Here is a 49,552-nt window from a genome sequence, read left to right as displayed (position 1 = left end):
CCACTGCGAGTCGTCGTTTTCCTCGAGCCCGCCCTGAGCACCGATTCCGGCGTTGTTGACCAGGACGGCGAGGCCGCCGAGCGCCTGGACTGCGTCCAGGACCGCCTGCCGGACGGTTCGGTCGTCCGCCAGGTCCGCTCGGACCATGTAGGCGTCAGGAACGTCCGTGTCGATCAGGTCGAGGGCAGCAACTCGGACGCCGTGGTCGAGGAACGTCTGCACCGTGGCGCGGCCGATCCCTGAGGCGCCGCCTGTCACCAGGGCGCGGAGCCCTTCGAGGCCGTGCACCTCAGGCCTGCACCATGCGTTGGGACTGCTGACCCAGGCCGTCGATCTCGACCCGGACCGTGTCGCCGGCGCGGAGGAAGGGCTGCTCCGGCCGACCGAGCGCCACTCCCGCCGGTGTCCCGGTGTTGATCACGTCTCCTGGATAGAGCGTCATGAATTGCGAGATGTACCAGATCAGGTGGTTGACGTCGAAAATCATGTCCGCCGTGTGACCGCGCTGCTGCAGTGCATCATTCACCCAGAGGCGCAGCTCCAGGTCCTGCACCGATCCCAGCTCGTCGGGGGTGACCAGCCACGGGCCGAGCGGATTGAACGTCGCGCAGTTCTTGCCCTTGTCCCACTGGCCTCCGCGCTCGAGTTGGAACTCCCGCTCAGACACGTCATGGCTGATCGCATATCCGGCGACGTGCGCCGCCGCGTCGTCCGGAGACGTGAGGTAGCGGGTGGTCGCACCGATGACCACCGCCAACTCGACCTCCCAGTCGGTCTTCGTCGAGTTGCGCGGGATCATGACCTCGTCGTTCGGGCCCACGACCGTGTCGCCGGCCTTCAGGAACAAGATCGGCTCGTCGGGTGGCGCAGCGCCCGTCTCGGCGGCGTGGTCGCGGTAGTTCAAGCCCACACAGACGATCTTGCCGACGTGAGCGACGGGCGGACCGAACCGCGCCAAGTCCTTCACTGCTCGCAGGTCCGTGACGTCGAGCTCCTGCAAGCCGCCGACCGATTCGGCAGTGAGGTCAGGCAGGACCGGACTGAGCTCACGCCACGACCCGTCCGCGCCCGCGATGACTGGACGCTCCCTACCGACCGGGCCGCATCGCGCCAACTTCAACGAATCTCTCCCAACCCCGAACATCGGATGTTTAGAGACAGCCTCTCAGGTCAGCGCGGGACGGTCAATTCACGAAGTGCCGATGCGATCACCCATCCGCCTCTTGGACTGCAGCATCAGCGCGTGCTAGACATCTGACCTCTAGAGCACTGGCGGAAGAGGGTTGATGAGCGAGCGGTTCACAAGGATCGAGTGCGTTGACGTCCGGTTCCCGACGTCGTCGACCGCGGACGGCTCGGACGCGATGAACGCCGACCCTGATTACTCGGCCGCGTACGCGGTCCTCCGCACCGATGCCGACGGTCCCGACGGGCACGGGTTCGTCTTCACGATCGGTCGTGGCAACGACGTCCAGCTGGCCGCGATCGGGGCGCTTGAGCACCACTTGGTCGGACGGCCAGTGGACGAGACGCTGGCCGACCTCGGCGCGACGTGGCGTCGCCTCGTCCATGACTCCCAGCTGCGGTGGCTCGGCCCGGAAAAGGGCGTCATGCACATGGCGATTGGTGCAGTCGTCAACGCTTTGTGGGACCTCCGCGCACGACGAGCCGGGCTGCCCCTGTGGCAACTGCTCGCCGGCTTGAGCCCTGCTGAGATCGTCGATCTCGTCGATTTCCGCTACCTGACCGACGCCCTGACGCCACAACAGGCGTTGGACATCCTTGAGGCTGCCCAACCAGGGCGGCCACACCGGGCGGCTGAACTCCTTGCAGGGGGGTATCCGGCCTACACCACGACACCGGGGTGGCTCGGCTACTCGGACGACAAGATGGTGCGCCTGGCTCGCCAAGCTGTCGCAGACGGGTACTCGCAGATCAAGCTGAAGGTCGGTGGCGACCTGGCCGAGGACGTGCGGCGGCTCGGTGTCGCGCGAGCCGCGGTCGGGCCTGATGTCCGGATCGCGATCGACGCCAACCAGCGATGGGACGTCGACGCAGCCATCGAGTGGCTTAGCGCGCTCGCTCCGTACGATCCATATTGGATCGAGGAACCAACCAGCCCCGACGACATTCTCGGGCACCGCGCGATCAGGCTGGCGGCTGGCACGCCGGTTGCCAGCGGTGAGCACGTGCACAACCGCGTCATGTTCAAGCAATTCCTGCAGGCCGCGGCGATCGACTTCGTCCAGATCGACGCCACCCGCGTCGCCGGCGTCAACGAGAACATCGCCATCCTCTTGCTCGCCGCCAAATTCGGCGTGCCGGTGTGCCCGCACGCCGGCGGCGTCGGGCTGTGCGAGGTCGTGCGACACCTGTCGATGTTCGACTACGTCGCGGTGAGCGGCACCATGACGGATCGGGTCATCGAGTACGTCGACCATCTCCACGAGCACTTCACCGACCCCGTCGAGATCACCCGCGGTCGGTACGCCGCACCGACGACGCCCGGTGCCTCAACCGAGTTACGGCGCGAGACACTCGACCGATTCCGCTTCCCGGACGGTCCGGAATGGGCCGCTGTCCGCCGGTGATTTCGACTGGACTCCCCCGACGAGGACAGCCGCGCAGTCGAGGACTCAGTCGGCGTCAGTCGAGCACAGCATTGCGGAGCCAGTCCTCAACACCGGCGATGTGCACCGTCATCCTCGCGCGCGCCAGCGTCGGCTGACGGTCGCGGATGGCGGCGGCGATGGCCTGATGCTCACGGATCGTGCGCTCCCGTGCGTTCTCCTCGGTGACACCACGCCAGACCCGCGCACGCACCGTACGTCCCGCGATACCGTCGATCATCGCGGCGAGAACCTGATTCCCGCTCGCCGCGGCAATGCGGTGATGGAACTCGACATCCGCGGCCACCAACGCGTCGATGGTGTCCGGGACGCTGTCGTCGCCAGCAAGTTCCACAAGGCGTTGCGCCTCCGCGGCGTCCATCGCTGTCGCCGCCATCTCGGCCGCGGCCGGCTCCAAGGCGCGCCGGACCTCGAACAGTTCCAGCACGCTGGCGTCCTGGTGGAAGTCCACGAGGAAGGCCATCGCTTCCATCAGGACGCTCGGGTGCAGGCTGGTGACGAAGGTGCCATCGCCGCGACGGACATCCAGAATGCGCACGAGTGAGAGGGCACTCACGGCCTCCCGCAGTGAACCGCGCGAGATCCCAAGCTGGTCGGCGAGATCCGCCTCCCTCGGGAGCCGGTCGCCAGGGCGGAGCCGGCCATCGAGGATCATCGCCTTGATCTTGACGATCGCCTCGTCCGTCAACGACATCGACAGCCTCCTTTCAAGACCCGGGGGCGGCGAGCAGCAGGTCGAGGGTGACGTGCTCGGACGCATCGACCTCGACGAGGATGTCACGCCCTCTCGTCGCCGGAACACCCGCTGCTTGGACACTCACTGGCAGAACTCTCGCGGCACGACCACTCGACGTCAGCACCTCGACGGGCCGAGGGCATCGCAGGCGGACTGTGCCCGGCGCGGACGCCGTCAGGGCGACGCTGACCCGGCGACTGGGCTGGTCCCAGGTCAGCGACACCGAGAGCCCACCAGGGCACCGCAAGCCCGTCACCCGGCCGCGCGTCCATCGCGCCGGGAGTGCCGGCAGAAGCCGCACCGATTCGCCGTCCCAGCCGAGCAGCATTTCCTGCACGGCCGAGGTCCAGCCGATGTTCGCGTCGATCTGGAACGGCGCCCAGTCGGGCTCGCCGAGCCCCACCATCCCGCGCCAGTCGTTGTGCATGGTCAAGAGGTTGGGGAGCATCGCGAGCCGGGTGACGATGTCGAGGCACTCGAGAGCTCGTTCGCCGTCGCCTAGCCGCGCGAAGACGTGGGCGAGGCTGACGAGCGACCAGCTCGTCTGCGCGGCAAGGCCGCGCTCCAGGCGGTGCCGCGCCGCGATCTCGAACGCCGCGGCGAGCTGCGATTCGGGCTGGACCTCGCGTCCTGGGAAGAGCCCGTACAGGTGGGAGTGGTGGCGGTGGACCTCGTTGTCCGCCGTGCCGACCGGTATCCACTCGGCGACAGCGCCCTCGTCGGTCAGGCGGTAGGCCGGCAGCGTGGCGCGAAGCGCGGACCACCGGTGCACCTCGTCGGCGTACATCCCCTGTTGCGTCGCGAGGTCGATCAGGTTGGTCAGCACCTCACGCGCCACCGCGACGTCGATGGTCGCGCTCACCGTGATCTGCTCCTGGCGGGGCCGGCCGTCATCGCCAAGGGGCGCGTTCTCCGGCGAGTTCGACGGCAGGAAGGCAGCGGTCCCCGCCTCGTCATGCACGACGAAGTCCTCATAGAACAGGCCGACCTCGCGGAGGAACGGCAGTGCCCGAGTGCGCAGGAACTCGACATCGCCGGTGTAGCGGTAGTAGTCCGCGTAGTGCTGGGCCAGCCAACCGGCCGCCGCCGTGAAGTGCACGATGTGCGGCTGGATGTCCTTCAGCAGCCCGGACTCCCCCGTCGTGTCGGCCGGCACGTAGATCCCGCGACAGCCGAACAGCTGCCGTGCATTCTCGCGGTAGTCGTCGAGTTTGGCGTCGTGGTAGTCAAAGAACGGCTGCATGAGTTCGGCCAGATCACCGGCGAGCGCATGCCAATGGATCATCTGCATGTTGATGTTGGCCATATGGAAGGCCCAGAACCCGTCGCCCTCCCCGCACCAGATGCCCATCAGCCCGCAGGGAGGGCCGCCGGGACGCGTGCTGGAGACGAACAGGTAGCGGCCGAACGCCCAGAGCTTTTCCACCAGTACAGCGGGTGCGGCGCCCCGGTAGGCCTCGTCGAGCAGCTCGTCGGTCGAGCGATCGTCGCGACCGTCATCAAGCTCGAGCTGGACCGGCCCGAACAGCCGCCGATGCTCGGCGACGTGTTCGTCGAGCATCGCGTCGTAGTCCAGGTCGATCGCGGCGAGTTCGCTGTGCAGCCGCGCGCTGGCAGTGGCAGGCGGTTCGTTGATGAAGACGCCGACCAACACGAGCAGGTGGTCCGGCGCGTCGGCGGTCAGCACGGAGGCGCTCTCGGGGGAGGACGTCGTGTGCCCGACGACCCGGATGACGGCGCCGAAGTCGGTGCCGTCGCTGGTCCGGGCGGTGTAGGTGAGATAGCCGCCGTTGGTTCGTGCCTCGGGCGTCGCGACGACGTGGCGGCGGTCGCCGTGCGATGGGCGCGCGTCGAAGCCGAGTGGCCCGAAGCCGATGGTGGCGCTGATCCCCATCGGCCCGTCCGCGCTGATCCGGGCGACGACCAGATCGCGTGCGCGCGAGACGAAGACTTCGCGCCGCAGTCGTGTTTCCCCGTCACGCCACCCCACCGTCGCGACGCCGGACGCCAGATCGAGCTCCCGCTCGTAGTCTCGGAATGCCCGCTCGCTCGGCATCCCGATCCGCAGTTCGCCGAGCTGCTCGGGGATCGCCGTGCGGGCGTCGTATCCGGCGCTGCGCAAGGCGTCGGTCAGCACCCGCTCCGCCGCGGCGAATTCGCCTGCGAGGAGCAGGCGCCGCTGCCGCTCGAGGTTTGCGCTCACATCGGGCAGCGCTGCGGTTCGCGCGCCTGTCCACAGACGGGCGTTCGTGAGGACGATCGACTCGTGCAGGACGCCGCCGAACACGGCGGCGCCCAGTTCCCCATTGCCGGTCAGCAATGCGTCGCGCCAGCGAGCACCGAACATGGACGCTGGTCGTCGCATCCGAAGGACCTGGCGCCTCGCGCGCGTGGTCATGGCGTGCTCACCCGACGGCGGCGGTTGGTGTCCGACCGGTGAAGTCGGAGACCCCGCGTGAGCTGTCGAACTGGCGGACGCGGACGCGGGGCTTGGCACGGAACTCGAAGCGGCGGAGCTTCCGGTCGCCGGTCAGTGCTTGCGTCAGGCCGACGCGGTCCACGTGGGCCTCGGCGCGAGCGCGGAGATCGTTCGTGACGTCGGGATGGGCGCTCGCGAGCTGACGGAGTTCGGCCGGATCTGCGCGGACATCGAACAGCTGCTCGCGTCCTCCATTGGCGATGAAGATGTACTTCCACCGGTCGTGCCGGACCATCGCTTTGAAATCGGCCGTCCCCGGCGCGCCGTAGACGCCGATCAACTCGGCACGAGGCGGCACGGTGCCGGCGTGTGTACCCAGCAGATCGACGCCTTCACGGAAGTCGGCGACGCCGGCGGCCGAGGTCGCGATGCCGAACAGGTCGGCCAGCGAGACCAATTCCTCCGAGCGGACGCCGCCGGGGAGACGGGCTGGCCAGCTGACCAGGAACGGCACCCGAGTGGCGGCTTCGAAGAAGCTCTCCTTCTGCCAGGCCCGGTGGTCGCCGAGGTGATCGCCGTGGTCGGCGAAGAAACAGATCACGGTGTTCTCGGCATCGCCGCGTCGTTCCACGACGTCCAGGATGCGACCCAGACAATCGTCGACATACGAGATCTCGCCGTAGTACCGAGCCTTGAGAACGCGCGCCAGCCCAACAGAAATGTCGTCGGCCCAGACGGCGTAGTTCATCCAGGGAATCTGCTCGTCGGCGTGGTCGACGGCAAGGTCCCCCACGACCGGGGCAGGCAGGTCGTCGGGATCGTAGAGACGGTTCCAGGGAACCGGTGGGGCGAACGGCGGGTGCGGCGCGACGAAGGAGACGAAGCCGAACCACGGCCGGGGGTCATCACTGCCAATCTGTTCGACGGCTCGGTCGGCGGCCCACGATTCGACAGTCAGCTCGGCCGGCAGCGGGCTGACCTGCGGCACGTAGTACATCTCCGTGCGCTCCCCCATGAGGGCTTCCACGTGCGCGAATGCCGCATGCTCGCGCTCGATCCATCCGGCGTAGGCGTCGCGGAAGCGCTGTTCGGCGCTCTCGTACAGTTCCTCGCTGTGCAGTTGAGTCTCGAACCCGACATCGGCGTCCCATGGCGTGGTGTGGAACTTGCCGATGCCGAAGGTGCGGTACCCGGCGGCGGTCATCACGCTTCCGAGATACGGCCCGCACACTCGTCGCATGACCTCGTGCATGTCCGGATAAAACCCGTTGTCGTAGAGCCCAGTACTGGGCGACTCGCAACCCGTCCGGATCGTGTACCGAGCCGGGGCGCACACCGGGCAGCACGAATAGGCGTTGGTGTAACTGATCCCGCGGGCGACCAGCCGATCCATGGCGGGCGTGCGGATGTGGGCGTTGCCCAAGGCGCCGATGGTGTCGAATCGCTGCTGGTCGGTCATGACGAACAGCACGTTGGGTTGCGCTTGGCTCGGGCTCACGGCGAGCCGACGACTCGGCGGAGGAAGGTGAGGTGGTTGCCTGCCTGATTCGGCACCACTTGATGGACGTTGAAGCCCCAGACGACCAAGTCCTTCTCGCCGCCGTAGTGGTTGTATGCCGCGTAGACGGTGGAAGGCGGACAGACGGTGTCCATCATCGCGACGGAGAACAGCGCAGGCGCCGTCGCGCGGGCCGCGAAGTTCATCCCGTCGAAGTAGGACAAGGCGCGGAACAGATCGTCGGTCATGTACGGCTTCACCGACAGCAGCGCCGTGATCTCGTGATACGGATCGGTGTCGCACAGCTCGGCCGCTCGCCGAAAGTGACACAGGAACGGCAAGTCGGAGATCAGTCCGGCGACGTCGCCGACCAGCGCCGCTGTCGCCAGCGCCAGACCGCCGCCTTGACTCGTCCCGCAGACGACGACCCTGGAGGCGTCGACGTCGGGGTAGGCTCTGGCGGTCTCGACCGCACGGACGCAGTCGGTCATCAGCCGTCGGTAGTAGTGATGACTCGGGTTGTCCGCGCCGTCAGTGAGAAATCCCGAAGCACGAGGGCCGGAAGCTGATGGGCGGGGGTCGCCGGTGTCGGAGTACGGCTGCCCACGTGAGTCGGTCACGAAGGTGGCGTACCCGGCGGCGCAGTACAACAGATGTTGATAGGGCAGACCACGGCCGCCGCCGTATCCCTGATACTCGACCACGCACGGCATCGGCCCCGGTACGTGCACCGGTATCAGCAGCCACGCTTTGATCCGCTCGCCGTTCCAACCGGAGAACGTCACGTCATAGGTCCGCACGCTGCTCAGGCCCGAGTCGACGAGCTCGAACGTTGGATCCAAGTCGTGCACGCGCGCACCGCGCAGCGTCTCGGACCAGAAGTGGTCGAAGTCCGGTTGTTCGGTTCGCTCCGGCCGGTACTCACGCAGCGCATCGAGCGGCAGATCGAACAAAGCCATCCCAGACCATCCTTCGAGGTGTCGAATCGAGCCTCTGCAAACCGGCCGATCAGCACCGAAGATGCAACACATCGCGACCGGCCCGCAACGAACAGACATCTGATGTCTGAGGCGAAGGTGACGTTAGCCAGGCCAAGCCGTCGGGTCAACACCATGACCAGCCGAGTTCAGACGCGTCGATTCTCTAGCCGCCGGCCTTCCGGCGTGGACGCACGATGCTCTTCGGGCACAGAAGAGCACTGGCCGTTTGGCGTCGAGCGTCATCCGATCCGACACACGCCATCGAACGGCGAAGACGTCAGACGAATGCGGGGAGTGACGCGGCACGAGAAAGCTGCCGACCGGCCAAGGCGCCAGTGTAGGCGCGCGCATGCGGTGGAACGAGGCCCGCGCGGGCACGGGATGCGGCGCGCTAACCCAAGTGGCTCTGGTCCGCAGTCTCGGTAAGTAAGCCTCGCTGTCGGAGCGCCTTCTTGTCTATCTTGCCGAGTGGTGTCTGCGGAAGGCGGTCGTAGAAGTCGATCCGTTGCGGGGTCCATACGCTGCCTTTGACCCGACGGACGTGGGTCAGCAATTCCTGTTGGTCCGCTGCTCGGGTCGGGTGAAGCACGACGGCTGCGATGACCGCTTCGCCCCAGCGTTCATGGGGTTCGCCGTACACGGCGCATTCTGCGACGCTCGGGTGGCCGGCCAGCACGGCTTCCACTTCGCGGGGGTAGACGTTGAAGCCGCCGGTGATGACCACGTCCTTGCTGCGGTCGACGATGGTGATCAGACCGCTCGGGTCAAGCGTGGCGATGTCGCCGGTGTGCAGCCAGCCACCGGCGAGCGCAGCGGCGGTCTGTTCGGGCTTGTTCCAGTAGCCGTCCATGACCAGGGGTCCGCGGACGCAGAGTTCTCCGGCTGCTTCCGGTGGCGTTGGGTCGCCGTTGCGGTCGAGCAATGTCAGCGTGATGCCCGGCATCGGGCGCCCGCAACTGGACAGGATCGACGGGTCGTCGGTCCGGTGCTCCTGCTCGTCGAGCACGGTCAGTGCATTCGGGGCTTCGGCTTGCCCATAGTGCTGGGACAGGATCGGCCCGAACCGAACTCTCGCTTCGATGATGCGGGCGGGCGTCGTGGGCGCGGCGCCGTACAGGATCCATTGCATGCTGGTCAGATTCGCCGTTGCGATGTTCGGGTGGTCGAGCAGGGCATAGAGCATGGTCGGCACGAGGAAGGTGGTGTTGACGCCGTCGTGCTCGATTGCGTGCAGTACCTCGGCGGGTTCGAAGCAGTCGTGGATGTGGAAGGCGGCGCCGCGCAGCAGGCCGGGGGCGACAAGTAGCCCCGCTGCGTGGGACATCGGTGTGGTGATGAGGAACTGGGTATCGGGCGGCCAGGCCCACGTGCTGCTGGCCCATGCGTTCGCGACGAGGGATCGATCGCGCAGGACGACGCCTTTTGGTTCGCCGGTGGTCCCTCCGGTGTAGAAGAGGTAGGTGGCATCAGCGGCCGCGGTGGTGGTCGGGGCCGCGTCGCGAGCGAGGTGGTCGAGTTCGGTCAAGGGCAGGATGCGGACGGTGTCTGCCGCGGCGCTGGCGCGTTGACCGAATCGGGCGTTGTCCAGGGTGTCGTCGACGATGAGGACCGCGCTGCCGCTGTCGCGAAGGACGTAGGCGTCGTCGTGCTCGGTGGCGAGCGGGTGCAGCGCCGAGTAGCGGATGCCGGCGTGACAGGCGGCCGCCATGATGATGAACGCTTCGGGACGCGGTCCGCTGAGCAGGGCGATGCCGTCGGAGGGCGCGACGTCCAAGCTTCGCAGGACGGTCGAGAGGCGGCGGATGTGCTCCGCGACTTCCGCGTAGGTCCAGGTCCTTAACTCACCATCGCCGCGGTACTGGAAGGCGACGCGCTGTGGTCGACGCTCGAGGGCAGCCAGGATGAGGTCGGCGTACCGCACTGGAGGGTGCATGGTGTGCGCGGGCACGCTCATCGGCGGAACCCTTTCTCGAGGACGGAAACCGCGGCGACGGCTTCCTCGATGCCGTAGAGGCCACCACCGTTCTCGGCCACCGCGAGGCGGGCACCGTGGACCTGCCGAATTCCGGCTTCGCCCCGGAGCTGGGTGACGAGCTCGAACAGCTGCGCGAGACCGGTGGCCGACACCGGGTGGCCGCGGGAGACGAGTCCACCGGACGGGTTGACCGGGAGCCGCCCACCGAGCGTGCTGGCGCCGGATTCGGCCCATGGGCCGCCGTCACCGATGGGGCAGAAGCCGAGGTTCTCCGTCTGCTGGATCTCCCCGAAGGCGGTCGCGTCGTGGACCTCGGCGACATCGACGTCGCGGGGCTCCACGCCGGCCTGGTCGTAGGCGGCGAGCGCGGCGCGGCGGCCGAGGTGCGCGTCGACGTCGCCGGGGTGCCGGTCGGAGCCGCTGACCAGCACGCTGGCGCGGACGGCGACGTGTCGGCCGGGTGACGGGAGTGCGGCGGCGAAGTCGGTGCTGCAGACCAGCACTGCGGCGGCGCCGTCGCTGACCGGTGCGCACATCGGCACGGTCAGCGGATCTGCCACGACGCCGGCTCGGAGCACCTCCTCGACGGTGAACGGGCGCCGGTACTGCGCGCGGGTGTTGTCGACCGAATGGAGGTGGTTCTTCGCGGCGACGGCAGCGAGTTGGCGCGTGGTCGTTCCGAATCGGTGCATGTGCGCGCGTGCGAGCGCTGCGTAGATCTCCATGAACACCGAGCGGCGGCGGTTCTCCCCCGCCGAGCCGTCCGCGTTCCCGTGCTCGCCACTGCCCGCGATCTGCTGCACCAGCTGGAGGGCGGTTGCGCGGTTGGCCCGGTCGAGCGCCCCGTCGAACACCGTGAGCGCGGCTGTGGCGTCGTGCTGGACGAGCTTGTCGACGCCGAGCGCGACTGCGGCCGGGGAGAGCCCGGAGCGGACGTGGGCCACGGCCAGCCAGAACGCGGTGGCGCCTCCGGCGCAGGCGTTCTCGACGTTGACCACCGGCATGCCGGCGACGCCGGCGGGGCGCAGCGCGACCTGTCCCGGGATCATGTGCTGCTGATCGATGGCCTTCTGGGAGACGTTGGCGTAGAACACCGCGCCGACGTCACGCAGGTCGGCACCTGCGTCGGCGAGCGTCTCGGCCAGGGCGTGCCGAGCCAGTTGGCCGGCGTCGCGGTCGAGATGGCGCCCGAACCGGGTGCACGACGCGCCGACGATGTGCACGGCGTCGGTCATGAGACCACCGTGTTGCGCAGGGTGCCGATGCCGGTGACGTCGAGTTCGATTGTGTCGCCGGGCTGGAGGTAGCGGCCGGTTTCCAGTCCGCAGCCGGTCGCGACGGTGCCGGAGCAGAGGATCTCGCCGGGGTGGACGGTGGTGGAGGTCGAGGTGAACGCGATCAGGTCGGCGAAGCGGTGATGCATGCTCGCCGTGTTGCCGCGGCTGACCTCCTCGCCGTTGATCCGCGCGACCATGTCGAGCCGGTAGGGGTCGCCCACCTCGTCGGCGGTCACGATCCAGGGCCCGAAGCTGTTGCTGCGGTCGAAGTCCTTGCCTTTGCTCATGCCGAGCCCGCTCGCGATCTCCTCGGCCTGGGTGTCCCGGGCAGAGAAGTCGTTGAAGATTGTGAAGCCGAAGATGTGGTCCTCGGCTGTCGAGGCGGGGATGTCACGCCCGCCGCGCGCGAGGATGCAGGCGAACTCGAGTTCGTAGTCGCGGACGCGGGAGTAGGTCGGCCAGGCGATGTCGTCACCGTCCCCAGCCAGGGTCAGGCGGTTGACCAGGTAGTACAGCGGTCGTTCCAGCATGATCGGCGGGAGGGTGACGGCGTCGGGCGGGACACCGTCGCGGCGGGCTCGGGCGTTGCGGAAGTGGTCGGGGAAGCAGCCGTAGTCGCGGATCTGGCGGGGCTCGGGCAGCGGCGGCAGCAGCCGCGCGTCTGCGCCGTCGAGGCGTGCTTCGCTCGGCGCGGCACGGAGCACGTCCTCGATCTGGGACCGCGCGGTGTCGCCGCCGTCGATAACGGACAGCATCGTTCGCAGGTGCGTGGGCTCCGTCCCGGTGAAAGTGCGCCAGGCGACGTCGAGCAGGAGGTAGGACTCCCCGTCGTCGAGGGCGACTGCCGGGTGGTGCGAGCCCGATGGGGTGCGCAGGGTTGCCAGTTTCACGGTCGGTCCTCTGCTCAGGTGAAGGCGACGACGCGGGCCGGCGCGGCGCTGGCCCGGGCGAGCTTGATCGGGAAGAATGCGACGCGGAACCCCGACGTCGGCAGCGCTGCGAGGTTGGTCAGCTGTTGCACGATGAACACCTCGCGTTCGCGCCCAGCGCGGTGTCCGTCCCAGAGGACGGCGTTGTCGCCGGTAGCGCGAAACGCTTCACCCATGACGCGGAACGGGAGGTCCCATCCGGCGGCATCGGTGCCGAGCACCTTGGCGCCGAGACCGGCGAGGTAGAGCGTGCCGGCACGCGACATGCCGGGGTAGTTGTAGAACTCGAGGTCGCTGACGTCGTAGCGCTCCTGCCCGGTCCGGAGCAGGACCGCGCATCCGTCAGAGGCCGGCGTCCCTGCGGCGGCATAGGCATCACGCAGCGCGTCCACGGCGATTGGTTCGCCTGGCGAGCACCGGCCACGAAGGTCGAGCACGATCGCTTCGCAGAAGAGCTCGTCGATGGCGATGTCGGTGATGGTGCGCGATGGTCTGCCCTCGCACGTCGACCCGTAGTGCAGCGGTGCGTCCACGTGGGTGCCTAGGTGGGAACTGAAGCCCGTGAGCATTTCTGCGCCCCACCCCTCGCCGTCGGGCAGATCCGCGACGTCGCAGGCCATGGCTCGGGCGAACTCCGCTCGGCCCTCTCCGGCCGGGTGCAGGTACTGCACCTCGGGGAACAGCACCCGCGCGAGCGGTGCGACCGCCGGCGGGAGCCGGTCGCGGTCGGTCGGGTCGATGGTGCGGGTCAGATCTACGAGCGTCATGAAGCCGTCCAGGATCGAGAACTTGGACGGTCAACATAGAACTGGACAGACGGTCAAGGCAAGTGCAGTGTCTTCCCCTGACCGCGAGCCTCACTGCGGCGTCGCGCGACCTCGTCGTTGCCGGCCGAGCGCTCGGGCATAGACGTGCTCGAGCACCTCGACCGCCGAACGACGATCGACCCGCTCAGGGTCGAGGCGATACTGGATGTTGATACCGAGCGTGCTCCCCAGCAACGCCACGGCCAGCGCGTCGACGTCGCCGACCTTGGGCGCGACCGTTGCGAGATAGCGCGCGTAGACCGCCCGAAGTTCGACGTAGTGAGCGGCGTACGTCGCACGGATCGGCGAGTCGCTCGTGAGCGCCTCCAACAAGATCGTCGAGAAGATGCGCGCTTTCGGTTGCCCCATGAGCGCGAAGTTGGCCTCGAGCAGGACGTCGACGGTGGGCTTCGGCGCCTCGGCGAGACGATCGGTGATGAAGCCGATCCCCCACCGGAACGCCTCGTCCACGACCGCAACGAGCAGGCCGTCCTTCGAGCCGAAGTGCCAGGCGACCGATCCGCGGCTGATCTGCGACCGCTCCGCGACCGCTTGCACCGACATCGCGGCCGAACCGCCCTCGGACGCCAGCTCGAACGCCGCGTCCACCAGGCGTCGGCGCGTCTCCTCGGAGATCTCCTGCTTGCGCGACGAAGCCACGTCTGCACACCGCCCTCTCGGTCTCACGCACTCGAGCCGGTCACCCGCCGGACCTCGTCAGTCTGGCGCATCCCCGGCCGGACGTCCGGGAAGCGGCCAAGGACATCGTTGACGAACGCGCTTGCCACTTCTATGTTGACCGTCCAATAACCGGACCGATAATCAAGGTGGCCGAGCCGATGCTCACATCGACACGTGGACGACGAAGTGGAGCGATCGCGCTCTGCGTGGTCGCCATCATCAGCACCGGGTGCTCCAGCAATTCCGCGCCCTCCGGCGATGCTGGCTCCTCTACGAGCAGCCGCACGTCCGCGACCAGCACCGATGCCGAGAGCACGCGCGTGGCTGCGGCAGTCGCCGCGTTGTATCGAGGCACGTCGACGACGCCTCCGACGAGCGGCCCCAAAGCCGTCACCGGCAAGAAGGTGTGGATCTTGTCGTGCGGTCAGATCGCCACCGGCTGTTCCATCGTCACCGCCGCAGCAGCAGCCGCCGCCCAGCAACTCGGCTGGTCGGCCACGGTGTACGACGGCAAGTTCAATCAATCGGGCGCTTACAGCGCAGGGGTTCGCGAGGCGATCGCAGCGAAGGCCGACGCCATCGTTGACGTCTCGATCGACTGTGCCGCCATCGCCGCGCCGCTCGCGCAGGCGAAGGCGGCGGGTATCAAGGTGATCGCCACGGGCGCCTACGACTGCAACGATCCCCGGACCGGCGGCCACGCGCAGTTCGACGGCGAGCCGTACCCGAACGACGCGCGCAAGACGATCGCCGCCTATGCCGCCGCCTGGGGCCGAGCCAAAGCCGACTGGGTCATTGACAAGACCAACGGCAAAGCTGTCGCCCTCTCGATTCACCAGACCGACGCCTTCTTCGGCGCCGACATCGCCAGCGCCTTCGACCGAGAGATGGCGACGTGCGCCGCGTGCAAGGTCATCAAGGTCGACACCTCCGGCACGGAACTACTGACCGGCGCCCTGCCGCCGAAGATCTCCCAGGCGCTGCTGCAACACCCCGACATCAACGCCATCCACACGATCTTCGACTCCGTGCCTCCCCTCGGCGTCGCCCAAGCCGTGGTCCGCAGCGGCCACAAGTCATCGATCGCGGTCATCGGCGGCGAAGGATTCCCCGCCAACCTGCAACTCATCCGCAGCGACGCCGGACAGAACGCAGCCGTCGCCACCGACCCCGAATGGCAGGGCTGGGCAGCCGCCGACGAACTGAACCGGATCTTCGCCGGCCAGGCGACGGTCGCTGAGGGCTACGGCTTCTTGCTGGTCGACGCGTCGCACAATCTCCCTGCGAGCGGCGCACTCGCCAGCAGGGTCGACTTCAAGGCCGCGTACGAGAAGGTCTGGGGCCGGTGACCGCACCCACCGCTCCGGCGACCGGCAGCGAAACACGGCTGGTTGTGGAGGGCGTCTCGCGGCGCTTCGGAGCCACCCAAGCCCTGTGCGACGTGACGCTTACAGTCAACCCCGGCCGGGTACACGCCCTGCTCGGCGGCAACGGGTCCGGGAAGTCGACGTTGATCAAGATTCTCGCCGGCACCGAGGTCGCCGACCAGGGACGTATCCGCGTTGGAACCGCCACCGTGTCGGCATCGGCGACCAGCCCGCCATGGAGCGCCGCCCACGGTCTCCGGTTCGTCCACCAAGATCTCGGCCTGTTCGCCGACCTGACCGTCGCGGAGAACCTGTTCGCCGGACGCGGCTACCCACGCCGCCGGACAGCGATCGACAGACACGCCGTTCGTCGGATCGCCCGCGCAGCCCTGCACCGCGTGCACCTCGACGTATCGCCGAGCAGCGTCGTCGGCGACCTCCGGCCCGCGGAACGCACCATGGTCGCCGTTGCGCGTGCGCTGCACGACCCCGCCCCGGCCTCGGCCCTCGCGTCCTCGGGCTGGGCGCGAGGCCGCATCCTCGTCCTGGACGAGCCGACCGCAGCACTGCCCCGCGCAGAGTCGGAGCGGCTGTTCGACTTGCTCGGTCGCCTCCGCGACACCGGAGACACCATCGTCATCGTCTCCCACCGGCTCGGAGAGATCGCCGCGATCGCCGAGGCAGCGACCGTGCTGCGCGACGGGCAGGTCATCGCAGACCTGCGCCGCGGCGAGATCACGAATGCCGTCTTGCACCGACTGCTCGCCCCGGCCGGCACCGCACCACGCGCACCGAAGCCCGCACGTCCCGCCGCACCACCCGACACCTCGCCCCGACTGTCGGTGTCCGACCTCCGCACCTCACGTCTAAACGTCGCTCACCTGCAGGTCGACCGCGGCGAGATCCTCGGTCTGCTCGGCCTGACCGGCTCCGGCACCCAGGAGTTCCTGGCGACGATCTTCGGAGTCATCCCTGGCCGAGGCCGGGCAGTCCGTATCGACGGCCAACTCCTCGCACCGCGACGAGTGATCGACGCCGTCCGACACGGCATCGGCTACGTCCCTCCCGAGCGTCATACCCGTGCCGCATTCCTCGACCACAATGTCGCTGACAACCTGCTGGTCGCGAGCCTGCGTCGCCATCGGACGGCCACCGGCCTGACACGTCGCGACCTGCACCGCCACGCGCAACGTGTCATCAGCACCTACGGCATCAAAGCACCGAGCGGTGCCACCGCCATGGCCGCGCTCTCCGGCGGGAACCAGCAGAAGGTGGTCGTCGCCCGCTGGCTGGAGCGGCAGGCACAGCTGCTGCTGCTCGACGAGCCGACGCAAGGCGTCGACGTCGCCGCCCGCGCCGACATCTGGCGGCTCATCCACCAGGCAGTCGACGACGGGATGTCCGTCGTCCTGACCAGCACCGACCTCGACGAGATTGCAGCCCACTGCGACCGCGTCCTGCTCATGCGCGACGGCGCGATCATCCGGCGCGTCGACGCCGCAACCTCCGACGACCTCGCCCACGCCCTCTTCACGAACTGACACGAGGATCACGACGATGCCTCATCACGGCTCCGAGCTCCGACAACCACACAGCGCCAGCCACAACTCGGCAATGCCACCGTCGCCGAACAACGCCAGCCCTTCGCCCCTGGCATGGACCCGCGCGATCCGCAGGCGACCGTCGCCGGACCAGCTCCTACTGCCACTTGCCCTCATCGCCGCAATCGGATTCTTCACCGCGCTGCCATCCAGCCGCGCAACCTTCGCCACGCGCGAGAACCTGCAAGCCGTCCTCGGCGACCAGGTCGTCACCATCCTGCTCGCGCTCGCCATCGCGGTCCCACTCGTCGCCGGCAACTTCGACTTCTCCGTCGGCAACACGACCGGCATGACCAGCGTGGCAGCCGCATCCGCGATGTCCCGATTCCACCTGCCGCTCTTCGCCGCAGTAACAGTCGCCCTGACCGTCGGGCTGGTCGTGGGCATTGGCAACGGGATCTTGGTGGGACGGCTCGGGCTGAATCCGTTCATCACCACGCTTGCGTCTGGCACCGCCATCGGAGGTCTGGTGCAGTGGTACTCAGGCGGGCTCCCCATCAACAGCAGCATCGCGCCGGCGCTGGTCACCTTTGGTTCCGACACGACGTTCGGCGTGCCCGATGTCGCCTGGCTGCTGCTGGTGCTCGCCGTCGTACTCGCGTACCTGCTGGAACGCACCGAGTCGGGCCGTTACCTACGGGCGATTGGCTCCAACCGAGTTGCCGCTGACCTCGTCGGCATCCGCACGAGCGCTCTCGTCATCGCGAGCTTCATCGTTGCCGCACTCCTGGCAAGCCTTGCCGGCGTCGTGCAGACTGCGCGGGTCGGCGGAGCCAACCCCGGTGACGGTCCCGGGTTCCTGTTCGCCGCAATCGCGGCCGCTCTGCTGGGCAGCACCGGTAACAAGCACGCACGCGTCACCGTCCTCGGCACCGTTCTGGCAGCGCTGTTCCTGGCCGCTTGTGTCAGCGGACTTACCTTGGCGGGCGTCGCACCCTGGGTCCAGCCCGTGTTCTACGGATGCGCACTGATCCTCGCGATGCTCCTCGCTCGCCACGCGCGACGTCGCGCAGTTAGCCGCTGAGGACCAGTTTCCTCTCCGTCGCCGTCCATCGGTGAAGACGTCGATCTGATAGTTGCTCACGCCGCGCGACCAGCATCAGGTGCTTCACGCGCGACGGCGCCGAGGTGACACAGCGCGCCAGCGGCCGCTCGACCTACCCTCATCTCAACTCGAGCCCCCTTCGATACCGCAGACCGCGTGCGCACAGATCATTTCAAGATCACTAACCCACACACCCGCTGCATTGCCGGTGATGCCGCTGTGAGGTCGAGTCCGCCGGGGTAGGTAGATCCGCCTCTGGCGGTGTGATGTCGCTGCACAAGCTGACCGCGGGTGACGGCTACACCTACTTGACGAGACAAGTGGCCGTCCACGACAGCACCGAGCGCGGCCTGACGGGGCTGTCGGACTACTACAGCGCTCGCGGCGAGTCTCCCGGTCGGTGGATCGGCGCAGGCCTGGCGAGCTTGGACGGCGTCGAGCTCGGTGACGTGGTGACGGCCGAGCAGATGAAGGCGCTGTTCGGGGAGGGCCGCCATCCCAACGCGGTCGAGATCGAGCGGGCAGTCGCCGCTGCCGGTCAGCACCCGAACAAGGCGGTGCTGGCCTCGAGGCTCGGCGTCCCGTACCGAGTCTTCGACCGGCAAAGCGCCTTCCGGATCGCCGTAGCCGAACAGTTCACGGCGCATAACCTCGAGCGAGGACAGCGCTGGAACACCCCGATCCCTCCCGAGGTGCGGGCCGGGATCCGCACGGCGGTCGCGACGAGTCTGTTCAGCGAACAGTTCGGACGGCCGCCGCTGGACTCCCGCGAACTGGCCGGGTTCGTCGCGCGCGAATCGCGGCAGGCCACGACGGCGGTCGCGGGCTTCGACCTGACCTTCAGCCCGGTCAAGAGCGTCTCTGCACTCTGGGCCGTCGCACCCCGCGCTGTGGCCGAGCAGATCGAAGCCGCACATCACGCGGCAGTCGCCGACACCATCCGGTACCTGGAGAGCTGCGCGGCGTTCACGCGGGAGGGCCGCGACGGCGCGCGGCAGGTCGATGTCACCGGCCTGGCCGCGACGGCCTTCACCCATCGCGACTCCCGCGCGGGTGACCCGGACCTGCACACGCATGTGGCGGTGTCGAACAAGGTCTGCACCACCACCGGGAAGTGGCTCGCCCTGGACGGCCGGGTGCTGTACCGGGCGAAGGTGCCGGCGTCGGAGCACTACAACACCCGCATTGAAACCGAACTCCGAGCGCGCCTCGGCATCCGGTTCGCGCCGCGCGGGGGCGTCGAACACGGGAAGCGGCCGGTGCGGGAGATCGTCGGCGTCGACCCGCGGCTGCTCGCCCGTTGGTCGACCCGCCGCTCCGCGATCGTTACGCGGCAGGCCGAACTCGCGACCCAGTTCCAGCGCGACCACGGCAGGCCGCCGACCGAGGTCGAGGCGATCGACTTGGCGCAGCAGGCCACGCTGTCGACCCGCGCACCGAAACACGAGCCACGCACGGTGACCGAGCAGCGGGCCGCCTGGACGACGGAGGCCGACGGCGTGCTCGGCCGCGGCGGCGTCGCCCGCATGCTCCGCACCGTCTTGGCCCGGACTGACACCACCGACGCGCCGCGTGCGACCGCGGAGTGGGTCCACGACGCGGCGGCACAAGCGGTGACCACGGTGGCCGCAACCCGAGCGACATGGACGGTGTGGCATCTCCGGGCCGAGGCGCAACGTCGAGTCCGCGCCGCCGGCATCCCACTGGGCGGCATCGACGAAGCCGTCGACGCGATCGTCACGGCCGCGCTCGATCCGGCGGTGTCGGTACCACTCGGCACCACCGACGCGCTCGAGGAACCGGCACTCTTACGTCGCCGCGACGGCACTTCCGTTTACACGGTCGCCGGCAGCCAGCTCTACACCAGTCGAGCCGTGCTCGCCGACGAGGCGCTTCTGCTCTCGGCAGCCCGTCGCAGCGACGGGGTCTGGCTCGACGACGGCCAAGTCGACCAGGCACTTTGCTACTTCACCGCGACCAGCGGCGTGCGGCTGAACGACGGACAGGCGCATCTGGTCCGGCGGCTCGCCACCTCCAGTGCCCGGCTGCAGGTCGCAATCGCGCCGGCCGGTGCGGGCAAAACGACCGCGCTGGCCGCGCTGGCCGACGTCTGGGCCCGCGACGGCGGCACCATCATCGGCCTGGCCCCCTCCGCGGCGGCAGCCGCCGCGCTGCGCAGGCAGATCGGGACCCGCACCGACACCCTCGCCAAGCTCCTCCACGACCTCGAGACAGCCGGCATCCGGCGGCGCTCCGGCGGGCTGCGGATCGACGCGCGGACGCTGGTGATCGTCGACGAGGCCGGGATGGCCGGCACCCACGACCTCGCCCGCCTCGTCGAGCACGCGCTCAACCGGGGCGCGTCGGTCCGGCTCGTCGGCGACGACCACCAACTCGCCGCAGTCGCCGCCGGCGGGGTGCTGCGCGACATCGCCGAACAATGCGGCACGGTCACCCTCACCGACCTGATGCGATTCGACGACCCCGCTGAAGGCGCCGCCACCCTCGCCCTGCGGGTCGGCGACCCCGCCGCCATCGGCTTCTACCTCGACCACGGCCGCGTCCACGTCGGCGACCTCACCACCGCCACCGACAGCGCCTACCAGGCCTGGCGCGCCGACCGAGCCGCCGGCCACGACGCCGTCATGCTCGCTCCGACGCGCGCCCTCGTCACGGAGCTCAACGTCCGCGCCCGTGCCGACCGGATCGCTACCTACCCGCACCCGGGGGTCGGTAGGGAGCCGGTCGGCGAGGTACCCCTGGCCGATGGCACCCGCGCGAGCGCCGGGGACGTGATCATCGCCAGGCGTAACGACCGGCGGCTGCCGATCACCACCGTCGACCGGGTGAAGAACGGCGACCGGTTCACCATCACGACAATCACCGCCGACGGTGCGCTCGAAGCTCGGCATCACGGCACGAACCGCTCGGTCACCCTCCCGGCCGCCTACGTGGCCGCCGATGTCGAGCTCGGCTACGCCACCACCGTTCACACCGCCCAAGGCGTCACCGCCGACACCTGCCACCTCGTCGCCACCGGCGCCGAGGACCGGCAGATGCTCTACGTCGCCCTCACCCGCGGCCGCACCGCGAACCACATCCATCTCGCCGTCACCGGCGACGGCGACCCGCACAACGTCATCAAGCCGGAGGCGCTGCTGCCGGCGACCTGCACCGACCTGCTGACCGGCATCCTCGCCCGCGACGGTGCTCAACGCTCCGCCACCAGCAGCATCGCCGACCTCGCAGGCCCCGCCGCGCGTCTCCACGCCGCCGCGACCCGGTACCACGACGCGCTCAGCGTCGCCGCCGAACACGTCCTCGGCAAGCAGCAACTGACCGCACTCGACCACACGGCCGACGCGCGCGTGCCCGGCCTCACCAACGCCCCCGCGTGGCCGACGCTGCGGGCACACCTCGCGCTGCTCGCCGCCGACCTCCACGACCCCGTCGCCATCCTGAGCACGGCGATCGAGGCACGCGAGCTGGGCACCGCGGCCGACCCGGCTGCGGTCTTGAACGCCCGCCTGCACAGCACCTATCCCCAGCGGGACGCCGGGCCGCTGCCTTGGCTGCCACCCACGCCCGCACTGCTGCGCGTGAATAATTACTGGTCGGCCTACCTCGCCGAACGCACCCGCCTCGTCCAGCGCTGCGCGGCCGAGACCGTCGCGCACGCCGCCGGCTTCACTCCCCGCACGGCGCCGCCCTGGGCGCAGCCGCTCCTCCCCCAGCCCCGCCTGCTGGCCGACGTCGCGGTCTGGCGTGCCGCCGAGAACATCCCCGACAGCGACCGCCGCCCCACCGGCGAACTCCAGGTCGCCACGACCGGCGCCCGCTACCAGCACGACCTCGCCGCCCGCGCCGACACCCTCACCAACGCCGGCAGCACCGGGCCATGGGTCACCGCGTGCGACCGGCTCGACCCGCGGATCCGCCACGACGACTACTGGCCCGTCCTCGCCGACCACCTCGCCCGCCTCCATCGCGCCGGCATCAACACCACCACGCTGATCCAACGGCTCGGCGACCAGCGGCCGTTGCCCGACGACATGCCTGCAGCCGCGCTGTGGTGGCGCATCTCGCGCCACGTCGCACCCGCCGCCCTCACCACCGACCCCAACGCAGACCAACCCCGCCCCGCCTGGGCAGGGCACCTCGCCGACGCCATCGGCCCCGACCAGGCCGACGCCGTCCAGCGCGACCCGGCCTGGCCAGCCCTCCTCGCCGCCGTCGACCGCGCCGTCGATGCCGGCTGGACCGCCGACAACGCCCTCCACACCGCCACCGAACTCGCGCACCTCCGCGACCACCACCTGCACCCAGCGACAGACACGCCCTCGAGCGATGTCGCCGCCGCGCTCACCTGGCGCATCACCCTGCTCCTCACCGCGCCGCACACCGCACGACCACTGGCGGTCAACATCGAGGGGCACCCGGCGGCGGTCGACCAACCGCCCTACGACCCGGACTATGACACCGCACCACCGGACCACGACCCGGACGATCCAGCCCACGTCAGCAGCGCCCCCGCCAGCGACTGGCCCGACACCACCACCGAGCGATCATCACACCTGCGCGCCGCACTCGCCGATGTGCTCGCACCTTCACCGCTAACCGCGCCCGACGACGAGCCCCTCTGGGCGGCCCTTGATGACGAGCACAAGTGGGCCACGGCGCCGGTCTCCCGCTCCCGTTTGCTCGAATTGAACCGGCTCGCCGCCGCCTACTTCGCCAGTCACTACCCCGACAGTTGGGCCAGCACCGTCATGCGCGACCGCCTCGGCACCGACCTCCACAACGACGCCCTCGTCAGTCCCGGCTACGCCCCGGCCGGGTTCACCAACCTCGTCGACCACCTCCGCGGCCTCGGCGCCACCGACACCGAACTGCTCGCGGCGGGCTTGGCCAAGCGCGCCAGCACCGGCCGCCTCATCGACGTCTTCCGCGACCGACTCGTCCTCCCCATCCATGGCCAAGACGACACCAACCCGGGCTACGGTGGCATTTACAGCGGCATCTACGGCTTCGTCGCCCGCCGCCACCCCGACCTCGCCGACGACGCTCCCTACGCCGGCCCGAAGTACCTCAACACCCGCGACACCGACCTGTTCACCAAGGGCGACCACCTCTTCGGGCTCGCCGGCAACAGCCAGACGCGCCGCCGCGGCGGCGTCCCCGTCGTCGTCGAAGGACCCTTCGACGCCCTCGCCGTCACCCTCGCCGGCGGCGGCCGCTTCATCGGCCTCGCCACCCTCGGCACCGCCCTCACCACCAGCCACGGCCGCCAACTCCGTGCCCTGCATGCCACCGAGATCGTCATCGCCGGAGACGCCGACGACGCTGGACGCCGAGCAACCCGCCGCGCCTACTGGAAACTCACCGACGCCGGCATCAACCCACACCACGCACAGCTCCCCAACGGACACGACCCCGCCCAACTCCTCCACGACCACGGACCCGCCGCACTCCAGGGGGCCCTGACCGCGGCACGACCGCTCGCCTACGACCTGATCGATGACGCAGCCAGTCGGCGCGGACCCGACATCGCGGACAGTGTCGTGGCCCCGAAGGCCGCGGACTACGACGCCATCGCTCGCGTCATCCTCGCCGGACCACCCTCCTGCTGGACCGCGACCGCCCGCTACGCCGACCAACACGTCCCCGAACCCGCCCGCCTGCACCAAGCAGTCATCGCCCGACTCGAACACCCCGACGACCTCGACGGCAACAACACCTACTTGGATCGCGACGTCAACGCCCCACCCAAGCGTCCGAAGACCCGCAGCTCCGAGCAGCCACCACCTACTCGCCGCAACCCGCACACCCGAACCCGGAGCAACCCAGACCGCAGGGAGCGGTACCCCAAGGAGAGGGCAACCCCGATAGTCACCACCGGCCGACGCCGACGGACCCAGCCCGGCCGGGCACCAACGTACCCCCCACCACCGCGGTGAAATCACGACCGCAACCCTCAGCCGTGTCCCGATCGCCGAATCTCGAACCCTCAGGGCGCCGCAACCTCGGCACGTCTCCGCCGTTATGCGCGGCCTCCTGCTATGGCGGGGCAATGCCGATCCTTTAACGTCTAGGCAGCGAGAACGACCGTGGCGCAAGGGACTCCGTCGCGCAGGCCTGGGTCGTCACGGCCGCCATCCGTCGGTGGTCTGCGCTGCGGCGACCCGTTGGAACAGCTCGTTCAGGTCGCTCGGTTGAGCTGGATAGGTGCTGGCTCCTCGGCGCACGTAGAACTGCGGCTTGTCGCGGTGGTCGAGGTCTGTGATGACGCCGTACGGCGGGACGCCGCCAGGCGCGACGTTGACGAAGAAGACGGTGTTGCCGCCAATCACGTGCGACGTGATCAGGAAGTCGGGTGTCGGGAGGATACGTGTTCGGATGAGTTGGCCAACACGGTCGCGCTCCTTATTGAGTTCGACGCCATCCGGGAGCCCGAGAACGGTGAGCTCGTCGCGGTCGACGCCGAACACTACGGTGCCTCCGGCGCCGTTCGCGAACGCTGCGATCGTGTTGAACGCTCGGTCGGTCTTGCGCGCGCCTATCGCCGGCAGGCTGGCTTTGAACTCTACGAACGGCCCTTCGCCGCCGTACACGACCGCTTCGACTGCCGCCTGCTCCTCGCGGCTCGTTTCCTCCCTTTCGACGCCGGCACTGCGCAGCTGCTCCTCTGAAGCCCAGGGCGACGTCAGGGCCCGATAGTCACGCCAGCTCGTGCCGGCGGTAAGCCACAGCCAGGTATTGGACGCCGCGAGGCCGTCGGGCAGATCGAAGGTGATCACACCGGGTGCGTCGACACCAACGCGTTCGCGACGAACTGGGCTGAAGTACTCCAGCGACGTGCCCGCGAAGTCGGTGCCTTGTACATCGACAGTCATCCGGGTTGCCGTGATGTGGATCTGTCCTAGCCAACTGCGATCATCGACAACTCGGAGATGCATGACCTCGCTCGGAACGGAGGCGTTGGCCGGTAGATCGTAGACGCCGAGAAAGAAGGCTCGGAATGCCGAATCGAGGTCGGTGAACGAAGGACTATCGGGGCCGACCAGGAAATCTAGCCGCCCGGCGGTGCTCACACCCGCGGCCGCGCCGCCTTCGCGACTTATCACGTACTCATAGGACGGCGTTGGACTGCGCTCGCGGTCATGGAGCTCGAAGCTTGCCCGGCGGCGCACCTGTACTCGTGACTGAACTCTGGGTACATCGACGTCGAATTCACCGAGCTTGATGTGCGTGTCGTTCTCCGCGTCGAACCACTCGGCAATCGATGTGGCGGCCACCGTCATCGCGAGGAATGCGACCGATTCGTAGCGCCACGACGCGGCGGGCCAAGTCGCCGGCTGCGACCCGACGATAAGGTTCCCGTAACGAAGCTGCCAACGCGAGGTGTCGCGTTCCAGCATCACGCGTAGCCAGCCCTCGCGCTCAGGTAGTTGGTGCGCGAGGTTTGACGTGAGCACCTCGGTCACGCCGCGACCAGACTTGAGAGGTTGTCAGCGGTCCTAGTCACTTCTGGCTCCATCATTGCGTAGTTGTGTGTCAATGGCATTGGCGATGGCTGTAAACCGCTCGGCAGCGTCAACGAGCTGATCTCGTACCCGATCCAGCGGCGCGTCGGGTACCTCGTGGGACTCTCGCCGTCCTCGCTTAGCAAGCTGATCAAGTCGTCCCAGTATCACTTGTTCGTCGTCATCGACGAGATCTCGGCCGATCCGTACCCATGCTGCCTCGCGCTCCTGACAGAGCGAAGCTGCTTCGCTCACCAGCGCGACGACTAGATCGCGGGTGGTGGATTCAACATCGATCGCCAGCTGAAGGAGAACGGTCGATTCGGTGTCGTCGGCGCTCGGGCGAGAGTGGGCGTCGAACAGCCGGTAGAACCGCCATGGCTTCTTTGGTTCGCCGAGTCGATCGAGAGCTAGGAAGACCTGTTGATACGACTCCAGCGGCCTCTGACGCATGGGCAGCGCAGCGCGCCGGCCCCACAGCGCGAGAATCGACTCGGCCGCTGCCTGCTCGGCTGCCGCCCGCTCTTCGCTGGTCGCTGACTCGGCGGCGAGGATCTTCTCAGCGACGAAGTGGGCCATCCACCTGCCGAGGAAGTCAGATCGATCGAGCGCTTCTGCCAGCGCTTTACCCAGCTCTACGACCGAGCCGGAAGTCGACGCGTCTGCACGACTCGTCGAAAAGGAAGACGCGGTAGGACTTCTCTCGGTACGGGAATCGCTCATCCTCACTCTGCCTTTGTCTCATGCCCTCGACCGACCGATTGATCATGACCGTCATGACAAGCCATGAGCCGCTCCCCCGAAGGAGCTCTTGCAAAGCGTCTGACTGAATTTCGAGACGTGAGCCTTGAGGCCCGCGCGCTGAGTGGCCGGAGTCTTCAAGGTCGTCCCACACGATTGAGCGCAACGCGACGGTGCCGCTTCGGCGCCATTCGCGCATGTCAGCATCGGCGTCCAGGCTAAAAAGGTGGGTCACATCATCGGAAGGGTGCGGCGGGGGATAGCGAACATGCGCGGCAAACGGATCCTCGCAGTCGAGACCGCCTTCGCGACTGCGATCACTGATCCACCCGCCGAGGCGGTATCCAAATTCGTTGAAGGTGAAGTCCTCGTCGTCGACGCTCGGTAGCCGGAAGTCGGAGTAGGAACCAGCGGTCTGCAGCGCTGCAGCGAGAGCCCGAGCATGGGCTGGATCGACCAGCGCAGACTCGATGACGATGTCCTGGCTACGATCGTAGGTTTGGTCGCTGGACGTCTCCCAGACCGTCAGCCAGTTGGGTTCGGTGGACAGACATCGTTCGAAGGTGTCGGCGGAGAGGCCAAACTCCCAGTTCGCGTCGATCCTCGTGTCGTCGTGCAACGCGATGGTCGCTCGCGGGCTACGGTCTCGCCGATCTGCCAACCACCGATGGTCGCCCCTACTTGGCCGGAACCGCCGCAGCCACTCGTCGAATTGGTCCTGGCCGTCGTCCCATTCCGAACTGTACACCGGCCTGGTGCGGACGAGCTGACCGGCGACCGTCATTAGCGCATGGAATCCGAGGTAGAAGTCCAGGTCGTCTTCCTTGGGCCATTCACTTCTGTGGCTCCACGTGGCGTTCTCTCCGTATAGCCGGCGGCTGCGACGTTCGTCTTCGATCGCGTCACCACGGTAGGGAAGCGCCCAGGTCTTCGTGACGACGTCGCTGGCCAACACCACGACTCCCTTGTCATCGACGTCGAACACGTCGCCAAGCGATCGACACCAGTAGCCTTCAAAATCGAAGAAGAAGTGGACCGCGGGCTCCACCGATGACTGACTCTCGTTAGTGCCCCGTTTCATTTCGCGCGTATGAAACCCGATCGGCCTGTTCGCCGACTCGAGCGCGGAACGGGTCCCGGAGTCGAGCATGGCAACCCCAGAGGCGTGCAGCGACAGCAGGATGCCGCGCACGGCTTCTCGCACCAAGACGTGGTCCTGATCGCCGTCCGCAAGTGCACGCAGGAGCGGTACGAACGGGATGACCCCATCATCGCCCTCGTTGGACCGTTCGAGCGCCATGAGCAGCCACACCAGCGCGTGCTTGTCGTAGAACACCAGCCGCTGGTCGACGAACGGTAATACGGACACCGCACCGGTCGCATACCGCGCAAGTGCGTCGAGCACTGCGGTCTGCCGGAGCCGCACCAAGGCGCACACGGCATGCGCCGCCTGCCAACGGGTGGCAATCGCGGGATCGCCCAGAGCCGCCCAGACGAACCCGGCGACGCACGCCGCGATACTGCTCGGCGCCGGCGCCACCTGCGACATCGAGCCATCGGCGCTGTCAGCCGGGGCGACATCTGCGTACTGGTCGCTGGCGTCGTCGAAGACGATCCGAGCGTCAGTCGGCGACAGGTGCTTGGCCAGTCGAGCCGCGAGTGCGAAGCAGGCCTCGCCGGTCAGCATCTCGGGACGTCGCCCAACCTCCTCTAGGGCGACACCTATGGGGTCGGTCGGCAACTCGGCGAGAGCGACGAGCGCAGCGATATCCAGCGGTTCGTACGATTTGGTAGTCAACTCGAAGCAGAAGCGACGCGCCAAGATGGCCGCCATATCGCGCAGAGCCGCGACGGTTGAGCGCGGCAGGCTCGGACGCCTGGCGAGACGCTTGATCAGATCGTTGTAGTCGAACAGGGAGAAGTTTGTATCCGCGACCACGGCGCGTACGACCCTCGTGAGCGTCGCCGGTGGGTACGCTGCCGCCTCGGCGAGGATGTCGCGACGATCGATCGGCGTGCTCTCACAGAGCGCGTGCGCAGCGGCTAGGCCATCGGCGCTTGTGAGGTCTAGTTCCCGAAGATCTTTTTCGGCTGCCGATCTGAGTACCGCTCGATCCTCGGGCTCGGCACCCCAATCGCGTGAGGTGTGAATCGGTCCGTCGGACCTTCGATGGTGCGGTGCCTCATAGCGATCTAGGGCAGACCAGTCCAGTAGTACGCCGGCCTGAGCCGCAGCTTCTTTCAGGATTGCTAGCGACCGCCGTGTATCGACCATGAAGCGGGGGAGGGTGGCGACTGTATCGATGATTAGCTGTGCCTGGTGAGGGGATCGCGTCAGGGCGCGTTGTGCTGCGGTCATCACCATCGGCTCTCGCTGGAACATGGCCAGTGCGATGCTGATAAGGGGCATCGATGAAGTGACGGCGTCGTCTCGAATGGCCAAGGCCCGGACAGTCGGATCGAGCCATCCGATGCGGCGGTCGCGCCATCGGGAGGCGACGGCAATGCCTTCAGTGTCGTCGAGTTGCGTGATCGAGTGAAGGGCCTCCTCGTAGTTCAGACTGTCGTGCAGAAATGGAATCAGAGCCTCCGTGATCTGTGCGAGACGGTACGCGCGGGCGCGATCAGGTTGATCGCTGCTGGCGGCATTGCTAATCGTCAACAGTGCCGTCCAACGTGCGTGGACATCGTCGCCGAGCTTTTCGGCGGTCGCGACGGCCTGCTCGAAGTACGTCTGCGACTCGTCGGGAGATAGCCGATAGATGGCGCGAGCCAGTTTCACCAGCTCGTCGATCTGTGTCTCCGCCCCGTCCTGGCTCGCCGCGATCTCGCTAGCAGTCAACTGCGCTAGCTCGAGCGCGATGTCATGCAGCTGTGGTGATGCGGAAGCGTGCTGCACCGCCTCCGTTAGAGCGGCTCGCGACAGATACTGATGGTTGGATCGGATCCACGCGGCGAATTGCTCGCGGATGGCGCTTGAGGAATTGCCAGCGAGCAGCAGCGCGCCGGTGCGCGTAACGGCGTTCACGAACATGTACGGCGTGTCGTAGTCGGTGACCGCACGCAGCGACTCGGTAGCGACACGCTGGAGGTCGCTGTCAATGTTCAGTCCAAGCATCGCCTGCGACCACAGGTCGGCCCATTTGGCGTACGGTTCGACGTTCGCCGCGAACTCCGCCACGGTCCCTGAATGGGTGTATGGGCGCTTCTTGGCTTCGGCAACTTCTGCTGGGGCCACCGCGGTCACATCGAATGGCTCGCCCCGAAGTCGTGACAGCAGCGCCAATCCCTTGATCAGGGACCTGTTGACGCCGGTGGTCTGCCACCGCGATCCGGCCGAAGCCGGGAGGGCGTCGGGCAGATATGGCGCGAGTGTGACTGCTGCCTCGGCTGGTGCGAGCAACTCGTGGCGCACGCCGAGCGCGACAGTCCAACAGATTGCGAGCGTGAGGTCGGGATCATCCCCACGGATCGAATACGGCGGAGGGGCGTCGACCGGCTCGGTCCGGCCGCGAAGCAGACCCAACACTGGTGCCAGGGCCGCGGAACGAACCTGCAGCCCAGCTTGCGCCGCGGCGAACGCAACACCTAGGAGTACGTACGCGCTGGCCTCAGCCTGCTGCAGGAGATCCTCGATTTCAGAGACGCGACCGTGCTGTATTAGCCGCCCGGCAATGAGCGCTGCCGGCTTCCACGCCGCTGGCTCGGGCCGCCAGCGCTGCAGGAAGCTGACGCACGCTTCGGCTCCGTCGACGTTGAGCAACCCGAGCCCGATATCCGCGATGTCCTCTGGTTCAACGTGATGCCGTTCATGGTCGTCACGGGGCGCGTTCACCCAGGCAACCGTCCACTCGATAGCGCTGCGCAGCCTGCTGCGTGCGGCGTCCTGCTGCGACGCAGTGAAGGAAAGCAGCGCGCCCTCGTGGACAAGATTTGAGTTCGGCCACTCACCGGTCAGCTCGCGCCTCGCAACGAGATCTTCGGTTGTTTGCTCGTCGAGAAACTCGCCGGCCAAGTCAGCGTTGTCGCGCAGCAGGGCGAGACGTCTGCTGTGACCGGAGCTGAGTACGCCCGCTCGCACCCCGAGCCGCGCAGCCGGAAGGAGCGCGGCTTGCCGGAGCGCGGCCTTGAGCGCGAACTGAACTCGCAGCTGAGAGATTTGGTGTCGCTCTAGCTCGTTGTCGACCGGGAGCGCGTCGTCTGTCATCGCGAGCTTCACTAGCTCATCGAACTCGCCAACCTCCCACATCAAGTACGGCAATGATGCCGCGACATAGCCGCTGTGAGTTGCCAGCGGGCGTAGGCGGGCCAACAGATCTGTCAGCGCCGCGCCCTGTGGCGAGAAGCGTGAGCGGAACCAGGTTTCCGTCGGCTCATCGCGGAACTGCAGTGCGTCGCCCTCGACCAGCAGCGAGCCGCCAAGATCGGCCGCAAGGCTTCGGATTAACGACGCGCTGACGCCGCACAGCTGCACCAGGACGGCAATCGGTATTCGCGGCCGCATGCAGGCCAGAGCCTCGCAGACGAGGTCAATTGCAGCCGCGTCCTGCGGAGAGTTGTGGTACCGGACCTCGTCAAGCAGATTGGCCAGCAAGTCATCGATTGTGGCCACGTTGTTCCCGGCGACGTGGCTCAGCCGGGACAAGCACTCCTCAGGCGAGTCACTTTGCCGCATGACCTGGGCTTGGACACGAGGATTTCCCCCAGTGCGCCGATGGAACTCCCGAGCATCGCCCGTAGCCACCTCCCCGAACCGAGACCGCAGATGCTGCGCGCTGTGCTCAAGATCGAAACCGAACAGTTCGAACCGTCTCGTTCCCGGCGGCGGGTCCAGCAGTCCGACTCTTTCTGTACGGCAGAACTCGACGACGCGGACGTTAGGTGGCAACTCCTCCCGCAAGAGATCCACCACGAAGCAACGGCCCGTCCCCTGCTGATTGGCGGCGATGACCGCGTTGTCTGCCGCGTCGATCGCCAGGACCAGCAGGGCGCCGGAACTCGCGGCGGCCAATGCTCTGGCAGCTGTCCGCACGCGCGCGATGAAGGCTCGCGAGTAGTCTGAGCTCGTGGCGGTGCCTACCGGCACCAACGGCTCACTGAGGCCTGCCGCGGCAAGCTCATTGCACAACTGGACATAGCCCTGACGATGCTCATGCCGCGGCGCACTCGATCGCCGGTAGCTACCTAGTGCGAAGCAGTCGTACACCAGGCAAAGCGATCCGTTGGGCAGCATGGCGCCCAGCTGAGATGCGAGTACAGACTTACCGATTCCGCCCGCCGCGTGCACGATGACTGGTTCAGTCGAGGAGCTGAGAGTTTCGGCCAGGGATGCGGCTTGTGGAATCGCGACGATGTTGTCGGGTTTCTGCAGGAGCGAGGGTGCCGGAAGAAGCAGGTCGGAGGAGGCTCCGAGAGCTGCCAGTACGACCTCCCGCGTGATCAACCTGTCCTGCTGCAATGACGTTGCTCGCGTCGCTACTGCTTCTTTCAGGCGAAGGGCACTGTCATTCGGCGCTCCAGGCAACACAGCGGACACATCGCGACCGAACACATCGACGAGGCGCAAGAGCGCCGGCGCGCGATTATCGATCACGAACTGTCGACAGAATGGCCCTGCAAGATCCTCAGGCAGCCCGAGGTAACCCCGAAGCAGGTCGACGAGCCGCCGATCGCGCGGCGCCTCACCGCTTGCGATGTGGGCAAATGCTTGGGCGACGGTGGCGCTCACCGGCCGGTTCGAGACGAACTCGAAGCTGACGCGCGTCGCTAGTTGCGGATCGGCCTCGTACAGGGCCAAGAACTTCTGGGCGAAGCCCTCGACGGTTCGCTTCAGGCCGGACGCTGTCCATTCGGCTTCTGGGTGCACGGTCGAGTGCTTGAGTTGGCGGTATATGACGTGATCCGCCAACGCTGGGTCGATCCCGCCGTAGTACTCGGCGAGGTCGATGACCTGCTCGCCCTCTCCAGCGGCGGCCTCCAGCGGCGAAGAGCCCTCGACGGACACCGCCATGAGACCGGAGCCCGCTCGCAGCAGCTTCAAGCACTGGCGGGCAGCCCAAACGTAGTGGAACTGGTCCCCGTCGCGGCTCGCCCGCACCGAATCGATCATCGACGACGCCTCTTCAAACGCAGCAGGTGCCCAGCGGCATGAACGACGTGCGAGGTAACGCACGCTGAAGTCTCCAAGATCGTAGGCCTCCCCGCGTCGAGCTAACAGTACGTCGGCAACAACGCACAGACGCCGAACAATTCATCGGCGCGCGGGAGTCCGCATCGCCGTCACGCAGATCGACGGTTGTGGCGCGCGCCGGCCGTCTCAGATGGAGGTGCATAATCGAGGTTCCGCTTGCGTCGCCGACCTTCGGCACGCAGATTGGCGCAACGAGCGTCTTCGAATCTGGCCGTTGCCGCAAGAACGCGCCCCACGCCGTACGCCGCAACCGGTTGAGTTTCGTCGTCGACTACTAGCTCATCAACTGTCGCCTTCGCTCAGACATCGTCTCTTGCAGGTTGCTGCGTGAGGTTTGACTTCTGACAACCTCGTGAGGACGATGTGAGCCATGGCGAAGAAGGTAATCACGACTGAAGAGTTCACCGACGACTTGGACGGCACAAAGGCTGAGGGCACGGTCCGTTTCTCATTTGAGGGCACCGAGTACGAAATCGACCTGTCTCGGCGCAATCGGAACGCTTTCGATAAGGTGTTGAAGCCGTACGTCGATGCAGCACGCACCGTGCGGAAATCACGGAATTCGCGTCGACCCGCGACTCGCGGTTCTCGTGCGGCTGGCCCGAAGCAGGATCTTGGCGCGGTACGCGAGTGGGCGCGCGCGAATGGGCATGCGGTCAGCGAACGCGGCCGAATTGCATCAAGCATCATCGAGGCGTACGAAGCCGCGCAGGGCTGACACTGTGCAGAAAGTCGTGGTGCGGCGCTCAGGCGCCGCGCCGACTATGCGCGCCCTCTCGGTCAAGGCCGATGCGGCCGCCGCGCACATGTGCCGCGCCTTCTCTAATTGATAATTTTCTGCGGGCGCGACGCAACTCCGCGTCAATCCGGCTTTGGTTGCTCGCTGGCAGAAGTCACGCGAACGCATACTCGCGGATGGCTTAGAGCACCCGGAGTGCGTCGTACAGCGTCGGGTCGTGGCCGAGGAGCCGGTTGTACCGGGTGTTGGCGTCGCTGGCGGCGGCGCTGATGGCGCCGGCGGCTTGGTGGAGTGCGGCGGGCCGGTTTCGGCGGCAGGCCTCGAGGTAGGCGTGAGTCGCTTTGTCGTACCGGGTGGCTGCGGCGGACAGGGCGGTGTCTGGTGAGTGCAGTAGCCCTCGACGGAGCGGGACCAGTTGTTCCTCGGTGGTGAGACAGCGGTCGGAGTAGGCGCCGAGGCTTGCGTCGGGAACGTAGGTGAGGACGGACATGGCCGCGTTGTCGCGGTACAGCTTCGCCCGGATGCTCCAGTCCTGAAGTGCTCGTGCCAGTGCAGCCGTCGGTGGCTGTGCCGCCGGGACGCTGACCGGACTTGGCGAAGTGGTCGCGGTCGAGACCGTCGGCGTGAGGGCGTGTTGGACGCCGCCGCTGATGGTGCGGGCGAGCCGTGGGCCGAGGGTGACGAGGGCGAGGAGCATGACGATTACGACGGCGAGGCGAGTGGCGGTCGGCGGTGCGGTCCGTCGTCTGCGTGGGCTTTTCATCGGTTTCGAGCCGGGCTGCTGCAGGCGGCGCTGAGCTGGACGTCCGGCCATGACCGACGGGGCGCGACGGAGTTCGTCGCGAAGTGGGTCGCCGGCGGCTGGTGGGAAGTCGACGGATAGGCGGACCGCGACCGTGGCGAGATCCGGCTGTGTGAGCACGGCGGGTCGGGCGGCGAGCCAGGCGGCGAGGTGGTCGACCGGGACGAGGTGGACGCCGCGGACGAACGCGTTCGGCGGCACGTCTCGTTGGGTGGGGCTGGCCAGGCAAAGCACTGGGGTGACGGGACGTCCAACGATGTGCTGGACGTGCGCTGCCATGGCACGCACCTTGTCCAGCTCGTCGTTGCGGCAGGCGCTGTGACTGCCGTCGGCAGCGGTCCAGTGTTGCCACAGCGAGCCGTCGTGGACGGTGGCCGTGCCCACCCAGTTCTTGGCGTCGATGAGATGGATGCCGGCGGGCGTCACGACCAGGTGATCGATGTTGGCCTGGGAGGTGCCGGGCTTGTACAGCCGGTCGTGCAGCACGCGGGTGGTGGCGCGCTCGAGGCTGTCGAGGACGGCAGCGACGCGTTGTTCGCCGTCCGCGCCGGCGCTCCAGCGGTCGGCCTCGGCGTGCAGCCGCGCGGCGTTCGCGCGGAGCCGCTCGGCTTCCTGGCGCGCGGACTCGCCTGCGGACATGGGGACTCCGAAAGGTGCCACGTTCTCATGAGATGAGGCCGTAGCTTCACCCAAGCCGACGCCAATGGCAAGAGGACGAAGCAATCCGTCGTATGCGCGATCCCTGTGTGGCGTCCCTCGGGTGCTCGGCGTTTCTACTTTTGAGACTTCGGCCGGCCGTTTGAGACTGGCGAGACGATCCGGCAGTTTCGTGGGCATTTTTGAGACGTGGAAGTTGATGATCCTTGTGCCTGCACGCCTCGACGGCTTGACATAACGACAATTCGGGAGCCTAGTTCGCCTGCGCCGCCGTTAGTTCAGTCTCGGCGTGTTGTTTCTGCGCGAGTTCGATTGGCCTCGTATCGCCGCCGTCACCGCGGTGTGGTTCTCACAGGGTCTGTGTCCGGATATGTGGGTCGGGTTTCGCCCGCGCCCGCCGACCGCTATGCCTGGAGCGTCGCCGCGTCACCGGCTTCCCTCGTCGTTGGTGGCGTCAGCGGAAGGAAGAGTCGGCAGTCAGTCCGTAACAAGAACGACGTGGCTGGTGTCGGCGAAGTACGACGTGGACAGTTCGTCGAGCGAGGCGGGATCGTCTGCTAGCCATGCTTGAACTGCGACCTCCAGCGCGGTCGGCCACTGTGTGAACGCCTCAAGGTCCATGTCGATGTTGGCGGCAAGGCGTGCGGCGGCGGTGACGATCCCAAGGGTGCGCTGCAGCGAGGATGGCTTCGCGTCGGTCTTCGATGTCGCCTGATCTTCATCCGGGCCCGACCCGTCGTCGGATCCGGGGGTTGGCGGGCTTCCGCCGCCGAGCGTCGGATCGAAGCAGAAGCAGGACGCGAGGCATTCGAGGGGTATGGCTGCCGAGCCCACGCCGTTTCTGGATTTCGGCAGCGTCCCTGCCTGCACGACGGCTGCGGGGACGACGGTGCAGCCGCGTCGCTCTTCTCCGCTGATTCGGCAGTTCGCGCGGATGGGCGCCATGGACGACGGTCCGTTGTAGAAGGCGTACAGGGGTATCGCGCCTTGCCGACGGCTCACCGCGATCAACCGGTCCATCTGGTCCTTCTTCATCGAGGAATATGCGCCGGTTCGGTAGAGCCGCTTGGCTTGTATCCGGAAGTTGAGGCGGCCGGTCGAGAGTTTGAACAGTAGGTTCCAGTCGGCGCCGGTCCGACCTTCGGTTGTGTTGTCGAACTGATGGACTTTCAGGTGGCTGTTCTTCGGCAGTCGTCCGCGGAAGTGCACGTAGGGGAATCGGCGGCGCATCAGCCCGAGCATGACCGAGTCGGTGAGAGTTTCTTCGCCGGGCACGAGGAGGTGTCGGTGTGCGGCGGCGTCGAACCCGTGGATGTGTGTCGCCGCAGCCCGCAGTTCGCGGCTGGCTGGCCAGGGTGGTACGAGCGGCATCGGGTTGTCCGTCCGGATGGGTGGCTGCGGTCCCGCTGCGACCTGTAAGTCGTGCGCTGGGGTTGATCGTGCCAGTGGTCGGCGTCCTGCGGAACTGGCTACTGCCGGTGTGGTCGTCGTGGACGCGGGCCGACGTGTCGTGGCAGGAGGGGTGGGGCAGGTCGGCGTGCAGGACGCGGCGCTGCGGCACTGGCTGATTGCGTACGCACATCCCGTCGTCGGGCCGGTAGCGGCGCTGCGAAGCCGGACTGACGCTCCAGCGAAAGGGAAGCGGTGAACAATCGACGCTGTCATGGACAGTCGCCGGGGCCAGGTTCACTCCGACGCGGCCGACGTCGCGGGCGGCGGCAGCGTCGGCTCGGCGACGTCCCGTCCGGCGCCGACTCGGGGCGCCGTCGAGGCTCGGCGGCTCGTCGCCGAGGGTGAGGAACGGATCGCCGAGGATCCGGTGACAGCGGCTTCCCTCTTCGCTCGCGCCGCCCGGACCGCGGCGCAGGGCGGCCGTGCCTCCATGGCGGCCGGCGCCCTGGAACGGGAGGTTCATGCCTGGGCGGCCGCTGGCGAGGTCGGACGCGCACGGGCAGCCGCGGATCGAGCGCTCGTTCAACTCGGGAACGTGGAGGACGTGCCGGTCCGTGTAGCAGTGACGGTAAATCTGGCCGCGGCTTTGGGGACGGCCGGTTTTCACGACGACGCTGTTCAACTGTTGCGGGCCGTCGAGCAGATGGTGTCTTCCCCTGAAGCTCGGGCGGAGACGCGTGCCGCGGTCCTGCTCAACATGGCGGTGAGCGAGTTGCAGCTGGGCCAATTCACCGACGCGTCCGATCACCTCGACGAGGCCGGGTCACTCCTCGACGAGGCGCGCAACGCGCGCATGCTCGCGACGGTCCGGCTCAACGAAGCAGTCATTCACTCCGTGGCGAACTCGCCGCGGCAAGCACGCACCTCCTACCTGGAGGCGTTGCGACTGTACGTGGACTCCGGCGCGGACGATGCGGATGTGGCGTCGGCTCTACGAGGTCAAGCGGGGACCCTCGCCAAGACGGGCCGCTACCGAGAAGCGTTGGACGTGTACGACCAGGCGATCGCCCTGTACTCTCGCGCCGGCCGGCCGGATGAGGTGTTCGGTACACGCATCGGTCAGCTCATGTGCCGTTCCTCCCTCGGCGAGCCGATCGCAGCGACGGAACTGGACGGACTCGAAGCGGATCTTGCGGGTCGGTCACTCGATGTCGTGGGTCAGATGAGCCGAAACATCGGCAACGCGCGGTTGCGAGACGGTGACGTCGATGCGGCCGACCGGGCCTACGTTCGGGCTCGGCGCGCGTTCCGGAAGCTGGGTCGAGCCGGGGACGTCGCGTCGGTGGACAGCAACCGGGCGTTCGTGGCGCGTGCACGTGGTGACCTGCCACAGGCGCGACGTTTGATGGCTTCGGTTCGTCGGCAGCAGGCTCGGCTCGGGAACTGGCTGGCGGTGGCGAACGCGGACGTCAATTTGGCGTCGCTGCTCACTCTGCTTGCCGACCAGGCTGACCCACCCAGTCGGTCTCTGTTGAGGGCTGCGCTTCGGCGTGCGGAGTCCGGAATGGAAGCGGTCGACCGGCACAGGCACGAGCTGGGCACCGCGGCTGATCGTGCAGCGATATTGAAGAACGTGTACAGCGGCGTGTTCGCGGTCGGGATCCGGCTCGCATTACGGTGTGGTGCTACCGGAAAGGTCGCTTCGTTCGTCGAGCGTGCCCGGGTGCAGCCGGTGCTTGCGGAACCGGCCGCGGCCGACCGCCCGTATCGGGCGCCGCTTCGGGTTGTTGCGCGTGCGGGGGACGTTCTCGACGGCCAATCGACGGCCGTGCTCGCCGAAGAAGCGTGTCGCGTCGGCGGAGACGGCGCCAGGTGGCTCGGGTGGTGGTTGGGCTCGGACGTCGTCGTCGGGGCGGTCACCGACCGTTGCGCGACGACGGTGTCGTTGCGGACGGTCGAGAACGAACCGCGGATGCTCGCGGCGGCTCTGCCGATCCCGCTGGCCGGCGAGATCGAGGCTGCGGAGGACTTGTCGACGGCACACCGGGCGGCTCTCTATCGGGCTGTCCGCGGACCTTTGATAGCGGACGAGCGGACCGCCGGGCTGCTGGCGGCGACTTTGCCGAGGCGGGTACTTGAAGCGGCGGACGACGCCGACGGGTACTCGGTCGCGGAGCTTGACGATCGTCACCTCCTCTGGCCGATCGCACGAATGTTGTTCACGCTGCAGTTGCGCAGCGAGTTGATGGCCGCCGGTTCCGGCGGCCGTCGTCTGCCCCTGGTCATCGCACCGCCGCCGGAGTTGGGGCGTGTGCCGTGGGCGGCGCTTCCCATCGAGGACCCTGACGAGGACCCGTCTGCTCCTCGGCTGATTGACGCAGCCGACGTCACCATCGCATTGCCGGTGTCGCTGGTCGTGTGGCGAGGTGGACAGCCTTCGAGGTCTGAGGCAACGGGTGCCGCGGTGCTCGTCGCTGACCCCTTGGGGGATTTGCGGCACCTGCGGGAGTTGCGCTTGGCGGATGCCGCACGGTTCGGCGTCGGCGCTCGACCGGCGACTCGGGATGCGGTCCTCGCTGCCGCCGCGGACGCGCCGCTGCTTGTGTTGGGGGCGCACGTGTCGCCGGGTACCGACGCCGACCCCGCGTCGAGCGCGGTGCTGCTCTAAGGCGCCGAGGGCGGCGCGGAACCTGTGAGTGTCGGCGAGCTGGCCCATGTGTCCGCCCCGCCGACTTGCGTGCTGCTGACGTGCGACGGGGCTGGTGCAGCGACCGGCAGCGAATGGACCGGCGTCGCAACGGGGCTGGTGTGGGCCGGTGCAAGCTGGGTGGTAGCGACGGTGTCACCGACGTTGGATGATCGGTCATCGACCGCGTTGGATCAGCAATTGTTGACTGCGGTCGTCGAATGTGGAGCGCAGCAAGGGCTGTGGGCGTGGCAGCGTCGGCTCGCTGAGGAACGTGCCCGGCGTCCGGGCGCCGAGAATGCGCCGCTGCGGTGGGCGAACACCGTCGTGACCGGCGTGCCTGCATCGCGTTGCGTCGCTTCGTATTAGAGGTGTGGCCAGAGGTGCCGTGTCGGTGCGGTGAGCACGCGCGTCGGAGTGGTTTGCCGAACTGACCGGCGACGGGGACGAGCGGGACGTCCGCCGGGCACTGTGACGAGCCACTGCAGTCACGCGTTCACCAGCGTGATGCCCGACATCTTGCGGTTCTTCCTAGGCGTCGCCGGGCGCCGGTTCGGCGTCGCTCGCGGGCTTCGGGGCCAGCGCGTCGCTGAGGAACGTGGCGACGGTGTCCACCGGTACGTCACCTCGTACCTGCAGCTCCACGACACGACCCTCCCGCCGAGCAGAGATACGGATCTCGTCGCGGTGAGCAGTAGCGCGCTGCCTGACCCACGCGGCGAACGTCCGCAACGTGTCCGGGGTCTGGAGCAGCGTGACGAGCGCCGCCGAATCGACTCCGACAGTCAGGACGGCGTCCAGAACGGGTCCGCGCAGCGTCGGAATCTCCGACGCCAACCCATTGCCGACGAGTTCGTCGACCGCGTCGTCCGGGACTGCGACGACCACTGCTTCAGGTCCCTCACCAGTCGAGTGCGTCGGGTCAGACATGCTGCAAGTATGACGTGATGGAGGCCGCCGGCGGCGCAGACGACGCTGCGACGCTCATGCGCGATGGATTGGCGTTCGTACGAAGTCAAGATTTCAGAGCTGCCAGGTTGGCGTTCACGAAAGCAGCGCTCGCCTTCGAGGAGGACGGCGACAAGCAGGGAGCGTTGCGGGCGAAGCTGGGAGTAGCCAACTGCATGTCCGAGCGTGGTGACGTCACGGGAGCCGTCCGCCTACTCGAAGAGCTTCGAGAAGACGACGCGCTCGAGGCCGGCATGCGCATCGGCGTGTCGGCGAATCTGGCCGTGTGCCTGGCGCGCGGCGGCGACGTCGAAACCGCCGAGAACATGTGGCGTGAGTGCTTCGTGAGCTATCTCGAAGCCAATGAGCCGGTGCAGGCTGCGGCGTGTCTGCACAACGCCGCGCTTGCCGTGCACGAGCGCGGCCGCGACGTCCGCGCATTGCAGCTGGTCGGAGGGGCCCGCAGCGTGCTGGCCCAAGTGGCGGACGCTCCGGAAGAGCTGATCGCCGCCTGCGACGCGACCGCCGGTGTCATCCTTTCCGCGATGCACGAGTGGTCCCCCGCTCGCGAGGCGCTCAGCGCAGCGATCACCGTATTCGAGAAGCTGGGCAGGCGAAACGACGTTGGCCGGTGTCACGGCAACCTGGCGGTCTGCGCCTTGCGCATGGGTGATCTTGCAGTGGCAGCACGTCATGCCGACCTGGCCGAGAAGGCGTTCGAAGGCGGACCTCTTGCTGGCACACAGGCCGCGATGCTGTCGTTACAGATCACGCTGGCCGTCGAGGCCGGTGACCTGGCAGCGGCTCAGCAGCTGGCTCAGTTCGCCGTGGCCGTAGCGGCGTCAACCCAAAGCCCGATCGAGAATGCGGACGCTGCACACAACCTTGCTGTGGTCACGGCTCATCGAGGGGAACTGCACGATGCTCTGGCTCAAGCTCTCGTGGCGTTCGACTTCGTCGACGAAGCCCGCTACTCGCTTTCGTCCCTGAGGGACCGTCACGCGCTCACTGTCAGCCGTTTCGAACCGATGGTCCTCCACGCCCTGCAACTCGCTTCGGTCGTCGCCCCTCCCGACGTGTCAGCGGAGTTGATCGAACGGGCACGCGTCGCTGGCACACCCAAGGGAATCGATGCACCTGATGCATTGGTCGGCAGGTTCACTGCCAACCCTCCCCCGTCAGCAACCGGCGGTCCCCTGTCGCGTGACCTGGTCGCGCCCGTGAATCGCCCCGGGCCCTTGCGTCTGCACCGCAACGCGGGGGTCGACGAACCGGACACGTCCTACTTGTCCGAACTCGTCGAAGTCGCTGCAGGGAGGGGCGCTTGGTGGTGGGGTACGTGGGTTCAGCGGGGTCACTTGTATTGGGCTGTACGAGACCCAGGGGGACGGGTCGAAGCAGGGCACGCCCGAGTTGCTGCCGACATACTGGATCTCGCACGGTCGCTGGCGCCCGTACCGACTGCCGACGAGGTGACCCTTGCCCGCGAACTCGCCTCGGACCCGACAACCGCGAAGTCATGGGCTCATCTCGCGGCCACAGCGAGGGTTCTGGCCGGTCCGATGACCGGCGATTGTGCAGCTGCTGACGCGGTCAACCGCGTACTACCCGCACCTCTGCGGACGGACACGAACCAAAGCAACATCGACTTCGACGAGGCGATGGCGTCACTCGGAGCCGTCCTGCTCCCAGCGCCGCTGTACGACGCCGCCAGCGACGAGGCCACCAGCGGCGACCCGGTGCGCCTGGTCGTGTCCATCGCCCCGGGACTCGCATGGCTGCCGCTGCCGCTGCTCAAGGCCTCGACACCATCGGGTCACCGGCATCTCGTCGAGTTCGCGGACTTGTCGCTGTTCCCGCCATGGCCAATCGCTGCGCAGCTGGCGCGAAGCGCCGGTGTCGCAGCGCCGCCGAACCACGTGGCCGTGAGTGTCACCGACCCGCTCGGTGACCTGCGATACGCCCGGCGAAGCCGTCCCATCGCCGCATCCATGCACCTTGGGCATCGTGACAGCGGGGTGCAACAGCAAGCTACCCCCGCGAACCTTCGACGAGCTCTGCGTTCGGCACCCGCTGCCTCGATGCTGCTGTACCAAGGACACGTCGAGCTGACGAACCCGTCCGAACCGTTGTCGGCGTCGTTCGTCCTCACCGAGGACGGTCGACCGTGCTTAATCAGCGCCCAAGACATCGTCGCCGACCGGGACACGTGGACTTTCCCGCAGACGGTGTTCCTCGACGGTTGCGAAAGCACGGGCACCTGGGGCAGCGCCGAGTGGGGCGGTCTGGTTCCCGCGCTGCTTCAGCGAGGCGCTCGGCAGGTCATCGCCACGCTGTGGCCGATTGTCGAGGCGCCGGCAGCGACCGACGTCACCGCCGACATCGTGGCAGCGACCTTGGAACTGGGTGATGCGGCTCGGGCAGTGTCTCGTGTGCAACGCCGCCTTCTCTCGCACTGGCGGCAAGGCTCGACGCGGGTCACGCCTCACCACTTCGGCGCGCACGTCGTCACCGGCGCTAGCCCGTAGAAGCGAGGCTTCGCCTCGACGCGAGGCCCTCACAATCGGCGGCGTTCGGACGTCCGCGCACGCACACAGCCTCGGGCTGCCGCTGACCCGTGCCGGATGGGCGGCAGGTCGGCGCTTACGGCCGGTCAGGCTCCCGGGAAGCCGTCTCAAGTCCCCGCCTGGGCGAACCGTGCGTCTCGGTAGTCAGCACCGGCGGCATCAGCGGCGCGGCTCGAAGCGAACCCCACGCACCAGTCGGCGAGCCTCCGGCCGCGGCGTGGGTGCCGCTTCTTCGTGCATGGGCAGCTGATGCTGGGCGACGTGTCGACGACCGCATGTTCGGGGCGTGCGCTGCACCGGGGGGTGCAGCGCCACCCTTGGGTAGATGCGGCCTGCATCCGGCCGGGTCACTCCCCCGGTGTCCGGCTGCCGTGGTCAGCGTCGGGGGGCGCTGCGTCGGCCGTATGACCAGTTGGGCGTGACCGTGGCGGCAGCTCTCGCGCGCGCCTGGTCGGCGCTTCGCCGCAGCGGGCTCGCGTCCCGTGGAGCTGACTCGTCTGCGCCGCTCGGTGCGGTCGAGATGGCCTGATGGGGCGCCTCGGGCGGTACGTGCCGTGCGTGGCGTTCGGAGGTGACGGCGAGCGCGGCACTGAGCCGTTCGGCGTCATAGATGGCGGAGGAGAGACCTTCCAGGTCGGCTGCCTCGACGAGGACGATCCGGTTGGCGTTGACGGGTGCTGCCCAGTTGCGGGTCTCGTAGCTGGGCAGGAGCCGCTCGGGCGCGAACAGGGTTTGGGCGATGGCCCAGTGCTGGACGGCGAGGCTGAGCTGCACGGCGATCTCGGGGAGGCGATCGAGGACTCGTTGCTGCTCTCCCGCTCCGGGGACGTCAGCGGTTGCCGCATCGATCCGGGCGGCGGCGGTCTGGTCGAGAGTCCTCACGAGGCGGGCGGCGAGGCGGAGTGCGTCGCTGGGTCGGTCGATGCCGCGTTTGGTCCCGTCGTCGAAGGGCGCGCAGGCGATCGCGACGGCGTGCCATGCCTCGGGGGCGGCGCGCCAGGGCCGCTCGCGGCGCGGCTGCGGGAGTTGGTTGACGCCGGCTTGGGCGGCGTGGGCGCAGGCGGTGGCGACGCCGAGTAGTTCGTGGAGGACGAGGGTTCTGTTCCGGCTGGCGGCGTGGACGGCGCTGGTCAGTGCGTCGACGGTGGCGCGCAGGGTGCTGGTCTGGTCGATCGTCGGGTGGCGCGTGACGGGCAGCAGCGCGTCGAGGGCGGCTCGTGTGCGGCGGGTCGGCGGGTGGGCGGTGGCGTGTTGGTCGATGCCGGCGGCCGCGCGGGGGATGGCGACCAGCTGCGGCAGCTGGTCGTACGGCGGGAACCCGCGGGCGGCGCGGGCGGCGCGGCGTGCGGTGCCGCTCAGCGCGTACAGCACGGCGCGCGCTTGCGCGGCGTCGTCGTGATGCGGGGCCAGCTTGGCCGTGAGGTCCGCCGCGGCGCCGGCGAGGTCCCGGTGCGGGCAGTCGAGGGCAGGCCATGCGGCCGCGGCCGTCCCGAGGGCGTCGCGCAGGGTGCCGATCAGCGTGAGGTCCTGCTGCCGGTGCTGCGTCGCGGCTCGGGCAGCGATGACCGGAGTGAGCGCATCGACGGCGCGGGCGAGCGGCTCGAAGACGGAGACGGCGGCGTGCGCCTGATGGGCGGTGGTGTGGGCGGCGTCGCGGTCGAGCCGCGCGTCGAGGTCGGAGAGCAGGTCAGCGATGGAGACGCTCATCGCTGTCCTCGAGCAGGAGCAGGGCGGTGCGGGCGGCAGCCGCGGCGTCGAGAACGGGGTCCTGGGCGTAGGTGTCGGGGTGCAGGGCGGCCAGGCAGCGCAGGACGCGGCGCAGTGCCTGCTCGATCTCGGCAAGCCCGGCGAGCGAGCGAGGTCGTCCGGCCGGGGAGACGCCGCCGCTGACGAGGTGGTCGGCGGCGAGCAGGGCGTGGACGCGGACCGCGGGCGGGGTCTCGCCGCTGGCGGGGGTGGCGACGGCGTCGAGGGCGGCGAGCGCGTGTCGGAGGTTCGCGTCGTCGTCGTCGCCGTGCGTGGTGGTGATCATTAGGATCGTCCGATCGTGCGGTGGGTGAGGGTGTGTTGCGGTGAGAGTCGCGCGTTGCGAGTCGGTGCCGTGAGTGGGCTGTGGACAGCACCCTGCTGGCGCGGTCCTGTGGACGGCGGTGACTCTTCGATCTGGTCGAAGGCGGCGTCGATGCGGCGGGCGAGCCGGTCGCGGGCGCGCGGGTGCGGCGTGGCGAGCCATTTCCGCCAGAGGTCGGCGGTGTGGGTGAGCAGCCAGTCTTCGCTGATGGCGTGGGTGGTGTTGACGGCGAGGAAGGTCTGGCCGTCCTCATGGTACGTGTGGCTGATGCCGTCGCGCGGGCTCATGACCCGCTGTCCTCTCGGATCGACCCGGACGGGTGCACCTGCGCGTCGTGGTCAATGCGTGCGCGGCGCTCGGCGACGGCCGCAGGGCTCTGGGCTGCTTCGTGGCGGGCGACGCCGGGCCACTCCTCGTGCTCATCGTCGACCACGCACAACGAGTGTTCGAGTTGCTCATGAACGCGGGTGAGGAAGCCGGGCAGCGCCGTGCCGATCCATTCCCGATAGGCGTGCGGGGTCGCGGTGGTGGCGGCGAGCGCTCGCTGGCATGCCAGCAGGGGCAGCTCGTTGGCGAGGTGCGGATGGCGCAACCAGCACGCCGGGATGACCGCGTCGGCTCGCCAGAGGTGGTCGCGGTTGATCCAGGTAACCACGTCATCGCACCAGGACCAGATCGCGCGACGCAGCCTTGGCGGGCAGGTCGGCGGGTCCCACGGCAACGGCGTACCGGGCGGAATCTGGCCCTGCTCGCCGAGATACGCTTCGAGCCGGGTGAGTCTGTTCAGCGCGCGCCGCACCGCTCTGGGCGGGGCAGGGAACGGGTGGACGATCGCTGACGGGGACGGCTCCTGCACCATGTGCTCCTTGATCCTGCTCGTTCATCGGGGGCGCCCGGTGCTCGCGCGCAGCCGTGCTGCCTGCGTGGCCGGCTCGACGGTGTCGCTGGCCGACCGGCAGCCGTCGGCGTTGCCGGCCCGTGCGGCGGCGAGGTTGGCGCGAGCGTGGGCCAGGTCGGCGGCCAAGCGCCGCCCGGCGCGTCCGTCCAGACAGCGGGTGAGGCGGGCGATGATCGGTGGGGCGTTGTCGGCCAACACGAGCACGCGCCGCTCGGGCAGCAGGCGGAGCTGTTCGGGGCGCAGTACCGGGGTGTCTTCGCCGCTGCGGTTCGTGCCGATCCCGCCGGGCCCGTCGCTGACGCTGCGGCGCGTGACCCTTGTGGTTCCGATGAGCTCGGACATCTCCTTGTAGAACTGGATGTCCTTACCGCCGCCGAAGATGACGAGGTTGTTGGTGAGGCCGAGCAGGGCGCGGGCTTCGTCCTCGCCGTAGGCGACGACCATTTGCCGCCAGGTCTGTGCGGCGTACAGGAACGTCAGGCCGAGGGCCCGTTCGTTGGCCATCCGCACACGCAACGTGGGGATGGGGGCGGTGCTGGGCAGTTCGTCGAGACATGCGAGGAACGGCGGGCACAGCCGCCCGTGCACGCTGCGGCCGGCGGCGGCGAGTGCGGTGTCCAGGATGTGCTCGGTGACGGCGGTGAGCAGCGGGGACGCCGACGCGTACGGGTCTTCTCTGCCGAGCAGGTAGATGGTGCCGCCCGCGGCGATCAACGCGGCCAGGTCGGTGGCCCGGTGTGTTCCGGTCGGGGTGCAACGGGCGCGGATGGCGGGCTGGAAGAACAGGGTCATGGCTTGCTGGACGGTGGTGATGGTGTTGCTCGCTGTTTCCGGTGCGCCGTAGAGCGCGCCGGCGAGCAGGCCCTCCCAGTGCGGGGCGGCGTGCGGATGCTGACCCAGGACCTTGAGCGGCACGTTGGTGGCGGCTGGGTTGGCGACCCAGCGCATGACGTCGTCGAGGGTTCGGCCGGTGAGCGCCGCGGCGTGCAGGAAGCCTTGCAGAACTTTGGCGGTCTCGGCGGCGTAAAAGCGAGCGGCGTTGTCCACCCGGCCGCCGGCGTTCGAGCCGGCGACCGTACCGGCGGCGAACGCTTTCGCGCGCCGCTCGGCGGTCATCGGATCGGCACAGCCGGCGACCGGGTCCCACAGCAGTGGCGGCAGACCAGGTGCGGCACCGAACGGGTCGAGCACCGCCACCGGCCGCTCCCGCCCACCGATGCCCGCGGCGTCGCCAGCGCGGTCGCCTGCTTGGTCGCTAGCGCGTTCCTCGCAAGCGCGGCGGCCGGTCACGGTGAGCAGGAGGTCGTCGACCTTGGTCAGCGTGACCATGGCCGCGCCGGGATGAGCCAGCAGCGCTGGGGCGAGCAGGTCGAGGGTTTTGCCGCTGCCCTGTGCGCCGTAGACGCCGGTGGTGCGGTCGTAGCGGACCCACAGTTCGCCGGCGGCGGGAGACTCGGACCGGCCTAGCCGCCATGCGACCTCGTGCGAAGCGACCCGGCTCATCGTTCCTCCCCGGGCGTCGCAGTTTGCGCGCGTGTGCGCGAATGTCCGCGGGCGGGTCGATGCAGGTCGGGCCGGATGATGTGCGCGTGGCGGCGCACGGACCGCGCGCCGAGGGCGGCGCGGGCCTGGTGCGGGCTGGCCAGGCCGCGGCGCGGATCCCCGGCCGTGGTGAACCGCCGCGCCACGACGACGGCGACCGCCCCGCCTGAGGCGAGCAGCGCGAGTTCGCTGAGAGCGACGCCGATATAGACGGTAGCGGCTGACGGTAGCCGCGCGGCTTGGGCCGGGGCGAGGCCTGCGCCGGGGTGACCGGATCCGAGCCCCTCGATAACGCGCGCGGCGTCGGCGATGTTGTGTGGCCAGATCCAACCGTCGCCGGCGATAGCCGCGGCCAGTCCGACAGCGGTCAACGCCGCGACCGCGAGAGCGAGGATCACGCCGGCGAGGCCGACTGCGGCGAGTTCGGCGGGTCGCGGGCCGGGCATCGGATCACGGGCCGCTCGGTCGGTGGACGGCATGAATCGCTCCTTGTTCGGCCGGTGAGCAGACGGGGTCAGGCGATGTGGCGGACGGCGACGATCAAGCCGCGCCAATGGCTGGCGTCGGTGAGTTCGACCGGGACGCCGGTCTCGGGGGCTTGGATGAGCAGGAGGTGGCGGCCGTCGGGCTGGTCGCGGTAGCCAACGATCATGCCGACGTGGCCAGGCGCGGCCGGGGTGCCGTCGGAGCCGGGGATGAAGACGAGGTCGCCGCCGACGGCAGTGGTGAGGTCGGTCGGTATGGGGGTGCCGTGCTGGGCTTGGGTGACGGTGTAGTGCGGCAGGGCGATGCCGGCGGCGGCCCAGGCGGCCATGGTGAGGCCGGAGCAGTCCCACGTGTCGGGTCCGGCGGCACCGAAGAGGTAGTGCTTGCCGAGCTGCGCAAGGGCGAAGCGGACGGCCGTCCGGGCGGCGGGGCTGCCGGTGAGGACGAGGCCGGGCGGGATCGTGGTGGTGCCGGCGATGACGTTGCCGACCGGTCCGACCGTCGCACCGGGGCCTCCTCCCCCGGCACACACCGCTCCCGACGACGGCGCTCCCGCCGGCGATGTGGTCGTCGTCGCTGGGTCGCCGCCTGCTGGTTCCGGTACCGGCCTGGTGGTCGGCTCAACTGGTGTTGAGGCGATCGAGGTTGCGGTCGGCCAGAACAGTCCGACGAGGGCGTCGGCTAGGGGAACGTTGGGTGGGTAGCGCTGGGGGTAGGCGCTGTGTTGGACAGTCTGGGCGACGTCGCCGGGCGGGCGGTGTGGCCAGTCGGGCACGGCGAGGAGGTGGTCGAGGAAGGCGGTGGTGGCGCGGACCGGGTCGGCGGCGACGGCGGCGCCGTAGAGGGAGACGCGTTGTTGGAAGAGGCCTTCGGAGTCGTGGTCGGTCTGGGTCGTCGTGTTGTGCAGCGAGGACTCGGTGACGGCGGTGGTGACGGCGATGACGGCCGCGGTCGCCGCGTGGGTGGTGATCCGCCGGGCGGTGACGGTGATGATCGTCTGGGCGTTGGCGAGCTGGTCGGCGTCGAGCGGCACGCCGTCGACGACCTGGCCGGTGCCGGCCGGCCCGCACCCGCTGTCCACGGCCGCGGGCTGCGAGGCGGTGCCGGCGCCAGCCACGAGCAGGAGGCCGCTGAGCGAGACGATCGGGAAGGCCAGGATCGCGAAGCCGTGCAGCGGCCGGGGCGCGGTCACTGCGCGCCGTCCGCACCGTCGGCATTGTCTGCACCGTCGGCGCTGGTCGATGTGCGTGCGACTGGTGTGAGTGCGTGGGAGGTCTCGAGGAGCGGCAGTTCGGTATGGGTGCGGAGGGTTGCGACCTTGGCGGTGCGGTGACCGACGAGCCAGAGGGCGCGGCCGCGGCCTGCGGTGGCCCAGTCGGTGACGATGCGTTCGTGCAGTGGGGAGAGGCCGAGCAGGTCGGTGAGGTCGTCGCCGATGCGGTCGTCTTGTCCGAGCAGCACCTTGGTGGCGCACAGGTGCAGCAGGTCTTTGGCGATCGCGACGGCGTGGGATCCGGCGGCGCCGACGGTGAGCATGTCCGACGGCTTGTGGGCGACGACGATCTGCACGGTGCCGTCGCGGCGCGACAGGCGCAGGTCGGCGTCGAGGGACTTGACCGCGTCGACGCCGAGCCGCATCTGCTTCCAGCACTCGTCGCGGAGCACGATCCGCAACCCACCACCGCCGGTCTCGGCACTGCTGCTGTCGCCAGGTGAGGGGCTGCTGCTGGCGGCGGGGTCGGTCATGGCGCGGCCCCAGGAGTTGAGGCAGGTGAGGGCGACGCCGACGGCTTCGTCACCGAGTGGGTCGAGGCGGGACAGCGAGAGGGACTGGATCGGGGCGGACCAGTCGACGTCGATGGTGGTGGGGGCGTCGAACAGGCCGGCGAGGTGGCCGGTGACCAGCGCGCCGAGGGCGTCGCGGACCGGTCGGGTGTCGTCCAAGAAGTGCTGGGCGGTGGCGTAGCGGCAGGCGGCGATGAGGTCGTCGGTGGGGTCGCGCAGGGCGTGCCAGACCTGCGGGATGGTGATGTCGGCGAGGTGGTCGGCGCCGGTGGTGAACCCGGTGAGCTCGCGCAGCACGCGGCCGACGGCGGTCTCGGCGGTCGGTCCGAACGGGACGTGTTGGGAGCCGACCAGGCCGCGGAGCAGCAGCAGCCAGCGGGCGAAGACGGTGGCGGCGCGGCGCTGGGCTTCGCGGCGCGGCAGTCGGGTCCAGTCGGCGCCGAGGGGGCCGAAGTCGAGCGGGTTGATCCGCGCGGGCAGACCGTGGCCGACCGCGTGCGGGGCGACCCCGCCGGCGTAGCAAAGCGGCACGTACTCCTACATGAAAACACCCAGTAATATGGTGCGGTATCCGTAGGCCA

Annotated in this window: 33 protein-coding genes; 8 read left to right on the top strand and 25 right to left on the bottom strand. The window is 68.4% G+C overall.

The features are described 5' to 3' along the window. Both ACTHMS_RS05860 and ACTHMS_RS05855 read right to left on the bottom strand, forming a co-directional pair. A partial coding sequence (locus ACTHMS_RS05860; RefSeq protein ID WP_440305739.1) for an SDR family NAD(P)-dependent oxidoreductase occupies positions 1-288 on the bottom strand: 288 nt, incomplete at its 3' end. Position 289: 1 nt separating this feature from the next. After that, positions 290-1,120 (bottom strand): fumarylacetoacetate hydrolase family protein, encoded by an 831-nt coding sequence (locus ACTHMS_RS05855; protein ID WP_440305738.1) that lies wholly within the window; start codon positions 1,118-1,120, stop codon positions 290-292. Between the two features lie 166 nt (positions 1,121-1,286). Here ACTHMS_RS05855 and ACTHMS_RS05850 point away from each other — a divergent pair, with 166 nt between their 5' ends. Then, positions 1,287-2,591 (top strand): enolase C-terminal domain-like protein, encoded by a 1,305-nt coding sequence (locus tag ACTHMS_RS05850; protein WP_440305737.1) that lies wholly within the window; start codon positions 1,287-1,289, stop codon positions 2,589-2,591. A gap of 55 nt (positions 2,592-2,646) precedes the next feature. Here the strand turns inward: ACTHMS_RS05850 and ACTHMS_RS05845 are convergent, their stop codons facing one another. The 9 genes from ACTHMS_RS05845 to ACTHMS_RS05805 form a co-directional block, all read right to left on the bottom strand. After that, the gene (locus ACTHMS_RS05845) at positions 2,647-3,324 is read right to left on the bottom strand and encodes a FadR/GntR family transcriptional regulator (protein ID WP_440305736.1); all 678 of its coding nucleotides are present in this window, start codon (positions 3,322-3,324) and stop codon (positions 2,647-2,649) included. 13 nt (positions 3,325-3,337) lie between these two features. Then, positions 3,338-5,731, bottom strand: coding sequence for a glycosyl hydrolase family 95 catalytic domain-containing protein (locus ACTHMS_RS05840; protein ID WP_440305740.1), 2,394 nt, complete (start codon positions 5,729-5,731; stop codon positions 3,338-3,340). A 40-nt stretch (positions 5,732-5,771) separates the two neighbouring features. Further along, positions 5,772-7,256 carry a sulfatase family protein gene (locus tag ACTHMS_RS05835; protein WP_440305735.1) on the bottom strand — a complete coding sequence of 495 codons (1,485 nt, stop codon included), beginning with the start codon at positions 7,254-7,256 and terminating at the stop codon, positions 5,772-5,774. A 23-nt stretch (positions 7,257-7,279) separates the two neighbouring features. Continuing rightward, positions 7,280-8,242: an acetylxylan esterase gene (locus ACTHMS_RS05830; RefSeq protein WP_440305734.1), complete on the bottom strand. Its 963-nt coding sequence runs from the start codon at positions 8,240-8,242 to the stop codon at positions 7,280-7,282. Between the two features lie 412 nt (positions 8,243-8,654). After that, positions 8,655-10,217: an AMP-binding protein gene (locus ACTHMS_RS05825; RefSeq protein ID WP_440305733.1), complete on the bottom strand. Its 1,563-nt coding sequence runs from the start codon at positions 10,215-10,217 to the stop codon at positions 8,655-8,657. Then, positions 10,214-11,473 (bottom strand): thiolase family protein, encoded by a 1,260-nt coding sequence (locus tag ACTHMS_RS05820; RefSeq protein ID WP_440305732.1) that lies wholly within the window; start codon positions 11,471-11,473, stop codon positions 10,214-10,216. Before ACTHMS_RS05820 ends, ACTHMS_RS05825 begins: the two co-directional genes overlap by 4 nt. Continuing rightward, entirely contained in the window at positions 11,470-12,405 is a 936-nt protein-coding gene (locus ACTHMS_RS05815) for a fumarylacetoacetate hydrolase family protein (protein WP_440305731.1), read from the bottom strand. Before ACTHMS_RS05815 ends, ACTHMS_RS05820 begins: the two co-directional genes overlap by 4 nt. A gap of 14 nt (positions 12,406-12,419) precedes the next feature. After that, complete coding sequence (locus tag ACTHMS_RS05810) at positions 12,420-13,130, bottom strand: cyclase family protein (RefSeq protein ID WP_440305730.1); 711 nt, start codon at positions 13,128-13,130, stop codon at positions 12,420-12,422. 171 nt (positions 13,131-13,301) lie between these two features. Continuing rightward, positions 13,302-13,910, bottom strand: a complete 609-nt coding sequence (locus ACTHMS_RS05805; RefSeq protein WP_440305729.1) for a TetR/AcrR family transcriptional regulator — start codon at positions 13,908-13,910, stop codon at positions 13,302-13,304. Between the two features lie 227 nt (positions 13,911-14,137). On the opposite strand from ACTHMS_RS05805, the gene ACTHMS_RS05800 reads away from it, so the two are divergent. From ACTHMS_RS05800 to mobF, 4 genes are all read left to right on the top strand, one after another. Beyond that, positions 14,138-15,280, top strand: a complete 1,143-nt coding sequence (locus ACTHMS_RS05800; RefSeq protein ID WP_440305728.1) for a sugar ABC transporter substrate-binding protein — start codon at positions 14,138-14,140, stop codon at positions 15,278-15,280. Between the two features lie 92 nt (positions 15,281-15,372). After that, on the top strand, positions 15,373-16,839 hold the full coding sequence (locus ACTHMS_RS05795; RefSeq protein WP_440305727.1) for a sugar ABC transporter ATP-binding protein: 1,467 nt from the start codon (positions 15,373-15,375) through the stop codon (positions 16,837-16,839). A 73-nt stretch (positions 16,840-16,912) separates the two neighbouring features. Next, complete coding sequence (locus tag ACTHMS_RS05790) at positions 16,913-17,923, top strand: ABC transporter permease (RefSeq protein WP_440305726.1); 1,011 nt, start codon at positions 16,913-16,915, stop codon at positions 17,921-17,923. Between the two features lie 287 nt (positions 17,924-18,210). Further along, a complete protein-coding gene (mobF, locus tag ACTHMS_RS05785; protein WP_440305725.1) occupies positions 18,211-23,901 on the top strand; it encodes a MobF family relaxase in 5,691 nt (1,896 codons plus the stop codon). Positions 23,902-24,087: 186 nt separating this feature from the next. Here mobF and ACTHMS_RS05780 read toward each other — a convergent pair whose 3' ends face one another. Genes ACTHMS_RS05780 through ACTHMS_RS05770 form a run of 3 tightly spaced genes read right to left on the bottom strand, consistent with a single transcriptional unit; the run spans position 24,088 to position 32,317 of the window. Further along, positions 24,088-25,428, bottom strand: coding sequence for an AlbA family DNA-binding domain-containing protein (locus ACTHMS_RS05780; protein WP_440305724.1), 1,341 nt, complete (start codon positions 25,426-25,428; stop codon positions 24,088-24,090). Between the two features lie 33 nt (positions 25,429-25,461). Continuing rightward, positions 25,462-26,046, bottom strand: coding sequence for a hypothetical protein (locus ACTHMS_RS05775; protein WP_440305723.1), 585 nt, complete (start codon positions 26,044-26,046; stop codon positions 25,462-25,464). 46 nt (positions 26,047-26,092) lie between these two features. Beyond that, a complete protein-coding gene (locus ACTHMS_RS05770) occupies positions 26,093-32,317 on the bottom strand; it encodes a hypothetical protein (protein WP_440305722.1) in 6,225 nt (2,074 codons plus the stop codon). 451 nt (positions 32,318-32,768) lie between these two features. On the opposite strand from ACTHMS_RS05770, the gene ACTHMS_RS05765 reads away from it, so the two are divergent. Then, the gene (locus ACTHMS_RS05765) at positions 32,769-33,116 is read left to right on the top strand and encodes a histone-like nucleoid-structuring protein Lsr2 (protein ID WP_440305721.1); all 348 of its coding nucleotides are present in this window, start codon (positions 32,769-32,771) and stop codon (positions 33,114-33,116) included. A 202-nt stretch (positions 33,117-33,318) separates the two neighbouring features. Here the strand turns inward: ACTHMS_RS05765 and ACTHMS_RS05760 are convergent, their stop codons facing one another. Both ACTHMS_RS05760 and ACTHMS_RS05755 read right to left on the bottom strand, forming a co-directional pair. After that, a complete protein-coding gene (locus ACTHMS_RS05760) occupies positions 33,319-34,776 on the bottom strand; it encodes a nuclease-related domain-containing protein (RefSeq protein WP_440305720.1) in 1,458 nt (485 codons plus the stop codon). A 297-nt stretch (positions 34,777-35,073) separates the two neighbouring features. Next, on the bottom strand, positions 35,074-35,967 hold the full coding sequence (locus tag ACTHMS_RS05755; RefSeq protein WP_440305719.1) for a DUF6615 family protein: 894 nt from the start codon (positions 35,965-35,967) through the stop codon (positions 35,074-35,076). Between the two features lie 292 nt (positions 35,968-36,259). Between ACTHMS_RS05755 and ACTHMS_RS05750 the strand changes: the two genes are divergently transcribed. After that, positions 36,260-38,656, top strand: a complete 2,397-nt coding sequence (locus ACTHMS_RS05750; RefSeq protein ID WP_440305718.1) for a tetratricopeptide repeat protein — start codon at positions 36,260-36,262, stop codon at positions 38,654-38,656. 549 nt (positions 38,657-39,205) lie between these two features. On the opposite strand, the gene ACTHMS_RS05745 is transcribed toward ACTHMS_RS05750, so the two are convergent. Further along, positions 39,206-39,604, bottom strand: a complete 399-nt coding sequence (locus tag ACTHMS_RS05745; protein ID WP_440305717.1) for a hypothetical protein — start codon at positions 39,602-39,604, stop codon at positions 39,206-39,208. 17 nt (positions 39,605-39,621) lie between these two features. Between ACTHMS_RS05745 and ACTHMS_RS05740 the strand changes: the two genes are divergently transcribed. Further along, a complete protein-coding gene (locus ACTHMS_RS05740) occupies positions 39,622-42,150 on the top strand; it encodes a CHAT domain-containing protein (RefSeq protein ID WP_440305716.1) in 2,529 nt (842 codons plus the stop codon). Between the two features lie 414 nt (positions 42,151-42,564). Here the strand turns inward: ACTHMS_RS05740 and ACTHMS_RS05735 are convergent, their stop codons facing one another. The 8 genes from ACTHMS_RS05735 to ACTHMS_RS05700 are packed head-to-tail and all read right to left on the bottom strand — an operon-like array spanning position 42,565 to position 49,502. Next, on the bottom strand, positions 42,565-43,896 hold the full coding sequence (locus tag ACTHMS_RS05735; protein WP_440305715.1) for a hypothetical protein: 1,332 nt from the start codon (positions 43,894-43,896) through the stop codon (positions 42,565-42,567). After that, positions 43,877-44,221, bottom strand: coding sequence for a hypothetical protein (locus tag ACTHMS_RS05730; RefSeq protein ID WP_440305714.1), 345 nt, complete (start codon positions 44,219-44,221; stop codon positions 43,877-43,879). The genes ACTHMS_RS05735 and ACTHMS_RS05730 overlap by 20 nt, the downstream gene beginning before the upstream one ends. Then, positions 44,221-44,547: a hypothetical protein gene (locus ACTHMS_RS05725; protein WP_440305713.1), complete on the bottom strand. Its 327-nt coding sequence runs from the start codon at positions 44,545-44,547 to the stop codon at positions 44,221-44,223. Before ACTHMS_RS05725 ends, ACTHMS_RS05730 begins: the two co-directional genes overlap by 1 nt. Beyond that, on the bottom strand, positions 44,544-45,119 hold the full coding sequence (locus ACTHMS_RS05720) for a hypothetical protein (protein ID WP_440305712.1): 576 nt from the start codon (positions 45,117-45,119) through the stop codon (positions 44,544-44,546). Before ACTHMS_RS05720 ends, ACTHMS_RS05725 begins: the two co-directional genes overlap by 4 nt. A gap of 21 nt (positions 45,120-45,140) precedes the next feature. Then, positions 45,141-46,661 carry a type IV secretory system conjugative DNA transfer family protein gene (locus tag ACTHMS_RS05715; protein ID WP_440305711.1) on the bottom strand — a complete coding sequence of 507 codons (1,521 nt, stop codon included), beginning with the start codon at positions 46,659-46,661 and terminating at the stop codon, positions 45,141-45,143. Then, positions 46,658-47,179: a conjugal transfer protein gene (locus ACTHMS_RS05710; RefSeq protein WP_440305710.1), complete on the bottom strand. Its 522-nt coding sequence runs from the start codon at positions 47,177-47,179 to the stop codon at positions 46,658-46,660. Before ACTHMS_RS05710 ends, ACTHMS_RS05715 begins: the two co-directional genes overlap by 4 nt. Before the next feature lie 35 nt (positions 47,180-47,214). Continuing rightward, the gene (locus tag ACTHMS_RS05705; RefSeq protein ID WP_440305709.1) at positions 47,215-48,378 is read right to left on the bottom strand and encodes a C40 family peptidase; all 1,164 of its coding nucleotides are present in this window, start codon (positions 48,376-48,378) and stop codon (positions 47,215-47,217) included. Beyond that, positions 48,375-49,502, bottom strand: coding sequence for an ATP-binding protein (locus ACTHMS_RS05700; protein WP_440305708.1), 1,128 nt, complete (start codon positions 49,500-49,502; stop codon positions 48,375-48,377). The genes ACTHMS_RS05705 and ACTHMS_RS05700 overlap by 4 nt, the downstream gene beginning before the upstream one ends. Between the last annotated feature and the right edge of the window lie 50 nt (positions 49,503-49,552).

This window comes from Jatrophihabitans sp. (assembly GCF_051960575.1).
Classification (GTDB): Bacteria; Actinomycetota; Actinomycetes; order Mycobacteriales; family Jatrophihabitantaceae; genus JBQCEE01.
The sequence above is the reverse complement of the archived record's forward strand: the minus strand, read 5'-3'. Positions and strand labels throughout refer to the sequence as shown.

Coding starts and splice junctions, on each gene's coding strand:
- ACTHMS_RS05850 (WP_440305737.1), top strand. CDS start 1,287: ATGAGCGAGCGGTTCACAAGGATCGAGTGCGTTGACGTCCGGTTCCCG.
- ACTHMS_RS05845 (WP_440305736.1), bottom strand. CDS start 3,324: ATGTCGTTGACGGACGAGGCGATCGTCAAGATCAAGGCGATGATCCTC.
- ACTHMS_RS05840 (WP_440305740.1), bottom strand. CDS start 5,731: ATGCGACGACCAGCGTCCATGTTCGGTGCTCGCTGGCGCGACGCATTG.
- ACTHMS_RS05830 (WP_440305734.1), bottom strand. CDS start 8,242: ATGGCTTTGTTCGATCTGCCGCTCGATGCGCTGCGTGAGTACCGGCCG.
- ACTHMS_RS05825 (WP_440305733.1), bottom strand. CDS start 10,217: ATGAGCGTGCCCGCGCACACCATGCACCCTCCAGTGCGGTACGCCGAC.
- ACTHMS_RS05820 (WP_440305732.1), bottom strand. CDS start 11,473: ATGACCGACGCCGTGCACATCGTCGGCGCGTCGTGCACCCGGTTCGGG.
- ACTHMS_RS05790 (WP_440305726.1), top strand. CDS start 16,913: ATGCCACCGTCGCCGAACAACGCCAGCCCTTCGCCCCTGGCATGGACC.
- mobF (WP_440305725.1), top strand. CDS start 18,211: ATGTCGCTGCACAAGCTGACCGCGGGTGACGGCTACACCTACTTGACG.
- ACTHMS_RS05775 (WP_440305723.1), bottom strand. CDS start 26,046: ATGGCCCACTTCGTCGCTGAGAAGATCCTCGCCGCCGAGTCAGCGACC.
- ACTHMS_RS05770 (WP_440305722.1), bottom strand. CDS start 32,317: ATGATCGATTCGGTGCGGGCGAGCCGCGACGGGGACCAGTTCCACTAC.
- ACTHMS_RS05765 (WP_440305721.1), top strand. CDS start 32,769: ATGGCGAAGAAGGTAATCACGACTGAAGAGTTCACCGACGACTTGGAC.
- ACTHMS_RS05760 (WP_440305720.1), bottom strand. CDS start 34,776: ATGCCCACGAAACTGCCGGATCGTCTCGCCAGTCTCAAACGGCCGGCC.
- ACTHMS_RS05755 (WP_440305719.1), bottom strand. CDS start 35,967: ATGCCGCTCGTACCACCCTGGCCAGCCAGCCGCGAACTGCGGGCTGCG.
- ACTHMS_RS05750 (WP_440305718.1), top strand. CDS start 36,260: ATGGACAGTCGCCGGGGCCAGGTTCACTCCGACGCGGCCGACGTCGCG.
- ACTHMS_RS05745 (WP_440305717.1), bottom strand. CDS start 39,604: ATGTCTGACCCGACGCACTCGACTGGTGAGGGACCTGAAGCAGTGGTC.
- ACTHMS_RS05740 (WP_440305716.1), top strand. CDS start 39,622: ATGGAGGCCGCCGGCGGCGCAGACGACGCTGCGACGCTCATGCGCGAT.
- ACTHMS_RS05735 (WP_440305715.1), bottom strand. CDS start 43,896: ATGAGCGTCTCCATCGCTGACCTGCTCTCCGACCTCGACGCGCGGCTC.
- ACTHMS_RS05730 (WP_440305714.1), bottom strand. CDS start 44,221: ATGATCACCACCACGCACGGCGACGACGACGACGCGAACCTCCGACAC.
- ACTHMS_RS05725 (WP_440305713.1), bottom strand. CDS start 44,547: ATGAGCCCGCGCGACGGCATCAGCCACACGTACCATGAGGACGGCCAG.
- ACTHMS_RS05720 (WP_440305712.1), bottom strand. CDS start 45,119: ATGGTGCAGGAGCCGTCCCCGTCAGCGATCGTCCACCCGTTCCCTGCC.
- ACTHMS_RS05715 (WP_440305711.1), bottom strand. CDS start 46,661: ATGAGCCGGGTCGCTTCGCACGAGGTCGCATGGCGGCTAGGCCGGTCC.
- ACTHMS_RS05710 (WP_440305710.1), bottom strand. CDS start 47,179: ATGCCGTCCACCGACCGAGCGGCCCGTGATCCGATGCCCGGCCCGCGA.